At 41.8% G+C, this 57,671-nt stretch carries 57 protein-coding genes (1 of these 57 running past the window's edge); 33 read left to right on the plus strand and 24 right to left on the minus strand.

Going from position 1 to position 57,671, the window contains the following annotated elements; translation table 11 throughout:
* The first annotated feature begins 535 nt into the window (after positions 1-535).
* The 7 genes from ICL16_RS26305 (at position 536) to ICL16_RS26335 (ending at position 9,894) form a co-directional block, all read left to right on the plus strand.
* Entirely contained in the window at positions 536-2,731 is a 2,196-nt protein-coding gene (locus tag ICL16_RS26305; protein ID WP_190833925.1) for an anthranilate synthase, read from the plus strand.
* A gap of 123 nt (positions 2,732-2,854) precedes the next feature.
* Positions 2,855-3,709 carry an indole-3-glycerol phosphate synthase TrpC gene (gene trpC / locus ICL16_RS26310; RefSeq protein WP_190833927.1) on the plus strand — a complete coding sequence of 285 codons (855 nt, stop codon included), beginning with the start codon at positions 2,855-2,857 and terminating at the stop codon, positions 3,707-3,709.
* 62 nt (positions 3,710-3,771) lie between these two features.
* Entirely contained in the window at positions 3,772-4,572 is an 801-nt protein-coding gene (gene trpA / locus ICL16_RS26315) for a tryptophan synthase subunit alpha (RefSeq protein ID WP_190833928.1), read from the plus strand.
* A 108-nt stretch (positions 4,573-4,680) separates the two neighbouring features.
* The gene (trpB, locus tag ICL16_RS26320; RefSeq protein WP_190833930.1) at positions 4,681-5,922 is read left to right on the plus strand and encodes a tryptophan synthase subunit beta; all 1,242 of its coding nucleotides are present in this window, start codon (positions 4,681-4,683) and stop codon (positions 5,920-5,922) included.
* A gap of 236 nt (positions 5,923-6,158) precedes the next feature.
* The gene (locus ICL16_RS26325; RefSeq protein WP_238360969.1) at positions 6,159-7,916 is read left to right on the plus strand and encodes an iron uptake porin; all 1,758 of its coding nucleotides are present in this window, start codon (positions 6,159-6,161) and stop codon (positions 7,914-7,916) included.
* Between the two features lie 10 nt (positions 7,917-7,926).
* Positions 7,927-8,997, plus strand: coding sequence for an anthranilate phosphoribosyltransferase (gene trpD, locus ICL16_RS26330; protein WP_190833934.1), 1,071 nt, complete (start codon positions 7,927-7,929; stop codon positions 8,995-8,997).
* Between the two features lie 45 nt (positions 8,998-9,042).
* A complete protein-coding gene (locus tag ICL16_RS26335; RefSeq protein ID WP_202895735.1) occupies positions 9,043-9,894 on the plus strand; it encodes an alpha/beta hydrolase in 852 nt (283 codons plus the stop codon).
* A 42-nt stretch (positions 9,895-9,936) separates the two neighbouring features.
* On the opposite strand, the gene ICL16_RS26340 is transcribed toward ICL16_RS26335, so the two are convergent.
* From ICL16_RS26340 to ICL16_RS26350, 3 genes are all read right to left on the minus strand, one after another.
* Entirely contained in the window at positions 9,937-10,887 is a 951-nt protein-coding gene (locus ICL16_RS26340) for a c-type heme family protein (RefSeq protein WP_190833937.1), read from the minus strand.
* 177 nt (positions 10,888-11,064) lie between these two features.
* Positions 11,065-12,297, minus strand: a complete 1,233-nt coding sequence (locus ICL16_RS26345) for an MFS transporter (protein WP_190833939.1) — start codon at positions 12,295-12,297, stop codon at positions 11,065-11,067.
* Positions 12,298-12,511: 214 nt separating this feature from the next.
* Entirely contained in the window at positions 12,512-13,708 is a 1,197-nt protein-coding gene (locus ICL16_RS26350; RefSeq protein WP_190833941.1) for an acyl-CoA dehydrogenase family protein, read from the minus strand.
* A gap of 302 nt (positions 13,709-14,010) precedes the next feature.
* Between ICL16_RS26350 and ICL16_RS26355 the strand changes: the two genes are divergently transcribed.
* On the plus strand, positions 14,011-14,775 hold the full coding sequence (locus ICL16_RS26355) for a class I SAM-dependent methyltransferase (protein ID WP_190833943.1): 765 nt from the start codon (positions 14,011-14,013) through the stop codon (positions 14,773-14,775).
* On the opposite strand, the gene ICL16_RS26360 is transcribed toward ICL16_RS26355, so the two are convergent.
* The 3 genes from ICL16_RS26360 to ICL16_RS26370 form a co-directional block, all read right to left on the minus strand.
* Positions 14,772-15,107, minus strand: coding sequence for a DUF760 domain-containing protein (locus ICL16_RS26360; RefSeq protein WP_190834100.1), 336 nt, complete (start codon positions 15,105-15,107; stop codon positions 14,772-14,774). The genes ICL16_RS26355 and ICL16_RS26360 overlap by 4 nt on opposite strands.
* Before the next feature lie 108 nt (positions 15,108-15,215).
* Complete coding sequence (locus tag ICL16_RS26365) at positions 15,216-15,485, minus strand: GlsB/YeaQ/YmgE family stress response membrane protein (protein WP_190833945.1); 270 nt, start codon at positions 15,483-15,485, stop codon at positions 15,216-15,218.
* A 336-nt stretch (positions 15,486-15,821) separates the two neighbouring features.
* On the minus strand, positions 15,822-16,001 hold the full coding sequence (locus ICL16_RS26370) for a hypothetical protein (protein WP_190833947.1): 180 nt from the start codon (positions 15,999-16,001) through the stop codon (positions 15,822-15,824).
* A 38-nt stretch (positions 16,002-16,039) separates the two neighbouring features.
* On the opposite strand from ICL16_RS26370, the gene ICL16_RS26375 reads away from it, so the two are divergent.
* From ICL16_RS26375 to ICL16_RS26390, 4 genes are all read left to right on the plus strand, one after another.
* Positions 16,040-17,359, plus strand: a complete 1,320-nt coding sequence (locus tag ICL16_RS26375) for an ABC transporter substrate-binding protein (protein ID WP_190833950.1) — start codon at positions 16,040-16,042, stop codon at positions 17,357-17,359.
* A gap of 85 nt (positions 17,360-17,444) precedes the next feature.
* Positions 17,445-18,341 (plus strand): carbohydrate ABC transporter permease, encoded by an 897-nt coding sequence (locus ICL16_RS26380; RefSeq protein ID WP_202895737.1) that lies wholly within the window; start codon positions 17,445-17,447, stop codon positions 18,339-18,341.
* Entirely contained in the window at positions 18,338-19,171 is an 834-nt protein-coding gene (locus ICL16_RS26385; RefSeq protein ID WP_190833952.1) for an ABC transporter permease subunit, read from the plus strand. The genes ICL16_RS26380 and ICL16_RS26385 overlap by 4 nt, the downstream gene beginning before the upstream one ends.
* A gap of 79 nt (positions 19,172-19,250) precedes the next feature.
* Positions 19,251-20,324, plus strand: a complete 1,074-nt coding sequence (locus tag ICL16_RS26390; RefSeq protein WP_190833954.1) for an ABC transporter ATP-binding protein — start codon at positions 19,251-19,253, stop codon at positions 20,322-20,324.
* Between the two features lie 4 nt (positions 20,325-20,328).
* Here the strand turns inward: ICL16_RS26390 and ICL16_RS26395 are convergent, their stop codons facing one another.
* Positions 20,329-21,018 (minus strand): class I SAM-dependent methyltransferase, encoded by a 690-nt coding sequence (locus ICL16_RS26395; protein WP_190833956.1) that lies wholly within the window; start codon positions 21,016-21,018, stop codon positions 20,329-20,331.
* On the opposite strand from ICL16_RS26395, the gene ICL16_RS26400 reads away from it, so the two are divergent.
* A complete protein-coding gene (locus ICL16_RS26400; RefSeq protein WP_190833958.1) occupies positions 20,998-22,305 on the plus strand; it encodes an ABC transporter substrate-binding protein in 1,308 nt (435 codons plus the stop codon). The genes ICL16_RS26395 and ICL16_RS26400 overlap by 21 nt on opposite strands.
* On the opposite strand, the gene ICL16_RS26405 is transcribed toward ICL16_RS26400, so the two are convergent.
* The 4 genes from ICL16_RS26405 to ICL16_RS26420 form a co-directional block, all read right to left on the minus strand.
* Complete coding sequence (locus ICL16_RS26405) at positions 22,302-24,359, minus strand: RNB domain-containing ribonuclease (RefSeq protein ID WP_190833960.1); 2,058 nt, start codon at positions 24,357-24,359, stop codon at positions 22,302-22,304. The two genes, ICL16_RS26400 and ICL16_RS26405, sit on opposite strands and share 4 nt — an antisense overlap.
* A gap of 117 nt (positions 24,360-24,476) precedes the next feature.
* Positions 24,477-24,692, minus strand: coding sequence for a 30S ribosomal protein S18 (rpsR, locus tag ICL16_RS26410; protein ID WP_190833962.1), 216 nt, complete (start codon positions 24,690-24,692; stop codon positions 24,477-24,479).
* Between the two features lie 2 nt (positions 24,693-24,694).
* Positions 24,695-24,889, minus strand: coding sequence for a 50S ribosomal protein L33 (gene rpmG / locus ICL16_RS26415; protein WP_190833964.1), 195 nt, complete (start codon positions 24,887-24,889; stop codon positions 24,695-24,697).
* A gap of 43 nt (positions 24,890-24,932) precedes the next feature.
* Positions 24,933-25,478 (minus strand): RDD family protein, encoded by a 546-nt coding sequence (locus ICL16_RS26420; protein WP_190833966.1) that lies wholly within the window; start codon positions 25,476-25,478, stop codon positions 24,933-24,935.
* A 117-nt stretch (positions 25,479-25,595) separates the two neighbouring features.
* Between ICL16_RS26420 and ICL16_RS26425 the strand changes: the two genes are divergently transcribed.
* Positions 25,596-26,909, plus strand: a complete 1,314-nt coding sequence (locus tag ICL16_RS26425; protein ID WP_190833968.1) for a molybdopterin molybdotransferase MoeA — start codon at positions 25,596-25,598, stop codon at positions 26,907-26,909.
* A gap of 67 nt (positions 26,910-26,976) precedes the next feature.
* Here ICL16_RS26425 and ICL16_RS26430 read toward each other — a convergent pair whose 3' ends face one another.
* The 4 genes from ICL16_RS26430 to ICL16_RS26445 form a co-directional block, all read right to left on the minus strand.
* Positions 26,977-27,630, minus strand: coding sequence for an HAD-IA family hydrolase (locus ICL16_RS26430; protein WP_190833970.1), 654 nt, complete (start codon positions 27,628-27,630; stop codon positions 26,977-26,979).
* Positions 27,631-27,659: 29 nt separating this feature from the next.
* Positions 27,660-28,853: an NAD(P)/FAD-dependent oxidoreductase gene (locus ICL16_RS26435; RefSeq protein WP_190833973.1), complete on the minus strand. Its 1,194-nt coding sequence runs from the start codon at positions 28,851-28,853 to the stop codon at positions 27,660-27,662.
* A gap of 124 nt (positions 28,854-28,977) precedes the next feature.
* Complete coding sequence (locus tag ICL16_RS26440; protein WP_190833975.1) at positions 28,978-29,223, minus strand: ChaB family protein; 246 nt, start codon at positions 29,221-29,223, stop codon at positions 28,978-28,980.
* A 116-nt stretch (positions 29,224-29,339) separates the two neighbouring features.
* Positions 29,340-30,686 carry a phospholipase D-like domain-containing protein gene (locus ICL16_RS26445; RefSeq protein WP_190833977.1) on the minus strand — a complete coding sequence of 449 codons (1,347 nt, stop codon included), beginning with the start codon at positions 30,684-30,686 and terminating at the stop codon, positions 29,340-29,342.
* 313 nt (positions 30,687-30,999) lie between these two features.
* Here ICL16_RS26445 and ICL16_RS26450 point away from each other — a divergent pair, with 313 nt between their 5' ends.
* Together ICL16_RS26450 and ICL16_RS26455 are read left to right on the plus strand one after the other, a co-directional pair.
* The gene (locus tag ICL16_RS26450) at positions 31,000-32,172 is read left to right on the plus strand and encodes a cysteine desulfurase family protein (protein ID WP_190833979.1); all 1,173 of its coding nucleotides are present in this window, start codon (positions 31,000-31,002) and stop codon (positions 32,170-32,172) included.
* Between the two features lie 49 nt (positions 32,173-32,221).
* Positions 32,222-32,947 carry a DUF1995 family protein gene (locus tag ICL16_RS26455; protein WP_190833981.1) on the plus strand — a complete coding sequence of 242 codons (726 nt, stop codon included), beginning with the start codon at positions 32,222-32,224 and terminating at the stop codon, positions 32,945-32,947.
* A gap of 63 nt (positions 32,948-33,010) precedes the next feature.
* On the opposite strand, the gene ICL16_RS26460 is transcribed toward ICL16_RS26455, so the two are convergent.
* Positions 33,011-33,358 (minus strand): hypothetical protein, encoded by a 348-nt coding sequence (locus ICL16_RS26460; protein WP_190833983.1) that lies wholly within the window; start codon positions 33,356-33,358, stop codon positions 33,011-33,013.
* A 169-nt stretch (positions 33,359-33,527) separates the two neighbouring features.
* Here ICL16_RS26460 and thyD point away from each other — a divergent pair, with 169 nt between their 5' ends.
* Positions 33,528-34,445, plus strand: coding sequence for a thylakoid membrane protein ThyD (gene thyD / locus ICL16_RS26465; protein WP_190833985.1), 918 nt, complete (start codon positions 33,528-33,530; stop codon positions 34,443-34,445).
* A 76-nt stretch (positions 34,446-34,521) separates the two neighbouring features.
* Here the strand turns inward: thyD and ICL16_RS26470 are convergent, their stop codons facing one another.
* The 3 genes from ICL16_RS26470 to ICL16_RS26480 form a co-directional block, all read right to left on the minus strand.
* Positions 34,522-34,764, minus strand: coding sequence for a hypothetical protein (locus ICL16_RS26470; protein WP_190833987.1), 243 nt, complete (start codon positions 34,762-34,764; stop codon positions 34,522-34,524).
* A gap of 84 nt (positions 34,765-34,848) precedes the next feature.
* Complete coding sequence (locus tag ICL16_RS26475; RefSeq protein WP_190833989.1) at positions 34,849-35,271, minus strand: tetratricopeptide repeat protein; 423 nt, start codon at positions 35,269-35,271, stop codon at positions 34,849-34,851.
* 68 nt (positions 35,272-35,339) lie between these two features.
* Positions 35,340-35,696: an iron-sulfur cluster assembly accessory protein gene (locus ICL16_RS26480; protein ID WP_190833991.1), complete on the minus strand. Its 357-nt coding sequence runs from the start codon at positions 35,694-35,696 to the stop codon at positions 35,340-35,342.
* Between the two features lie 281 nt (positions 35,697-35,977).
* On the opposite strand from ICL16_RS26480, the gene ICL16_RS26485 reads away from it, so the two are divergent.
* The 5 genes from ICL16_RS26485 to ICL16_RS26505 all read left to right on the plus strand — a co-directional run bounded on the left by ICL16_RS26485 (position 35,978) and on the right by ICL16_RS26505 (position 41,352).
* Positions 35,978-37,594, plus strand: coding sequence for a DUF6930 domain-containing protein (locus ICL16_RS26485; RefSeq protein WP_190833993.1), 1,617 nt, complete (start codon positions 35,978-35,980; stop codon positions 37,592-37,594).
* Between the two features lie 13 nt (positions 37,595-37,607).
* Positions 37,608-37,796 (plus strand): hypothetical protein, encoded by a 189-nt coding sequence (locus tag ICL16_RS26490; RefSeq protein ID WP_190833996.1) that lies wholly within the window; start codon positions 37,608-37,610, stop codon positions 37,794-37,796.
* A 1,391-nt stretch (positions 37,797-39,187) separates the two neighbouring features.
* Positions 39,188-39,358 (plus strand): ribbon-helix-helix domain-containing protein, encoded by a 171-nt coding sequence (locus ICL16_RS26495; RefSeq protein ID WP_190833998.1) that lies wholly within the window; start codon positions 39,188-39,190, stop codon positions 39,356-39,358.
* Between the two features lie 70 nt (positions 39,359-39,428).
* Positions 39,429-40,868 carry a 9,9'-di-cis-zeta-carotene desaturase gene (zds, locus tag ICL16_RS26500; protein ID WP_190834000.1) on the plus strand — a complete coding sequence of 480 codons (1,440 nt, stop codon included), beginning with the start codon at positions 39,429-39,431 and terminating at the stop codon, positions 40,866-40,868.
* Between the two features lie 40 nt (positions 40,869-40,908).
* On the plus strand, positions 40,909-41,352 hold the full coding sequence (locus tag ICL16_RS26505; RefSeq protein WP_190834002.1) for an SRPBCC family protein: 444 nt from the start codon (positions 40,909-40,911) through the stop codon (positions 41,350-41,352).
* A gap of 37 nt (positions 41,353-41,389) precedes the next feature.
* Here the strand turns inward: ICL16_RS26505 and ICL16_RS26510 are convergent, their stop codons facing one another.
* On the minus strand, positions 41,390-41,533 hold the full coding sequence (locus ICL16_RS26510) for a ribbon-helix-helix domain-containing protein (RefSeq protein ID WP_190834004.1): 144 nt from the start codon (positions 41,531-41,533) through the stop codon (positions 41,390-41,392).
* Positions 41,534-41,907: 374 nt separating this feature from the next.
* Between ICL16_RS26510 and ICL16_RS26515 the strand changes: the two genes are divergently transcribed.
* Positions 41,908-42,870 (plus strand): hypothetical protein, encoded by a 963-nt coding sequence (locus ICL16_RS26515; RefSeq protein WP_420485305.1) that lies wholly within the window; start codon positions 41,908-41,910, stop codon positions 42,868-42,870.
* A gap of 53 nt (positions 42,871-42,923) precedes the next feature.
* A complete protein-coding gene (locus tag ICL16_RS26520; protein WP_190834007.1) occupies positions 42,924-43,349 on the plus strand; it encodes a hypothetical protein in 426 nt (141 codons plus the stop codon).
* Between the two features lie 123 nt (positions 43,350-43,472).
* Here the strand turns inward: ICL16_RS26520 and ICL16_RS26525 are convergent, their stop codons facing one another.
* A complete protein-coding gene (locus tag ICL16_RS26525; protein ID WP_190834009.1) occupies positions 43,473-46,985 on the minus strand; it encodes a WD40 domain-containing protein in 3,513 nt (1,170 codons plus the stop codon).
* A 419-nt stretch (positions 46,986-47,404) separates the two neighbouring features.
* Here ICL16_RS26525 and ICL16_RS26530 point away from each other — a divergent pair, with 419 nt between their 5' ends.
* The 4 genes from ICL16_RS26530 (at position 47,405) to ICL16_RS26545 (ending at position 49,380) form a co-directional block, all read left to right on the plus strand.
* Positions 47,405-48,421 (plus strand): hypothetical protein, encoded by a 1,017-nt coding sequence (locus ICL16_RS26530; protein WP_190834012.1) that lies wholly within the window; start codon positions 47,405-47,407, stop codon positions 48,419-48,421.
* A gap of 317 nt (positions 48,422-48,738) precedes the next feature.
* Positions 48,739-48,828 (plus strand): hypothetical protein, encoded by a 90-nt coding sequence (locus tag ICL16_RS47390; RefSeq protein WP_337907127.1) that lies wholly within the window; start codon positions 48,739-48,741, stop codon positions 48,826-48,828.
* On the plus strand, positions 48,788-49,234 hold the full coding sequence (locus tag ICL16_RS26540; protein WP_190834017.1) for a response regulator: 447 nt from the start codon (positions 48,788-48,790) through the stop codon (positions 49,232-49,234). The genes ICL16_RS47390 and ICL16_RS26540 overlap by 41 nt, the downstream gene beginning before the upstream one ends.
* Positions 49,231-49,380 (plus strand): response regulator, encoded by a 150-nt coding sequence (locus ICL16_RS26545; protein ID WP_190834020.1) that lies wholly within the window; start codon positions 49,231-49,233, stop codon positions 49,378-49,380. The genes ICL16_RS26540 and ICL16_RS26545 overlap by 4 nt, the downstream gene beginning before the upstream one ends.
* 44 nt (positions 49,381-49,424) lie before the next feature.
* Here ICL16_RS26545 and ICL16_RS26550 read toward each other — a convergent pair whose 3' ends face one another.
* The 3 genes from ICL16_RS26550 to ICL16_RS26560 form a co-directional block, all read right to left on the minus strand.
* Entirely contained in the window at positions 49,425-50,555 is a 1,131-nt protein-coding gene (locus ICL16_RS26550; RefSeq protein ID WP_190834022.1) for a CO2 hydration protein, read from the minus strand.
* A 34-nt stretch (positions 50,556-50,589) separates the two neighbouring features.
* Positions 50,590-52,071: an NADH-quinone oxidoreductase subunit M gene (locus ICL16_RS26555; RefSeq protein ID WP_190834109.1), complete on the minus strand. Its 1,482-nt coding sequence runs from the start codon at positions 52,069-52,071 to the stop codon at positions 50,590-50,592.
* Between the two features lie 81 nt (positions 52,072-52,152).
* On the minus strand, positions 52,153-54,021 hold the full coding sequence (locus ICL16_RS26560; protein WP_190834025.1) for an NAD(P)H-quinone oxidoreductase subunit F: 1,869 nt from the start codon (positions 54,019-54,021) through the stop codon (positions 52,153-52,155).
* 576 nt (positions 54,022-54,597) lie between these two features.
* On the opposite strand from ICL16_RS26560, the gene ICL16_RS26565 reads away from it, so the two are divergent.
* The 5 genes from ICL16_RS26565 to ICL16_RS26585 form a co-directional block, all read left to right on the plus strand.
* The gene (locus tag ICL16_RS26565) at positions 54,598-54,906 is read left to right on the plus strand and encodes a carbon dioxide-concentrating mechanism protein CcmK (RefSeq protein ID WP_190834027.1); all 309 of its coding nucleotides are present in this window, start codon (positions 54,598-54,600) and stop codon (positions 54,904-54,906) included.
* 137 nt (positions 54,907-55,043) lie between these two features.
* Positions 55,044-55,388 (plus strand): carbon dioxide-concentrating mechanism protein CcmK, encoded by a 345-nt coding sequence (locus tag ICL16_RS26570; protein ID WP_190834029.1) that lies wholly within the window; start codon positions 55,044-55,046, stop codon positions 55,386-55,388.
* 6 nt (positions 55,389-55,394) lie between these two features.
* Positions 55,395-55,691 carry a beta-carboxysome shell vertex protein CcmL gene (locus ICL16_RS26575; protein ID WP_190834032.1) on the plus strand — a complete coding sequence of 99 codons (297 nt, stop codon included), beginning with the start codon at positions 55,395-55,397 and terminating at the stop codon, positions 55,689-55,691.
* Between the two features lie 91 nt (positions 55,692-55,782).
* Complete coding sequence (locus ICL16_RS26580; protein WP_190834034.1) at positions 55,783-57,429, plus strand: beta-carboxysome scaffolding protein CcmM; 1,647 nt, start codon at positions 55,783-55,785, stop codon at positions 57,427-57,429.
* 104 nt (positions 57,430-57,533) lie between these two features.
* Positions 57,534-57,671, plus strand: partial view of a beta-carboxysome scaffolding protein CcmN gene (locus ICL16_RS26585; RefSeq protein ID WP_190834036.1) — the 5' end (the start) only. 666 nt of this gene lie beyond the right edge of the window; 138 of the gene's 804 nt are visible here — the first part of the coding sequence; it begins with the start codon at positions 57,534-57,536; the stop codon falls past the right edge of the window.

The raw sequence follows: 57,671 nt of genomic DNA on the forward strand, positions 1-57,671 counted from the left end.
AAAGCAATGTCCGATGGTCCTCAATCGCTCAAACCTGCTGATTTTGTGGAACTGATGCAAGAACTTGCTGCTCTTGCCCAATTCTTTGGACGTGGCAACAAATCTACCTTTACAACAACAGCTTTCAAAATGCCTTTAAGTGTGGGTGTATAAATTGGTAATTCAGGTGTGGTTGGTTGAAGTATATTGTGGGATAGGCATCCTGCCTGTCCCTTAAATTTTCCCAGTAGTCAAGATGCCTACACCACCAGAATCATCCTTGATTCTTTAATCATCCTAAATTATTTGGTGAAGGCGATCGCGTGTATGTATTATCCTTTCTAGACAAGATACTAAACGCTGAAAAATTATTTACTTCAATAAACTGCATAAGTCAAATTTCCTGCCATCTACTAAACATAAGACAAATAGTGTCCACCTGTAGGTCACCTAAAAAAATACAACGGACAACTTTAGATTTAAACCAGTGCTTGTCTTACATGGCAGAACCATCCTGATAATGATTTGTGAATCGGATACAAAAGGGTAAACAGTTATGCAATTTGATACGCAATCTTACACAACTAAAGGTGGAATATTTGTATCGCGCTCTGTAACTAATACTTCGATAGGGTCGGCAATTGAAGAGGTTTTGATCCGTTTGGATTCCCAACGCGGTGGCTTGCTAGCAAGTAGCTACGAATACCCAGGACGCTACAAACGATGGGCGATCGGTTTTGTCAATCCACCTTTAGAACTTACTACCTGCGATAACACTTTTACAGTGACAGCGCATAATGAGCGAGGCAAAATACTGCTAGATTACTTGGCAGAGTGCTTGTTTCACCAACCATATCTTCAAACTGTAAATAAAGAGAACAACCGTATCGTCGGCTCCGTCAAACCAACAGAACGTTTATTCTCAGAAGAAGAACGCAGCAGACAACCATCTGTTTTCAGTGTTGTGCGCGAGATAGCATCCGCCTTCGAGAGTCTGGCAGATGAACACTTAGGACTTTATGGTGCATTTGGCTATGACTTGGTATTTCAGTTTGAGCAAATGCCAAAGCATCTAAAACGTGCAGAAGATCAAAGAGATTTAGTACTATACCTGCCTGATGAATTGCTAGTGGTTGACTACCACCTGCAACAAGCATTTCGCGTGCAGTATGATTTTGTCACCAAGACTGGTAGCACTAGAGATTTACCTCGCACGGGTGAAGTTATGGATTACCGAGGTAAGCGCCTTTTGGTAACTCAAACTTCCGATCATGCACCAGGCGAATATGAACAACAAGTCACCAAAGCCCTTGATTACTTCCGGCGCGGCGATTTATTTGAAGTTGTTCCCGGTCAAAGCTTCTTTCAAGTTTGCGAAAAATCTCCAACCCAACTTTTCCGAATACTTAAAGAAATTAATCCCAGTCCTTATGGGTTTATCTTTAATTTAGGTGGAGAGTATCTGATTGGTGCATCTCCAGAAATGTTTGTGCGTGTTGACGGCAAACGTGTTGAAACTTGCCCAATCAGTGGTACGATTCGCCGGGGATCAGATGCAATTGGCGATGCGGCACAAATCCAAAAGCTGCTGAATTCGCGTAAAGATGAATCTGAACTGACTATGTGTACCGACGTAGACCGCAACGATAAGTCTCGGATTTGCGAACCTGGGAGTGTACAAGTAATTGGTCGTCGCCAAATTGAATTGTACAGCCATCTGATTCATACAGTAGACCATGTAGAAGGCTTATTGAAACCAGAATCTGATGCTTTGGATGCATTTCTAACCCATCTGTGGGCAGTAACAGTCACAGGAGCGCCAAAACGAGCAGCCATGCAGTTTCTTGAACAAAACGAGCGTAGTCCTAGACGTTGGTATGGTGGAGCGATCGGATACTTAAGTTTTAATGGCAACTTAAATACTGGTCTAATTTTAAGGACTATTCAACTGAAGGACTCAATTGCTGAGGTACGAGTGGGTGCAACAGTTCTTTATGATTCAGAGCCAGAAGCCGAAGCTCAAGAGACTATTACTAAAGCCAGTGCCTTATTCCAAGCACTCGAAAGAATTAACTATAAAAGAGCAGATTTGTCAAGGCTGAAACTCCAGGAAGTTGAACAAACGAATCCAGGGACGTTTAAGCATGTCTTGCTAGTTGACTATGAAGACTCATTTGTTCACACCCTAGCAAATTACATCCGTCAAACTGGGGCAACAGTGACAACACTGCGACATGGTTTTTCTGAATCAGTGTTTGATGCAGAAAAACCTGACTTAGTAGTATTATCTCCAGGTCCGGGAAGACCAAGTGATTTTCGTGTTGCAGATACAATTGCCGCCTGCAAAAAACGACAAATTCCCATATTTGGCGTATGTTTAGGATTGCAGGGAATTGTTGAGGCTCACGGTGGAAAACTAGGAGTGCTCAATTATCCTCAACATGGCAAGATATCGAGCGTATCTGTTGTTGATGCAGATTCTGTTGCCTTTAAAGACTTACCAGAATCATTTGAAGTTGGTAGATACCACTCGTTATATGCCCTACCCGAAAGCCTACCTAAAGAACTAAAAGTTACAGCTATATCTGAGGATGGCGTGATTATGGGTATTGAGCATAAAACACTACCAATTGCCGCAGTTCAGTTCCATCCAGAATCCATCATGACTTTGGCAGGAGGAGTGGGTTTAAGAATTGTTACTAATGTAGTACGTGAATTTACTACTACAGTTCCTTCCTCAGTATTGGCATAATCACCTGTTAAAACACTGGTTGCATAAGAACCCCCCAACCCCCCGATCCTCGGGGGGCTATGTTCCCTCATTTTTAAGGAGGTAGGGGGAGCAAATTAAATCACCTCTTAACACTATAAAAATATGCTGAATCACTATCAATCAAACGCAACTGCACAATCCGCCAAACCAACTCACATTCTTGAAGAAATTGTTTGGCATAAACAGCAAGAAGTTGCTGTCATGAAAAAGCAAATGGCGTATTCTAATTTGAAACTTCAGATAAGTTTTGCTCCTCCTGTACGAAATTTCTTGAATGCCCTACGGCAAAATTCTATCAAGCCCAGTATTATTGCAGAGGTAAAGAAAGCCTCACCAAGTAAAGGAGTTATTCGTGCTGATTTTGAACCAGTAAAAATTGCCTCTGCATATGAGCGAGGCGGTGCTACTTGTATTTCTGTTTTAACTGACGAGAAATTTTTTCAGGGCAGTTTTGAGAATTTGCGATTAATCAGAAATAGTGTAAGCTTGCCACTACTTTGCAAAGAGTTTGTCATTGACCCTTACCAAATTTATTTGGCAAGAATTAATGGTGCAGATGCAGTGCTACTAATTGCTGCTATCTTATCCGACGAAACGCTGCAAAACTTGCTCGACTTTGTTCATCATTTAGGCATGACAGCATTAGTGGAGGTGCATACTTTAAATGAACTTGACAGAGTACTGGCATTATCAAACGTGCAAATAGTCGGGATTAACAACCGTAATTTGGAAGACTTTAGTCTTGATATAGAAACCACTAAACACCTGTTGTCAGAACGTCAACAAAAGTTAAGTAGTTTAGATATTACAGTCGTAAGTGAGTCTGGTTTGTACACATCTGCTGATTTAGCTTTTGTCGCCCAAGCAGGTGCTGAAGCTGTATTGATTGGCGAATCCTTAGTCAAGCAATCTGATTTAGAGCAAGCTGTCAAGAAATTAAGAATTAATCCAGAATAATTGCATTTTTGCTTCTTACTTTACCCTATTAGTTAATAGTTGAAACAAAGTGATTAATTAAGATGACTTCCATCTCCGAACACTTTCAATCTTTACGCGCTTTAAATAAATGTGCCTTAATTCCGTTTATTACAGCAGGCGATCCTGATTTAGAAACAACAGCCGATGCTCTCAGAATTTTGGATGCTAGTGGTGCAGATTTCATTGAACTGGGAGTTCCCTATTCAGATCCATTAGCTGATGGACCGGTAATTCAAGCGGCTGCTACTCGCGCCCTCAAGCATGGAACCCGTTTAGCTCATGTTTTAGAAATGGCGCAGTCAGCCACTCGTAACTTGCGATCGCCGCTCATCCTATTTACCTATTACAACCCAATTTTAAATCTAGGCGTCCAGCAATTCCTCAAGCAAATTGCTACTTCTGGAATCAAAGGATTAGTCGTACCCGATTTACCCCTAGAAGAAGCAGACGATTTATTAAAGGGTGCTGACTTAGAGGGAATTGAAGTCACATTATTAGTAACACCGAACAGTTCAAAACAGCGAATTGAGGCGATCGCTCGTCAATCTCGTGGATTTATTTACCTAGTTAGTGTCACAGGTGTTACAGGTGTACGCACCCAATTACAAACACGAGTAAAAGATGTACTCCAAGAAATCCGCAGTGTCACCGACAAACCAATCGGCATTGGTTTTGGCATCTCCAGTCCAGAACAAGCTCGTCAAGCTAAAGACTGGGGTGCAGATGCAGTAATTGTCGGCAGCGCCTTCGTAAAACGCTTAGGAGAAACTACTCCATACCAAGGACTGGGAACCATTACAGATTTTTGTAGCGAATTGAAAGCAGCAATTAGCTCTGTATAGCAATTTTATTTAAGTTATGAACCGCCAAGACGAGGCAGTGCGTTGCGCGGGTTCCCCGCGTTGAAGCAGCTGCCGTGCCAAGAACGCCAAGAAAAGAAGGAGATACTAATGTTAGCAAACACCCAACCAATCACCACATCACAAACACCCCAACAACCAGATCACCTTGGTCGGTTTGGTCAATTTGGAGGTAAATACGTACCCGAAACATTAATGCCGGCACTCAGTGAATTAGAAGCCGCCTATGAAAAGTATCGCAATGACCCAGATTTTCAAAATGAATTACAGGGACTATTACGCGACTACGTCGGACGGGCTACTCCCCTGTACTTTGCCGAACGACTAACCACGCACTATGCCAAACCAGATGGCACAGGACCGCAAATGTACTTAAAACGCGAAGACCTCAATCATACAGGCGCTCACAAAATTAATAACGCCTTAGCCCAAGTATTACTAGCGAAACGTATGGGCAAACAGCGGATTATTGCAGAAACCGGAGCAGGTCAGCACGGTGTTGCAACCGCTACAGTCTGCGCCCGTTTTGGTTTGAAGTGCGAGATTTACATGGGCATTCATGATATGGAACGGCAAGCTCTGAATGTATTTCGGATGCGATTGATGGGGGCAGAAGTCCGTCCTGTAGAGGCGGGTACAGGAACCCTCAAAGATGCTACTAGTGAAGCAATTAGGGATTGGGTAACGAATGTGGAAACTACCCATTACATTTTAGGTTCTGTTGCCGGTCCCCATCCCTACCCCATGATCGTGCGCGACTTTCAAGCAATAATTGGTAAAGAAACTCGCACCCAGTGCCAGGAAAAATGGGGTGGACTGCCAGATATTCTTCTTGCTTGTGTTGGTGGAGGTTCCAATGCAATTGGGCTGTTCCATGAATTTGTATCTGAACCATCTGTACGCATCATCGGAATTGAGGCGGCAGGGGAAGGGATTGACACGGAAAAACACGCAGCAACTTTGACACTTGGTAAAGTCGGTGTTTTGCACGGGGCAATGAGCTATGTTCTGCAAGATGATGATGGTCAGATTGTAGAAGCACACTCGGTCAGTGCTGGATTAGATTATCCTGGTGTAGGTCCAGAACATAGTTATTTAAAGGATCTTAGACGTGCTGAATATTACAGCGTAACCGACCAGCAGGCGTTGTCGGCATTTAAGCGTCTGTCACTGCTCGAAGGGATTATTCCTGCACTGGAAACATCTCACGCCATTGCTTTTTTAGAAACTCTTTGTCCACAACTTACTGGTAGCCCTAGAATAGTCATCAACTGTTCCGGGCGTGGTGACAAGGATGTGCAAACAGTGGCGAAATTTTTAAACCCAGCTTAGAGCCAGTTTGTAAATTATTGTCAATGAAGGCAAGAAACCGGGTTTTTTTGGTTAAAAAAAACAGTATATTATCCTCGAAGCCAGAAAACATCGGTTTCTCAGACTCAGGGCTATTTCATTCTATACATGATCGCCATGTACTGAAGTACATGGCGCGAGTAGCGCCTCCAAACCGTTAAAACGGACTGAAAATCAACTTGAGCTATAAGCTTAGAACTTCATTTCTTGGCGGATTTATGATAGAAAAACAAGACAATATGCAAAAGAAAAATTTATTTTTAAAGAACGCTACCGATGGGATTTACCTTAAGTTTCTAGCTTATACAATTGCTTCTGGAGTGAGTCTAATAAGTTTATTACTTCTGGGAACATCTTCAACAAGGGCGGAGTTCACCACTTCAAATAATGCTACAGAATTTGTCAGTCAAGCCCAGATAGAAGAAAGTACACCTGGAATGGATCAGGTGACAAATGTCAATCAACTCAGTGATGTGCAACCCACTGATTGGGCTTTTCAAGCATTACAATCACTGGTAGAGCGCTATGGTTGTATTGCTGGGTATCCTAACTCAACTTTTCGTGGGAATCGGGCGTTAACCCGTTATGAGTTTGCTGCTGGAGTTAATGCTTGCTTGGATCGGATTAATGAACTGATTGCGACAGCAACAGCAGATTTGGTACGCAAAGAAGACTTAGTAACTTTGCAACAGCTACAGGAGGGATTTGCTGGTGAGTTAGTAACTTTACGGGGTAGAGTAGATACTCTAGAAGCAAATACAGCCGAACTGCAAGCTAATCAGTTTTCCACTACAACCAAGCTGCAAGGGCAGGCAATTATTTCTGTTAATGCTGGTGGTTTTGATGGCGATCGCATTATTGTCCCTGGGCAACCCCCCACAGCTAATCAAATTACCAGCCAACCCAATGCCACTGTCTTCTTTCGCGCTGGTATAGATTTAAACACAAGTTTCACCGGGACTGACTTACTGAAACTCCGCATTGATACGGGAACTGGTATTTTCGGCGATAATGGTCAACCTAATGGAGGATTAGACAATGCTGCTGGTTTGCTAGAGCCAAATTTTGGTAGTGTTATAGATTACTCAGTCAAACCACCCACATTCGGTAATCTAGGTATCAGCCGACTGTTTTACAGCTTTGAATTTGCTAAAGATTTTAGGGTGACTATTGGTCCGAATTTTTACCCAACAGATTTTGTTGACCGTAACAGTTACGCTTATCTAAGCTTCCTAGACTTCAGTACTCTGGCTTTTGTGAATAATTTTATACTCTTCCCAATTAACGGTCAGAGTGCAGGAGCAGCAATTGACTGGAAACCAGGTCAGGGACCATTTTCTGTCAGGGCTTTGTATGCCGTAACAGACGCAGCAAATCCAGGTAGACAGGGAGTGGGAGTAATTCAGGGTCTTTCATCATTCACAAGTGTACTGTATCCCCAAGAATATGCCTTAGCAGGTGGCGCTCCCAATGTTCCTCCTAATATTACTACAGGCGATCGCGGCTTATTTGGAAGTACCTATCAAACTACGGCTGAAGTAGAATACGCACCTTCAAGAGCTTTTGCTATACGTCTGCAATATAGTGGTGGCGAACTATTCAGCAACCGCTTCGATGTTTTTGGCGCGAATTTAGAACTTACCCTTGCACAAAAATTTGGTATTTTTGGTCGCTATGGTTACGGTAGTTATAATGATACCGCCTTTGGTGACATCAATCCTAATTACTGGATGGCAGGAGTTGGGGTGCGAGACTTGTTTACACGCGGTTCTCTAGCAGGAGTTGCCGTAGGACAACCATTTATTGCTAGTGAAGTCGGCAATGCAACTCAAACCAATTTTGAAGCGTTTTATAACTTCCCCTTTAGTCGAAATATCCAAGTCACACCAACAATTCAAGTGATTCGCCATGCTGGAAATGAAGAAAGCAACGGCACTATTGTGACAGGTACACTTCGTACAGTATTTTCCTTTTAAAACGTTCATTATGGTACAAACTAACGATTTCTCTGATTGGCCTGTTTTATTGCAGCAATTACTTGAAGGTCAATCTCTTTCTGTTTCCCAAGCCTCAGATTTAATGCAAGGTTGGCTCACAGAAGCTGTTCCCCCTGTGTTGTCGGGTGCGATTTTAGCGGCAATTCAAGCCAAGGGAGTATCTGCTCAAGAGTTATTGGGCATGGTCGAAGTTTTACACTCTCAGTCTATTAAACCAAAGTTGCGAGAGCGCGTTGTTGCTAATTTACCAGTGGTCGATACTTGTGGTACTGGTGGAGATGGAGCATCAACTTTCAATATTTCCACCTCTGTTGCTTTTGTGGTAGCAGCTTGTGGGGTAAAAGTTGCTAAGCATGGTAATCGTTCTGCTTCTGGTAAAACTGGTTCTGCAGATGTGTTGGAAGCTTTAGGTGTTAATCTCAAAGCTGACACTGCCCAAGCGCAACTCGCCTTAGAAACAGTTGGTATAACTTTTTTGTTTGCACCGGATTGGCATCCCGCTATAGCAGCGATCGCTCCATTACGAAAAACACTCAAAGTACGCACGGTTTTTAACCTACTAGGTCCCCTGCTGAACCCACTCAAACCTACTGGACAAGTAATTGGAATTAACAACTCAGCTTTAATAGAAACTTTTGCTGTTGTTCTCAATCATCTAGGAACTCGTCGTGCAATTACACTCCACGGAAGAGAAAGATTAGACGAAGCAGGATTAGGAGATAAAACTGACTTAGCAGTATTATCCAAAGGACAAATACACCTGCTCGAACTAGATCCACAAGAGTTAGGTTTAAACCCCGCGCCAATTAGTACACTACGCGGTGGACATGTTCAAGAAAATGCCGACATTCTCAAAGCAGTTTTGCAAGGTAAAGGTACTAAGGAACAGCAAGATGTAGTGGCACTAAATGCTGCTTTGGCACTTTATGTGGGCGAAGCTTTTGCAGATAGTGGTGATTTTGTCAAGACTCTTTCTCAAGCTGTAATTCTTGCGCAAGATACTATTCAAAGTGGAGAAGCTTGGAACAAGTTAGAACAACTAGCTCAATTTCTGCTGTGAAATTTTCAAAGTTTAACTCTGTTATTCGATAATTAACGCACAATCATGTACCGCAATTTTAAAACCCAAGCTGAGCTAGATGCTCAGTATAATCCCATAGAATTAGGCTTGGATGTACCTGCCTACGAAAAATATTACGGTATCAATAGTGATATGGTACGGCAAGAACTACCTTGTCAACTGAATGTTCCCTTTGGTCCTACCCTAGCTGAACACCTAGATGTTTTTCCGGCGGCGCAACCAGACGCTCCGATTCTTGTGTATATTCACGGAGGTTACTGGTTTCTGGGTAGTAGTAAAGACTCTAGCTTTGTTGCCAAGGGTTTAGTAGAGGCTAACGTTACAGTAGTTGTCATCAATTATGCTTTATGCCCAAAAGTGACTATTGATGAGATTGTCCGTCAGAGCCGTAGTGCGATCGCCTGGACTTATCGTCACGCAGAAAGTTTTGGGGGAAACCCTCACCGCATACACGTTTGTGGTCATTCAGCTGGTGGTCACCTAACTGCTATGGTCATGGCTACTGACTGGGAAAATGACTATGGGTTACCCAATAATATCATTAAAGGTGGCTGTGTTATTAGTGGCGTGTTTGACCTCATGCCATTGCCTTATACTTGGCTGATGCCAAAAATACAGCTTTCTTGGGATCAAGTTCTCCGCAACAGCCCAATCTACCACATTCCCGAAAAAGCTGGTTCGCTCATCGTCGCCTATGGCACTGAGGAAAGTTCAGAGTTTCAGCGTCAGTCACAAGAATTTTTCACGGCTTGGAAGGCAAAGGGACTTGTAGGCGAATACCTACCACAGCTTGGGAAAAACCACTTTACCGCGCTCGATGGTTTCCTCGATACTGATAGCCCACTTTGCACAGCAATCTTACGACAGATAGGTTAACAAAACTATAGTTAATATTGCTGTGGCCTGAATTCTTTCTTGTTAATATCTATCATTGGATTCACGATTTTCTGTCCGGTACTTTTCCAATTTTCTAATTGCCATTAGCAAACTCAACTTCATACGTGTAAAGGCTTCCACCAAACTGCCTACCTCATCGTTGGAAGCTTTCTCAAAATCAGCCGTCATATCACCTGTACTTACAGCTTCTGCAACGTGGACGACACGTTTAATCGGTCGAACAACATACCGCCTCACCCAAAAGTTACTCACAAAGATAGCGAGTCCAAAAATGATTGTGACAATACTCATCACCATATTCAAAGATTGATTAGCTTTCTGCAAAACTTCACTTGTTGGTACAGAAACAATCTGAGCGCCCAGAACTTCATTTAAATTCCACCCCATGCCATTTTTATCGCCATAAATTTTAATCATTTCTTTGGGTGCAACCTCAGGTGTGCTATGACATCTCAAGCAAGTAGCATCAGTTATGATTGAAGGGCGAGCAACATAAAAGTATTTTTCTCCCGCAAAAGAACGAAATCCTGACGTTTCTTTGAGATTTTTATCTTGAATGAAATTTTGTATAATCTTTTCTTCAAAACTATCAGCCCGGTCTTTAATATTAGTGGGATTTAGCATTGCTTCTTTATACAAAAATTCCTCATAGGATTTGTTATTTTTACGTAGAATTTCAAAGACTCTACGAGACGAATAAGCAGGAACAATTTGTGGTAAAAACGCCTCACTGCTTGTACGTGCTTCCAATTGTGAACTAACTTCACTATTAGTATAATAGCGCACAGAGTTGAGAGTTTGTAATAGTAATAAGGTATTGGAAGTGATTTCACTTCGAGCTTTATAATTTAGAGTATTAGCTAAAGCGAAACCACTGAAGGTAATTCCTAACACAAATATTAGGAGGAGTATGAGAGTTAGCTTTTGAGCTAATGCTAAATTATTGAGTTTTTCTGAAACTATTCCTAACATATTTCCTCAAATTCAATTGCTAAATTAACTGTATTAAGGAGCAAATCTTTTTGATACCTTAGATCTTACATCTCCAACTGATTCACCTTGAACTGAAGTTCAAGGCTAATAGCTCAAGTCAGAAGACAGCTGACTAAAAGATGGTGCAAGATGCAAGATGCATCCATGTCGAGTAGTTCAAGGTACTAGCACAGCTTTTGATTTTTGCTTCGTTAATAGTAACCCAAACACTACAACTGTAATTATAGTCAGCGCAACACTAGCATAAAAGACTCCTTGTATTCCCCAAGCACTGTAAGCAATACCTGCAAGTAACGGACCTATCGCCCTTCCCAATGACTGAACTGTAACATTCAGTGCCATAAATCCAGCCCGGTAGCCTTCTGGGGCAATTTCTGCTAACATTGCTTGCAATGTTGGTAAAGCCAAGGCGATAGATGCACCAAATATAATCGAGGGAATTATTAGCAACCAACTGTTATTAATCGCAGGTATAATCAGTAGTGATAAACCACACAGAAGAAAACCTGAGATAATCAAGCTTTTTTGTGAAAGCCGACTAGCTAAACGCCCCAACTGAGATGCCACAAAGGAAAAAACTAGTGAGTGACAGCAGATGATAATACCGATTTCTACTCCTGAAGCATTGAGATGAGTTCCAGCAAAGATGGGGATATAGGTATAGAAAGTACCTAACTCAATGACGAATAAGGAAAACACTGTAAACAGTAGTGCAAATACTTGAGGATTCTTAATGTTGTGTAAGGTATCTTTGAGATAAATGCTGAAATTCACATTCTCCTCAGTGTTCTTTTGCTTGCTGGCTACCTTCAGCTTTTGGAAAATTAACAATGCAACAGGAAAGGCTAATACCGATAGTAAAAACGGATATCGCCAGCTTAAACTTCCTAAGAACCCACCTATGAGAGGATAAATTGTGGCAGCAAAGCCAATCATAGCGGCGTTAAAACCCATTGCACTAGTAAGCATTTTACCACTATATAAATCGCCGATGAGAGTGAGTTCTAAAGTCTCTAAACTAGCAGCACCAACACCTGCGAAAAACCGCCACTCCAGTAAGCTGCGAAAATTACTGGCGAACGCACATAATATTCCGCCAATCCCAAACACTAGCAAAGAGGGAACAAGAATTTTCTTTCTACCAATACGATCTGCTAATGCTCCAAAAATGAGAGTTCCAACTGTAGTTGGCATCAAAAAACTTGTCATCACCAGTCCAATTTGTTCTGGTGGAATATTGAATGATTTTGCAATAGTTGGCATTATGGGATTAATACTAAGTATGCCACTAACTGCTATTAACGAGATAGAAACGATTAGTAAAAGATTGGCATCAACCTTGATGCGATCGCTTTTTTTGGTGCTGGTTATTACTAATGATGAAGCCATTGGTTTGATCTCCTTTCAATCATCTTGATTTCTGTTTGTCTGCCTTCAATTAATCTGTTGTCGATTAACTACCGGTAGAAAAAGATGATTATGCAGCACCACCAACAGAGCCAACACATTTTTTTTGAATATTTTGTAGAGACGTTGCATGCAACGTCTCTACAAAGGTTAAAAATCGGTTGATCAACTCAATTAACGAGCAAATTCAGCAACATTACATAAAATTCACCAAGCCAAGACGCAGTATATCTCGTGTGAAATCACAAGAGTAACCAATCCACGCATCATTGAGCAACTTGCCTGCTTGACACTCAGTAGTAGTTCCATAACCACCGAAAATCTCCATTGCTGTTTGCGCATTCTTAATTGCCACATCTACCGCAAAAGTCTTAGCTGCTGGTGCTTTTACAGTAGCAGCAACTTGGGGATTGGTATCAGCAGTGTAAGCTGCATCCCACACCATTAACCGTGCAGCCTGAGTATTCACCATCATGTCTGCTAATTTTAATGCTACAGCTTGATGCTCAATTAAGGGTTTTCCCCAACTTACTCGCTGCTTAGCATAATCAAGGGCATACTCATAGGCGGCACGAGCTAAACCTACATAAGAAGCCGCCAATCCAATCGCCACTTCCGGAAGCATTCCCAAAAGAACTCCTGCTTGTCCCTCTTGCCCAATTAAATGATCTAAGGGAACTCTGACGTTATCTAGGTGAATCTCGGCGTGATGAGAAGGTTTCCAACCAATCATTTCTGTCCTCTTACCAAACGACAAACCAGGCGTATCAGCAGGGACATAGAACATAGACAGACTTTCTCGCATAGGTACATCAAGAGATGTACGTGCTAATATGAAGTACGCATCAGCAATACCACCATTAGTAATCAAACCTGACTTGTTGCCATAGAGGACGTATGAATCACCATCACGCTGCGCTAACGTCCTCATGCCAATTTTAGAATCGGGAATTGGACAGAAGATGTCGGAAGTAGCTACGTTTGGCTCACTCTCTGCCGCACTAAATAAATGAGGCGCTCCAGAATTTACGTAAGATAATATTCGCTGACGCTGTTGTTCAGTCCCTCCTCTCGTCACGAACAGAGACATACTAGCGGTGAGATTAAAGTAGCTACAAGCAATGGTAACATCGGCAGCACCAAGTTCTTCTTGAACCAAAACGAAATCTACACACTTTTTACCCATACCACCATACTCTTGTGGTAGCAGTAGGGAAGTAAATCCTAGTTCAGCACCTTTGTGGAACACACCTTTACAAAAATCCCAAGGAGCTATGTTGGGATCTTTAGACTGATAAATTTTATCGGCATTTGACTTAATCTCGCTTTGAGCAAAGTCACGCGCCTTCTTCTGCAATAAAACCTGTTCTGGAGAGAGACTGAAGTTAATCATAATTTATATAGGATGAATTGTAGAGACGTTCCGCCGGAACGTCTCTACAGGAGGTTTAATGAGAAATTACGGGTTATTAATTAAGAATTATACTGATTATTCTGCGATTACTTTAAGTGTTTAAGGTTGCTAACCGTAGATAATAATTTTGCTCTTCTCAAGGAAGATAATTATTGATTTATAAGGGTTTGAGTCTCTTTTGATCACATAATAAGTAGCAAAAAGGAAAAAAAGATGTCAAAATTACAGATAAAAAAGTCAATTGCGTATTATCAATCACGCCCAAATAGGAGAATTGTGTGATGCTGGAAAATCATTGGGATACAACTCTGTATGAAGGCAAACATGCCTTTGTGTGGCAATACGGACAAGAATTAATTCAGTTATTATCTCCACAACCAGGAGAGCAGATTTTAGATTTAGGTTGTGGTACAGGACAGTTGACTGCAAAAATTGTGGAAGCAGGCGCTGTAGTTTTGGGGATTGATGCTGATGCAAAGATGATCGAAACAGCAAAACAAAACTATCCCCAGTTTGAATTTGCGATCGCCGATGCTAGAGAATTTCACGCAGATGAAGATTTTGATGCCGTTTTTTCCAACGCAGTACTGCATTGGATTCCCGAAGCAGAGGCAGTAATTGGTTGTATTTACCAATCTCTCAAAAAAGGTGGACGTTTTGTCGCAGAATTTGGTGGTAAGGGAAATGTTTTGAATATTACACAGGCACTTTCTAGTGTTTTGGCAGAAATCGGTTTTAAATCACCTGAAGTACTGCGTCCTTGGTACTTTCCTAGTATAGGCGAGTACACAACTAAATTAGAGCAGCACGGATTTGATGTTCGCTATGCAGTTTTATTTGATCGTCCCACACCATTAGAAGATGGAGATGTGGGCATGGCAAATTGGATTCGGATGTTTGCCAGCAGATTTTTATCAGAATTATCTGCTGAACAACAAAGTTCTGTGGTTCAAGCAGTGGAGGAGCGCTTAAAACCAACGCTATATCAAGATGGTAATTGGATCGCTGATTATCGCAGAATCCGTGTGGTTGCCATTAAGCTTTAACTTTCATCTGTATGCGCTGCTGCTTGTAAAGATTTTTCAAATCCCACTAGCTGTTCGGCATTACGCAAGAAGTAGCCATTAATCATTGCGGCAATCAGAAGCTTTCCTAGATTTTCACGACTAGTGGTAACCAATACGCCAAAATGCTCTGAAGGTAAAGTACCTAGCATTGACACTATGGTTCGCTCCATCACCTGAGGTACTTCAGAGCTAATGGGTTTAGATAGTTGGGAAATCATCTCCGGACTCATGGATTGGATGTACTCCCACAACAAATTGCGATTTGACGCATCATCAAAAAATTCTCGGGTTTGATTTGACATATTACTAATCTTTAATTTTTATAAACAAACCACCATTGCTTAATAAATAAGCTTTGGCGGTTTTGAGATTATATTGATTTGTGCCAAAGACAAGCCTTATTTGTTTATTCCTTTCTACTAAGCAGATCTCCGAGCAAAAGAGTACCAAATGAAGATAGCAATTAAGGCTCCAACTACTGCTAGAGCTACACCAGGAATACTGAGGGAGGCACCCGTTAGGGCTAGTCTTCCAGTACTGAAAAATACACCTAAAGTTCCACCAATAAATGCACCAATGATTCCTAATATCATTGTGGAAAGAAATCCACCACCTTGATGACCTGGATAAATAGCTTTGGCGATCGCACCAGCAATAAGACCTAACACTAACCAAGCAAGCAGATCCATTATTTTATCTCCTTTTGATCGCTGTCTTTCACTGACATTATTTAGTATATCCCTCGTCCCACAATAAATTCATCTTTCATGAGAGATATTTTAAGATCCCCGACAACTTTTACGAAGCCGGGGATCTGTCTGTGTTTGTTACCTTTCTAAACAATAAAGCCAAAAATGTATATCTGTAGTTATTCCAGTTGATTGGTTTATCTACACAGTTTGGAATACCTCTATACTTTTCTAAAACCAAGTTATGTTCTTGAGCCACATTAATTAACTGTGCAACATCTGTTCGACCAAATATTCTCCAATCTAATCCAAAGGGTTGGATACGATTATCAACATCTAACAGTCGCCACAGCCTAAATCGACAATGAGAGAGTGGCGATCGCTAGTTTCAATTGCTTGTTTAAGCAGGAGGTGATCCCAATTCTTGTGTACATCTAAATGGAGTGGTAGATTTAGACTTTGGATTTCCTGCTTTGCAGACAGAATCTCTTGCCAGTTTTGTAGAACCTTAATCACGCTAAAGTAATTACAATATTGTATTCTTTTGATTAAGAATGTTTTACATCAAGCTACTGAATAAGACTAAAAAAATATTACAAAAATTAAAAGTACCCATAGGAATATTTTTGGCAGTACTATGGGGTATTATTCTCCTGTTTAACCAGCCAGGGTTATCGCAGCAACCTGTTGTCCTAAATTTGCTGATGACGGCACCAGATGCCCAACCGTGGAAACAAGGCTTAATTAAAGACTTTGAGGGCAAAAATCCAGGTATTCGCATCAATATTATAGAAGGTCCCAATGCCACTAACTTGCTAGAAGACCTTTACACCTCAGCTTTCATTTTGGGTGATTCTCCTTATGACTTAGTCAATATGGACGTGATTTGGTTGCCCAAATTTGCCGCAGCAGGATGGTTATTGGATTTAAGCGATCGCATTACCCCACAAGAGTTGACAGCATTTTCACACATTGATGTAGAAGGGGGGCGTTACGAAGGCAAACTTTATCGCATCCCCGTGCGTAGCGACGTAGGAGTATTCTATTACCGTACAGACTTACTCAAAGAAGCACAATTACCACCACCAAAAACCTTTACAGATTTGCTGAAAATGTCCCAAACATTGCAAAAACAAGGCAAGGCTAATTGGGGATACATTTGGCAAGGGCGTCAATATGAAGGATTGGTAGCAATGTTTGTGGAAGTACTCGAAGGCTTTGGCGGTTTTTGGGTAAATCCGCAAACTTTAGAAGTAGGATTAGATCAAAGCGAAACATTAAAAGCGATCGCCTTTCTTAAAGATACAATTTCTCGTGGCGTTTCTCCGGCTGGAGTCACAACCTACCAAGAAGAAGAAACCAGACGTATATTTCAAAGTGGGCAAGCAGCATTTTTACGGAGTTGGCCCTATCTTTGGCCCCTAGCAAACCAACCAGATTCCCCCATTAATGGTAAGATCGCTATTCAACCAATGGTGGGAAGCAACGGTAAACCAGGAGGAGCATGTTTAGGCGGTTGGGGTTTAGGAATTGCCAAAACCTCAAAACATCCAGAAGAAGCCTGGAAAGCAATTCAATATCTTACATCAGAAGAAGCACAGCGTCAACTTATTTTAAATGCAGGCTTTGTACCCAGTAGACGCTCATTGTTTACAGATCCGCAAATTGTCGCCAAATACCCTCATTACCCCCAATTATTACAGATAGTACAGCAAGCAGTCCTACGTCCACCCATCGCCCAATATGCCCAAGCGTCTGATATCTTACAACGCTACTTGAGTGCTGCACTAACAAATAACATGACTCCCGAACAAGCCATGAAAGCTGCAGCTGACGAAACCAGGCGTTTGTTAGCCGCAGGGAATAAACAATGAGTATAGGGGGATGGTGTAGAGACGCTCCGGCGGAGCGTCTCTACAGGTAATTACGGTTTCTAATCCAAAATCTAAAATTATTGACATGCATACAATCCGAAGTCGAGAACAGCGTACAGCGTGGATTTTGTTAATCCCCGCACTACTGCTACTGCTGTTTGTATTTGGCTACCCTATATCTCGTGCTTTTTGGTTAAGTTTGTTTACACAAAATTTGGGAACAAAACTGCAACCTGTGTTTTCTGGTTTAGATAATTATACGCGAATTGTGGGTGATGGTCGTTTCTGGCAAAGTTTCTGGACAACAACTGTATTTACCGTAGTATCTGCGATTTGTGAGTTGCTGCTGGGACTTTTAATTGCTCTGGTTCTTAATCAACGCTTTTCTTTTCGTGGTGTGGTGCGTACTACTGCTATATTACCTTGGGCTTTGCCTACTGCTTTGATTGGTTTGGCTTGGGCGTGGATTTTTAACGATCAATTCGGGGTTGTTAATGATATTTTGTTGCGGCTGGGTTTGATTAAGACTGGGATTAATTGGTTGGGGGAACCAACGCTAGCTTTGATTGCGGTAATCTGTGCTGATGTGTGGAAGACTACCCCGTTTATTAGTATTTTGTTGTTGGCTGGTTTGCAGTCGATTTCGCCTGATTTGTATGAGGCTCATGCTATTGATGGTGCTAGTTCTTGGCAAAGTTTTCGCAAAATTACTTTACCTCTTTTGCTGCCGCAAATTCTGATTGCTGTGTTGTTTCGGTTTGCTCAGGCTTTTGGCATTTTTGATTTGATTGCTGTGATGACTGGGGGTGGTCCTGGTGGTGCAACTGAGGTGGTGTCGCTGTATATATATAGTACTGTGATGCGTTATTTGGATTTTGGTTATGGTGCTGCTTTGGTGGTTTGTACTTTTGTTTTGTTGATTGTGGCTGTGGCGATCGCGTTTGTGTTTTTGCGGGGGTTGCGTGTGAGGAGGGGGGTGTGAAAACAAAAAATAAAAGGATCTGGTTGTGGGTGGCGATTTTGTTGGTTGTGGTGTTTTGTTTGGCTCCTGTGCTATGGCAGGTGTTGACTTCTTTTAAGGTTAATCAGGATATTTCTCGGGTTCCTACTGTTTATTTTCCGACAAGGTTGACTTTGAGTCACTATTTTGATTTGTTTGCTCGTCGTCCGTTTTGGCTTTACATTTTTAATAGTGCTTTGGTATCGATTGTTTCTACTGCTTTGTCTTTGGGAATTGGTGCGCCTGCTGCTTATGCTTTGGCGCGTTTGCGTCCTTGGGGTGGTGGGGTTATTCTTGGTGGTGTTTTGGTTGTGACTTTGTTCCCTGGGATTTTGTTGTTTTTTGGATTGTTGGAGATTGTGCAAAGGTTACACCTGGGAAATAATTATTTGGCTTTGATTATTCCTTATACTGCTATTAATTTGCCTTTGACTATTTTGGTGTTGCGCAGTTTTTTTGAGCAGTTACCTAAGGATTTGGAAGATTCGGCTAGGGTTGATGGTTATAATACTTTGCAAATGTTGGTACAAATCTTAATTCCGATGACGGTTCCTGCTTTGGTGACTACTGGGATTCTTACTTTTATTTTTGCTTGGAATGAGTTTATTTTTGCTCTCACTTTTATTACTCGCGAACAAATGAAAACTATTCCTGTTGCTGCTGCTCAGTTGGGTGGTGCTTCGGCTTTTGAGATTCCTTATGGTTCTATTGCTGCTGCAACTGTAGTGGGAACGTTTCCATTGGTTGTACTCGTTTTATTCTTTCAACGCAAAATTGTTCAAGGTTTGACGGCTGGTGCAGTTAAAGGATAATGAGAAAGTGGTTAATGGTTAATGGTTAATAGTTAATAGAACAATCAACAATTAACAATCAACAATTAACATTCATAAGATGGCTAAACTAGAATTAAAAAACTTAAATAAAACTTATAGCCCTAACGTTGTCCCAGTTAAAGATCTGAGCTTGAGTGTTGATGACAACGAGTTTCTGACTTTACTCGGTCCTTCTGGTTGTGGTAAATCGACTACACTACGCATGATTGCAGGTTTGGAGGAACCAACTCATGGTCAAATTATCATGGGTGGTGAAGATATTACGTTTAAACAACCAGGCGATCGCAACATGGCTATGGTGTTTCAAAGTTATGCTTTGTACCCGCATATGTCGGTATACGAGAATCTCGCTTCTGGATTGAAGCTGAAAAAAGTGGGTAAACCTGAGATTGAACACCGGGTGTCTGAAGTAGCAAAACTTTTGGGATTAGAAGACTTACTATATCGTAAACCTGGCCAATTGTCTGGGGGACAACGCCAAAGGGTTGCAGTTGGGCGGGCGCTGGTACGTCGTGCCCAAGTGTATTTGTTGGATGAGCCGTTGAGTAATTTGGATGCGCTACTCAGAGAACGAGTGCGGGCGGAGATTAAGCAACTGTTTGCAGCACAAAAAGCTCCTGTTGTCTATGTTACTCACGATCAAACTGAGGCAATGACGCTTTCTACTCAAGTAGCTGTGTTAAATAATGGTTATGTGCAGCAACTTGCTCCTCCTTCGCGCATTTACAATCATCCTGCTAATTTGTTTGTGGCGGGTTTTGTTGGTAGTCCACAAATGAATTTGCTAACTTTACCTTGTGAAGGACGTTACGCTATTTTAGGTGATTACAGAGTGCCTCTGCCAAATATTCCCACAATACCTCCACAAATTGTCTTGGGAATTCGTCCAGAAAATGTCCGCATTGCTCAACCAGATGATACTCAAACTTTCCACGCTCAAGTATATTTGGTGGAAAATCTAGGTATGCACAATTTGGTGAGTGTACGTGTTGCTAGTTCCCGTCAAGAATCGTTGACTATGCGTGCTTTGTTACCTACAGACCAAAATTGGGTTGAAGCTGAAATTACCTTGGCTCTACCTCCTCAGAATATCCACTGGTTTGATGTTCAATCTGGGGATTTACTGGGATAAAAGCTTAAAGTTTCCAAGCTGGATTAAAATGTCGTCGCACAAAAGTGGTGAGCATGACTTGAGGGGAACTCCAACGCGGAATGGTAGGAAGGATCATTTTCTGTAAGTCCCACAATCCAATAGACTTGTCGGGGTTGGCTCCGGTATCATCGCTAGGATCGCTAAATATCATCAGGGGAGTAGGTAAACTAAATGGTGGTAGACAAAGGTTGAGGGGTTTCCATGAGCCAACTGCTGCATCGCGATTTTGAGTTGTGGCTGGGTATGTTGTGGTTAATAGGTATCTAGAACTACTTTGCTGAAACTGTCTTAGTGCTAAGCATCCATCTCGCAGTGGTAAATGTACGAGGCAATCACGACAAATAATCAAATCTGCTTGGGGTAAAGAATTTTTGGTGATGTCCCCTGTCATAAATTGAATGGTAGCATTACCATAATTGACTTGATTTTTTTCAATCATTTCTGATACCACGTCAATTCCAGTATACGTGATGCCATTTAGGGGGATATGACGCATCCAGTTGAAGTCTCCGCAGGGAGCATCCAAAATAGATTTGATCCCAAATTGTGCAAGTAGTTCCAACACAACTGTTCTAATTGCCACAGTGGTAGCTAATTCTGATCCCCTACCTGAGGCTGACTCGATACTCTCCCACAAGTTAACTTGATTAATATGAGTGAAGATTCTTTGCATAAAATCGTGAGGCGTAAAATCCAAAAAGGTGTGATTTGGTTTTGGGTATGTATTCTTAGTGTCTGTTTGTTGATGAGCGGCTGTCAACTATCAGGTACAAAAAATGGCGTGATTCATCTCACAATGTGGCACGCTCTCAACCCCCCACCTAATCGAGATGTATTTCAAAAACTTGTGGATAAGTTTAATCAAAAACATCCTGATGTACAAGTAGAATCTCTATATATAGGTCAAGCCGATCAAATCATGCCTAAAATCCTCACGGCTGTGATTGGCAATGCTTCTCCTGATATACTGTGGTATGATTCATCAATTACGGGGCGGTTGGTAGAGTTACAAGCAATCCAACCTTTAGAAGATTGGCTCGATCGCTCTACTTTAAAGTCAGAAATTGATCCGGCTCTATTTGAAGGGATGGTTTTGGATGGTCACACTTGGTCAATTCCCTTTAGCACTAATAATACAGGAATTTTTTACCGTCCCAGTCTATTCAAAGCTGCCGGAATTACTAAATTACCCCAAACTTGGGAGGAATTGCGCTCAGTTGCTCGTCAACTCACTTTGGATAAAAATGGAGATGGTCGTAAAGACCAATATGGAATAGTATTGCCACTAGGTAAGGGAGAATGGACGGTATTTACTTGGTTACCGTTTATGTTTAGCGCTGGTGGAGAGTTGGTGGAGGCAAATCAGCCAAAGTTAATCAACCAAGGAGCGATCGCCGCTTTGGATTTTTGGTCTAATCTGATTAAAGATGGTTCTGCAATCAAGTCTCTACCAGAAAGAGGTTACGAGCAAGACGATTTTATCGCAGGGCGTGTCGCAATGCAAGTGACTGGACCTTGGACTTTGGGTTTTTTAGCTCCTATGGGGATTGATTTTGATGTTTTACCGATTCCCAAAAATCGACGACAGGCAGCGGTAGTGGGTGGTGAGAATTTGTTTGTGATGAAGACTACTCCAGCAAGACAACAAGCAGCTTTGCAGTTTTTAGAGTATGTCTTAAGTGAAGAATTTCAAACTGAAATAGCTCTGGGTACAGGCTATTTGCCCGTTAATCTTAAAAGTCGCCAAAGTCAGGCATATCAAAATTTTCTCACCAAGCAGCCTTTACTCCAAGTTTTTTTAGCACAAATGAATCAAGCTCGTTCCCGCCCAAATATTTCTGGATATAACCGGATTTCAGATAGTTTGGGTAGAGCTATTGAAGCAACGCTTTTGGGCGAATCACCCCAAAAAGCTCTCCAAAAAGCACAAGAAAGATTAAAGCTGTTTTGGGAAGATTAATTTAGTGCCTGGGCTTCTTGATAAATAATTTCCTGAAACTGAATCATATCCTTTTGCGGATCGGCGTGGGTAACTTTAACTAATACCTCTTCGCCCAAACTCACGTGTCGTTTGAAAGCCATTGGTAACTGCAAGCCTAAATCTTCTAATAAAATAAGTGCTAAACCACTGTCTTCCCTCAGCCACATGAGCACAGTTGTTTCCCAAACTTGATTGGGATGGCGGCGCAGATACTCTAATGCCCAGTATCTATTAGTTTGTCTTTCTACCATTGTTACTTCTTGGGTGGTAGTGGAGACAGTCAACATTACTTCTTTAAGTTGTTCTGCGGAGAAGGGTAAAACTTCACCACGCAGGTGGGCTTTAAGTTGAAAGTGGGTGAGTAAGTCGCTATAACGGCGGATGGGAGAGGTAGCTTGAGTGTAGGTATCCAAACCCAATCCGGCGTGACGTACTGGGGTAATACTCATTTCACTTTTCGGCATACAGCGACGCATGGCACAAGCACGGACAAATCCTGCTGGTAGCAGTAGCAATTCTTGCTCTGGTGGTAGTTCTGGTTGCGGTTGTCCGCGAAAAGGTAGGGGAATGTTATGAGTTTTGCCGTAACGCGCAGCTACTTCACCAGCTAGGATCATCATCTCTGCCACTAATTGCCGGGATGAGGAGTCGTCTAAAAGGTCAATGTTAATATCGTCACCTTTGACTTTGATCATTGCCTCGGGCATGTTGATGCTAATTGCACCTTGAGCATACCGCCAACTTTTACGCTTTTGTGCCCATGTAGCGATCGCCGCTATTTCCGGTTCTGCCTGTACGCCCAATTGCAACATCTCATCTACGTCTTCGTAAGTCAGGCGATAGGTTGGCTTGATTATACTAGCATGAATACTGTATTCTTCTACTTCCCCTGATGGTGCTAAAATAATGCCAAAACTAAGGGCGCAACAAATTTGACCCTGAACTAAACTCATTGGGCCAGTTGCCAATATTTCTGGGAACATGGGGATCATCCCCGTGGGCAGGTAAACTGTACTACCCCGCTTTCTTGCTTCTAAGTCTAACTCATCTTCTGGCAATAACCACCGCGTCGGATCAGCAATATGAACCCACAACTGCTCTCGCCCCGAAGCAAGTAATTCCCAACTTAAACCATCATCTATTTCGGTAGTACTTTCATCATCAATTGTGTACACCTTTAAATGTGTTAGATCCAAGCGGTTTACATCTTGGTCTTGCACAGGGGATTCAATACGCTGTTGCGCCACTTCTAATACCTTACTATGGAACTGAACTGGAATTGACGAACGACGCACAAATAAGTTTTCGTGCGCACCCCACCAACCCAAGTCCACTAACAGTTGGTAGGCTCCTTGGGGGGTTGCTTGACGCCCCAGCAAATTCATTGTCTCTAGAACTGGTGCTGGGGGGGGATAGGCACGAGCTAAAGATTCTGAATTTAGCCCTACACGTACCATATCAGCGACTAACGCTGCATATTTTTCCAGTCCTTCCAAACGTTGGCGATCGTGACGTTGCCACTCTACTGGTTCACCTTTGAGCGCTTGCTCTACACGAGCCAAAAATTCTTGTTGTCCTCTTGCTTTGAGCGCTTCTACTTCTATTTGGTGTTTACGTTCTGTTACCTGAGCTGCTGTACGTGGTTCGTAAGCTTCTCCTTTTTGCTTAAAGTAGATTTTGTCTTCTGATAACAACCAATAGGCTGCATAACACTGGGCTGCTCCTGAAGAGGAAAACAGCAGATTCGCCATGTCGGCTGGGGTAACAGTTTCCCCTCCTTCTACGAGTAATTCCCAAGCCACCTCTAAACTTGATGGATCTAAATAGGGTTTTACTTCTTGAAGAAATTGCGGAATCTGCGCTGGTTTGTAAGTTTGTCCTGTCACTATGTAGCTAAATTGCCGAGGTGCAAGACTGTGAGATTGCCCTCGCTCATCTACCACAAACCATCGGGCTTTACCGTCTGGACGATCTACTATACCCAAACGGCGATCGCTCGATTGTCTAAATTCTACCAGCGTCCCCTTGTCCACAAGCCTTGCAATTTTATATGTAAAATTTTGTTTGGTCGAGTTAGGAGTTAGGAGTTAGGAGAAGCGTAATTTTTCTGTTATTACTCATTACTCTTAACTCATCACTCTTAACTTTATTTAGCCTTCCGCGTTAATAAACGGTAATAAGGCTACAATTCTGGCGCGTTTTATTGCCTGTGTCAAATCTCTTTGTTGCTGAGATGTTAACCCTGTAATCCGGCGCGGTAATATTTTACCCCTCTCGGTGATAAACTTACGTAATAAGTCTACATCTTTATAATCTATTGGTTCTCCTGGTTTAATTGGAGACAACCGACGGCGGTAATAGCTCATTGTTACTTAATTTCCTTGTGAACGGTATGTTTGTTGCAATGAGGGCAAAACTTTTTCAGTTCTAACCTGTTAGTGGTGTTGCGACGATTTTTTGTAGTTGTATACCGAGAAACACCAGGAGAGCGCTTATCTGGGTTTGTTCGACACTCTGTACACTCCAGTGTCACTACGATACGGACACCTTTACTTTTAGCCATAATCTGACAAGTACGGATACCTGAAAATAATTAACACAAATACTTATGATATCATGTTTCGCTTAATTGTTTCAACTAATCGCTTGAATTTAATATCCAACGAGTAGCCGCGACGCGACGAAACGATCATAGTCCGACAAGTGCGATCATGCAAAGCTTGCCGTATGGGGGTATCCCAAAAAGCTGCACCACAATCAATTGCTAGGGGAATCATTAGCAGTATAGCAGTGGGATTGCGTATGATGTTGCTTAAGGCAATAGAAACCAAAAGCGCACCTAAACCAATTATGCCCTCACGTTGTAAAAGTGTCTGTAAATCGGGGACTTTTCCTGTTTTAACTTCCAACACTTTCATGTCGAAGGCATAACGTCCCAAACTCTGCCCTTGATTGTTATACACCAAAACCACTCGGATCACTAGCCAAGCGATCGCAAAAACTAGTATTTGAACAATTTGAATCCCGACTTCGCTACTGCCTAAAAAAGAACTGACTAACCACACAACGAGAAAATCAATCCCTAAAGCCATACCCCTACGCCCAAAATCAACTTGGGGGTAGTGTTTGGACGTAACTTTTTCAATAGACATAATAAATAAGTATTTATATTTAGGTTATAAATTTATTTTGTATGTTTTCTCTAACTTGATCTTAAGATCCAAGGGATAGAATCTTTAAGCTGAACAGTAAAAAGCCAAATTTTCACTATGCTGCAAGTTAGCGAAGCAGAAGCAATAATTCTTAATTTAGTACAACCTCTCGATCCTCAACAGGATACAGAGTTTGTAGATTTGTTAACAGCAGATGGAAGAATTCTTGCTACTCCTGTAACAAGTCAACTCGATTTTCCGCAATGGGATAATTCGGCAATGGATGGCTACTGCGTGCGTTATGAAGATGTACAGCATTGTAGTGCCGAACATCCAGCAGTTTTGGAAATTGTTGAGGAAATTACTCCAGGTAAAGAACCCCAATCTACTATCCAACCAGGGCAAGCAGCGCGGATTTTAACAGGTGCGTTGATCCCCACAGGTGCAGATACAGTAGTAATGCAGGAAGTAACACGTCGAGAGGAAAATCGTGTCTTCATCGAAGCTACTCCTCAACCACAACAATTTATTCGGCAACGTGGCTCTTACTATCAAGCAGGGACACAATTATTACCGGCGGGAATTAAGTTAAATGCACCAGAAATTGGTGTACTAGCAGCATCTCAGTCTATACAACCGCGTGTATATCGACGTGTGAGAGTATCAATTATTTCCACAGGTAGCGAGTTAGTCACACCAGACACATCTTTACAAACAGGGCAAATTGTCGATTCAAATCAGTATGCACTGTTTTGTTTAGTCAAACAAGCGGAAGCAAAAGCTCACATGTTGGGAATTGTCAAAGATGATGTCGAGGCAATCGAGCAAGCGATCGCCTCTGCTGTTGCTAATTCTGACATAGTAATATCAAGCGGTGGTGTCTCGGTAGGAGATTATGACTATATTGAGAAAATTATCGAGTCTCTTGGCGGTAAAATCCACTTTAATACCGTGGCGATGAAACCTGGTAAACCATTGACATTCGCCACATTTTCCCGTGGAGACGCTCCGGTGGAGCGTCTCCACGATACCCCGGATAACGACGCCACCGATACCGCCCCGATAGGGCGTCTCTCCTGCTTGTATTTTGGTTTACCTGGGAATCCTGTTTCTGCTTTAGTAACTTATTGGCGATTTGTCCAACCAACCATCAAAAAACTGTCTGGACTTACTAGTGGGTGGGAACCAAAATTTGTCAAAGCACTAACTCCTCAAGATTTGTACTCAGATGGTAAGCGCGAAACTTATCTTTGGGGACAGTTATCTTTAAATGGGGAAGGAGTTTACGAATTTCACCTAGCTAGCGGTAGTCATAGTTCCGGTAATTTAATTAATCTAGCTCAAACCAACAGCTTAGCTGTTTTGCCTGCTGGCACTACATCAGTTTCCAAAGGAGAACACGTAAAAGTTTTACAGGTGGGAAATTTTTGATTGTTAAACTTGTAGTGAGCGCTGTCTTTGCTCAGGTTGATAAGGGCTGAAGCCCTTACTACAAACTTTAACTTTTTCCATTGCGATTTACCCAAATAGCTCTGAGTCCCGCTGCTTTAGCTGCGTGATAGTCTTCTGTAATACTATCGCCAATATGCCATGCTGCCTCAGGTGCACAATCATGTTTTTCTAAAGCAATGGCAAAGATTTGGGGATCGGGTTTAGCTGTGCCAACCTGAGTGCAAATGGTAATCGACTCAAAATAGTCTCGCAATTCCAAAGCTTGTAATACAGAGTAGATGCGAGAATCAAAATTAGACACCACTCCTAGTTCAATTCCCATACTGCGCCACTTTGTTAAAGATGGTAAAACATCAGGATAAACAAACCACGGTTCAGCTGTACCAAAGTGGATGTAAACTTCACTAAAAAAACTAGAAAAGTCAGAGAATAGCTTGATAGTACCAGCTTGTTCAAAGGTGGTTTTCACAACGCGAAGCCACCACTCAAATTCTAGCTGCGGAACATCATGCGGTTCTGCGTTAGGAAAAATTGGTGGCGTTGTGGCTTTAAAACTCTGGATAAATGTTTGATTCAGAGTTTCAGCAGAAACTTCAACGCCAAACTCTCGCGCTATCTGACTATAAACTTCGCCCACACTACCTTTAACGCCGAAGAGTGTACCAACGGCATCGAGAAAAATAACTTTGGGTTGTTTCATATAAAGCTATTAGCGCTGACTGCCGAATGCTATTTAGCAAGTGTCTCTATAATAGGACGGGCTAGCCAGTTAAATCCAACTTTTAGCTGATGATCTAAAGTTGGTAAACGATAAAGGTAGGCAAGACGACGGGCTATGTATGCAAAAGTACCATTGAGTTTAATCCCTAACCCAGCTAAAGTGGCGTCGTCGGTTCCTAATGTCATCATTTCGCCAATATACTGGTAGCGAAAAGGAAGTAAAGGACGATTGGTAAGATTAGCCCAAATGTTCCAAGCTGTGTAATCTGCTTGTTGAAAAGCAGCTTGTGCTGTTGCCGGAACTTGTTTACCTTCTGCATCGAGAGTGTCTGCTAAGTCTCCTAAGGCAAATATATTGGGATGATCGAGGACTTGTAAAGTTGGTCTTGTCGTAATTTGACCACGTTGATTTTGCTTTACACCCAGTGTACGCACTACTGGTGCTACTCTTGTGCCTACTGTCCAAATTACTAAATCTACGGGGATCGTGTCCACCTGATTTTTATATTCTAAGGAGATGCTATCAACAGCGATCGCTTCTACTTTGGTTTCTAAGTCAATAAATACTCCGCGTTTTTCCAGGGCAACGCTAGCAGATTGTCTGTTAAATTCTGGTGAGGTACGTAAAATTTGGTCACTTAGTTCAATTAACCGAAATCTTCCTCTTTCGCCTAATCTATCTGCTAGTTTGCAAGCTAACTCTACACCAGAATAACCTGCGCCAACAATTGCTACCCTGATTTTATCTGCATCTGATTCTTCTAATACTCTTAGCCGTTCTTCTACACGATAAGCATCGGCGATTGTCCGAAATGGGTAAGCGTAAGATGTTGCTCCTGGTACTATATCTAGTGGTGTTTCTCCACCCAAAGCTAAAACTAATCTGTCATAAAAAATTTCTATTCCATCTTGTAAGTGTACTCGTTGCTGATCTATGTCAATTCCTGCTACAGTTGCTTGACAAAAACGTACACCTGTGTTTGCTAGTAATTCTTCAAAGGGAGGGGCTATTTCCCAAGTTTGTAGTTCTCCGGTAAGTAGTTCATATAAGAAGGGGGAGAAGAGGAAGCGATCGCTTTGATCAACCAGAACTACTTCAGGTTTTTGTGTAGGTTCCCAAGGTAACTGGCTTAAGCGCAATGCTGTGTAGAGTCCTCCAAAGCCTCCACCAAGGATACAAATTTTAGCAGGTTGTTGGGTCATTAGTCTAGGGGAGGGTTTATCCCATTAAGTAACTTATTTAAGTTTACTAATTTCTTTGGGTCTATAAAGTCTAGAAACCCGGCATCTTCAAGATACCGGGTTTCTAATTAAGTTAAAAACTTTATTAATTACCACCAGAGGTGATAGCTTTGTTATGCTGGGCGGTATCTTGTCCCTTGATCGACCATTTACCGTCACTACCTTTTTCGTACAAGTTTTTCAGGCTATTCCAAGCAACTTGCTGAGCACCTTCTTCACTCAAACCGTCTTTTTGAGCTGCATTAAAAGCAGCAAGAAAGATTTGCTGAGCTGACTGAGGCAGGTTTCCTTTAATTTCTTCAGGTAATTCTTCTATTTTGCCGTATGCCATAAATTTGCTCCGATTTTCTACCCTTGAGCTTATCTTACGAATTGGTAAGCAAATTTTCCTCTTTCTCAAAGTAGAGATGGCAAAATTTAAATCAGCGATGCAATAATGTTAATGTCTCATGAGCATTTTTGTGCATGGGGAATAGTCTTTAAGCCTAGTTGTGCTGTTTCATAAAGACGATTGAATTCTCGCTCGTAGTGGGCTGCGACTATGGGGTTTTGGATTGCGATTAAAGTTTCATCATTGGTATAGTTGCCAGCATCAGACCAGTTATGACTACCAGTGATCACTAAAACTCCATCCACCACTGCCATTTTACTATGCACGGCGCGATCGCCTCTGGGTGCGATCGGAAAACCAACTGTGGTGATGGGTTTCTTCCACGGTTTAACTTTGATACGGCTATTTTTCTTTCCTGGGCGAGGACAAACACCCATTGCATCGTAAGCTTTGGAATAAGATTGTCTAAAAAAATCAGGATCGATCAGCAATTTGATATCTTCTACCCCTTTGTCGTGTACATTGCCCAATGTATCGCTAATATTTTGTGCCGAGAAAACAAACAAAGCCACATGTACACTTTTTTGCGCTTGCTGTAAGTAAGAAGCAATTACTCCATTACTAGTCAAGGCAATATCATCTTTTCTGCTTGATGGTGAAAAATTGATTGTGATAGTTCCATCACCAACAGGAATTGTCACAGGATTTCTTTTTGGCTTACGAGATTTGAACAATCCCTGCCACATGTAGTTAAATTCATTAGTAAAGGCGTGTGATAAATTAGAGTTGTTAGGAATGACAACCATATTATTAGCATTTCCTTGACTATCAAGATTACCAAAATCGCCGTGCATGTCAGAATTAGTGAAGTTACCGCTAGATATAATAGTAGTCTTTCCATCTACGACGACAAATTTATGATGCATTAGTCCACTACCTTTAGTAGCACCATCAGATGTGTCATCTTTAATTTCAATACCGCTTTGAAGTAAGACAGCTAAAGCATCAGTAGGATATTGTTTTAACTGTTCATAAGCTTGTTTGTCATGACTATTCATTTTCGAGATTTCTAAGTTTGTATATTCAGCTAAAGTCTTATTATATTTATGATCAATTATTACCCTTACTTTCACACCACGATTATGAGCATTCTTCAGAGCTTGGGAAATTTTAGGCAGCCTAAATTCCATTACAGCAAGATCTACAGATGAATTTGACCCTGCAATAGCATCAACAATCTGCTGTTCTAGGTTATCTCCCTTGCGGATAAAATTTCTGTAGGGATCTTGATAAGCAGAAGCTTGATTATGGTTAAAATAGATTTGAACTGCCGCATCTTGAGGTAGTTGAACTTTTGTTTGTGGTGAATGGTTAAGACTTTTAAAAAGCGCAAACCCACTGCTGAAAAATATTAAGATTAAGACTAGTTTTGTAAAAACTGCTATTTTTTTACTCAATCTCATGTAGAATAATTTTTGTAAAAAATATATGCTTCATAGAACAGTAGAGACGCGAAATTTCGCGTTTAGACAAAGTAATTTGTTTACAAGTATTATTAGAGAAGGTGATAAAAGCAATAGGGTTATTGCGGAATTTAATTGAGAAAGCTTAATTTATTCCGTAATTACAAGTAAGGATAACCAAAGCCTCTCTAGATACCCGACTTCGTAAAAGTTGTCGGGTATCTATCATCCCTAAGGCGGGAAGAATTGGATATGGTTACCATATATGTTCAAAATAGAAACAGCTAATGCCATGTTCCCTAGCTGAAAATTTATGCAAGTCTATTTAGATTACAGCGCCACTACCCCGACTCGCCCAGAAGCGATCACCATTATGCAACAAGTTCTTACCCATCAGTGGGGTAATCCTTCTAGCTTGCATGAGTGGGGACAAAGAGCGGCAACAGTTGTGGAAAATGCGAGAATGCAGGTTGCTAATTTAATTAACGCACCAGATCCTGAATCGATCATTTTTACTTCTGGAGGCACTGAGGCAAATAATTTGGCAATTATGGGAGTTGCCAGATTATACACTAAACCTCAACATATGATTATTTCTAGTGTTGAACATTCAGCTATTGCTGAACCAGTGCAATTACTAGAGTTTTGGGGATGGGAAGTCACGAGGTTGAAAGTAGATGGTTATGGAAGAGTGAACCCAATAGATTTAAAAGCAGCGTTACAAGATAACACTGTGTTAGTATCAGTAATTTTCGGTCAAAGTGAAGTAGGAACTATTCAACCAATAGAGGATTTGGGAAATATTGCTCATAGTCATGGTGTTTTATTTCATACAGATGCAGTGCAAGTGGCAGGAAGATTACCAATAGATATGACAGTATTGCCTGTAGATTTGTTGAGTATCTCTAGTCATAAAATTTATGGTCCTCAAGGTGTTGGAGCTTTGTATGTCCGTCAGGGCGTGGACTTAGTTCCTCTGCTGGGTGGTGGAGGACAAGAAAAGCAACTGCGATCTGGTACGCAAGCAGTGCCAATTATTGCCGGGTTTGGGGTAGCAGCTCAGTGGGCAATGCAAGAAATGCCGAAAGAAACACCCCGGTTAATTAAGTTACGCGATCGCTTGTTTGCCCAGTTAACAGAAATTCCTGGTTTAATACCCACAGGATCTCGCCACAATCGCTTGCCTCACCATGTGAGTTTCTGTTTAGAATATGCAGATGGTGAAAAACTCAGCGGCAAAACTATTGTGCGGCAGTTAAACTTAGCTGGTATCGGCATTAGTGCCGGAGCCGCATGTCACAGTGGAAAACTTAGCCCTAGCCCGATACTATTAGCAATGGGCTACTCAGAAAACGCGGCTTTAGGAGCTATTCGCATCACATTAGGGCGCGATACGACAGAAGCTGATGTAGATTGGGTGGCAATGGTCTTAAGACAGGTTTTAGAAAGACTAAGACCTGTAGAATTAATTATGAATTATCACTAGAGACGTCCCACCGGGGCATCTCTACAATTCCTGTATCCTGACGCTCAAAATGGTTGAACTTCCCAAAACACTAGATGATGCAATCGCCCAAGCCCGTGAAGCTACAAAAGCAGCACTAGCAGATGGGTATACTAAACTACAGGTTGAGTTGATCTTCCCAGAGCTTAAACCAATGCCTGTAGCAGAACAATTTCTACCCATATTTGAAGAATATGGTTCTCGGTTAAAAGTTTTCTTTCCCGATGCTGGTGGTGCAGCTCTGGCTCGTCGTGACTGGGAGAATGCACCATTTCAAATCTTAGATCTCGGCAGCGGTAGAACTGCCATACAACCGAAGATAGAACCAGAAGATGAAATTTTCTTATTTGTTGCTCCCACTGTAGTTGAAGTGGTGCAATTAGAAAAGCTCTGCGCTCAAATAGGATCGCGCCCTACAATAATGTTAAATCCTTTCTTAGAAGACGCAGGAAAGATTGGGATTGGTTATGCAGCAAGACAAACCCGTGAACGATTCCTCAATACCATTGAATCTAGCTACTACGTCTTTCCCATCTACGAAGATGTAGCAATATTTCGCTGCTATCCTGGGCAGTGGGAAGTGTGGGTAGAAACTAATGGTGAATATAAAAAAATTGTCGAGTTACCCGAAAAACCTTCGGGCGAAGACGTTGACGGGATTTTAGCCAAACAACAGCAAACTCCAGGGGAAGCTGCTCCTGGGAAACCAACTTTCCTGAGAGGTTTGCAGCGATTTATGCGCTCCTTAACAAGGTAATAGAGTAATTCGGAATTCCAAATTATCAATTCCGAATTTTTTTTTAGTGTTAGAGAATGGCAGTTATCCTGCCAAACTCTCAATGAGATGCCAATGACGGCAATCTTCAATCGCTTGCTTAATAAATTCAAACATTTGCCGACAGTGATTTTGAAGTTGGAGTGGCAGTTCCTCGTTTTTAATCACAATACTCATACGGGATTCTGTTTCAGTAGCCGTGCTTCTATCTATCAGTACCTCTACGGTAACTAATTTAGAAAATGGAACTTGTCCTGGAATCTCACGCGCCATAATATAGTCGGCTGTGTAATATTGCACATCCAAACCACAATCTTGTAGAAGTTCTACAAGCAACGGTTGGAGATGGTTGAATGAGATAGAAACAATAAATGAACAGGTATAGCGAGCCATAATAGCCCCACGCCTTGTAACACTCCGTCCATCCTATAATAGTTTACGAAGTAGACAAATATCGTTCACTAATTTCGTTTTGTCAGCTTTTTCCCTCGCAACCCGCTCATTGCCTGCGGTAGATTGCAAGCTGATAGCTAGTAAAATAGGGGAGCGGCGGAGGTTGAACATGAAAATAGCAATTGCAGGAGCAACAGGATTTGTCGGTAGTCGTTTGGTTGAGCGACTCCATTCTCAGGGTACGAGGGTGCTGGTGATAACTCGAAACACCGCGTTTGCCCAAAAAGTTTTTCCATCGAGAGCTTACCCAAATTTGGAAATCGTTACATATACACAGATGATTTCTGATTCTGACAATGTACTATCTAGTTGTGATGGTGTAGTCAATCTTGCCGGAGAATCCATCGCTGAAGGACGTTGGACACCAGAACGCAAGCAAGAAATTCTCAATAGCCGTAAGCTAGGTACACAAAAAATAGTCGCAGCTATAGTCAAGGCTAATCCTCAGCCTAAGGTGTTAGTTAACGCTTCAGCTATTGGTTTCTACGGTACTAGTGAAACTGCTAGCTTTGATGAAACCAGCCCCACTGGTAAAGATTTTCTCGCTGAAGTTTGTCAAGCTTGGGAAGCAGAAGCACAAAAAGTTACACAAGCTCTTGTGCGACTGGTGATTTTACGATTTGGGATTGTTTTAGGTAACGGTGGTGCTTTGGGTAAAATGATTACCCCTTTTAAACTTTTCGCCGGTGGTCCTTTGGGTAGTGGAAAACAATGGTTTTCATGGATTCACTTAGATGATGTGGTGAACTTAATTGTACAAGCTCTCACTCAACCAGAAATGCAAGGAGTATATAATGCTACGGCTCCTCATCCTGTACGGATGGCACAACTAAGTACAACTATGGGGCAAATTATGAACCGTCCTTCTTGGTTACCTGTGCCCGCTTTTGCTCTTGAGGCTCTTTTGGGAGATGGGGCAATGGTAGTTTTAGAAGGTCAACAAGTTTTTCCGAAACGCACTGTCGATAGTGGATTTCGATACCAGTATTCTGATTTACAATCAGCCTTGCAACAAATTTTGAAATAACCGTAGAGACGTTCCGGCGGAACGTCTCTACGTGGGTGGGGCGGCGGAACGTCTCTACATAGGTGGGGCGTCTGTACTAATTAGTCGAAAATTTGCGAGAAATCCAACCGATCACACCACTAATAATTGCGCCCGCCATTAAAATACCAATGGCTGGAGTAAAGACTGGTTGCCAAAGCTTGTACCATAAGTCTAAGCCCAGTGGGACTCCAGCTGTGTGACCTATGACGGCAACCGCCAACCAGACAAAGCTTAGTATCACTACAAAGACATCTGCCACTAACACTAAGTTGAGCCAATGCAAAAATTTATCTTTCATAATATGGTGCATTTTCCATATTCAAGGTTGTTAATTGCTAATTGAAGACTGGTAAGAGGACAATTAACAATTAACAATTAGCAATTATTCTTCAAATAACCAACTTTTTATTTTTGCTAAACTCTGCCAATCTGGTTTTCGCGTTAAACCTTCATCAATGCTGGCTTTGATTTCTTCAAGCCATTCTGGGTTGACAAACATTAACTGTTGTGCAAAGTCAACATGTTGGCGTAAACCTTTTTCACCTGTTTCTAGCATTGCCACCGCCAGATTTACCCTTGCCTGTGGATCTTGTGGATTTAACTTTACAGCCTTTTGAGCTGCTTTGTAAGCTGGGTTAGGCTTGTTATCTAGCAGATATAACCACGCTAAACAAGTCCAGGCTGAACTACTTTTTGGCGCGCGATCGCATACTTCTTTAAACAGGGGGATCAAAGCAGAAGCTGGTTCTCCTGCTTTATAACGTTCCAAACCTGTATCAAACAACGAATCTACTGTTTGAGTCATAGATAAGAGTCAAATAAACAAGGCATTTTAGATTTTAGATTGAGTGAGGAATCAAAAATCTAAATCCACTAGACGCCAAATGACTTACCGCAACCACAGGTTTGACTAGCGTTGGGGTTAGTGAATTGAAAACCGCCACCAATCATAGCATCGCTGTAATCTAACATCAAGCCATAGAGATATAGTAAACTTTTGCGATCGCTAACAATTTTAAAGCCATCATATTCAAAAACTTCGTCATGGGCGGAAATCTTGCTTGTTTCCTCAAAATCCATCATATAAGACATTCCTGAGCAGCCACCTTGACGTACTCCCACCCGTAGGCATAAATCTTTGTCTTGCTTGTCTCTTAAAAGTTTAACCTGAGCTAAAGCCGCTGAGCTTAACAGAATTCCTCGTGTTTGGGGCGTTTGTGTTTGTGTCATTTGCGATTGCTACTCCGTAATCAGATCAAGTTTTTGTCTTTATTGTAGCGACTATGAAGTCATTCCTTGGCAAATTGTAAATACAAAGGTCAAAAGCACACAAAGATTTTTATTCTAGAATTGAGAGATTCAATGTGTTTAGAGATTCGTGCCTGGTTTGGATTTGAAGTCTTGCTTGAGTCCCACCGCACAACTACTCTTCACCAATAGCCAGGTAGTTTCACCCGTGGCTTTTGCCCTAACTCCATGTATAAGCATACTTCTTTTAATTAACCTACTCTATGACAAGTTTTAATCGCTCTACCAGTCGTCGGCTACAGAAATTAACTCAAATTCCTTCTGTATGGGAGGGCGATCGCCGTCCATTGTCATCGCAATATCGAGTCGAGGAATCAGAAGCACAGGGCGAATGTATTCTTTGGGTGGATGGTTCACAAGGTATTGTCAGATCGATGGACGTGGTAGCGCCACAAACCGGTCCAGAAGCGATTGTTCGGACCCTAATGCGAGCAATGGAGTACCCCCATAGTCCAGCCAAACCAGCTCGCCCACAAAAAATTGTCGTCAGAGATCGAGAAATCCAATTTTACCTGCGTGGAGTGCTACAAGATTTGGACATTGCGATCGACTACGTACCAGAACTGCCATTGATTGACGAACTATTTCGTGGGTTTGCCGAAATTATCGATAGCCAAGTTCCCGATTTACCTCCACAGTATGCACAAGCAATGCTTGATAAAGCATTTGCCATTTGGGAAGCATCTCCTTGGGAATTACTGGAAGAACAACAAATTTTGTCCATAGAAATTAATCAATGGGATGTTGGCACTCTCTACGCCAGTGTGATGGGGATGCTAGGAATGGAGTACGGAGTTTTGTTGTATCGTTCCGAAGACTCCCTCAAGCGGTTTCGAGCCACCGTTTTACAAGATGACGACTCACAAGGGCATTTGGAAGAAGCCTTTTTGAAGCAAGATTGTTTATTCCTCACCTTTGAACTTGGTGACGAAGACGAAGACGAAGATGAATTTAGTGACTTAGCAGATCTACCAGTATCGGAAATCGATCCCACTTTTGGCAATATTCATCCTTTAGAAGGATTGCGTTCTGTTCTGTATGATGAAGAAGCACTAATTGTCTACGTTGCACTAGAAGCTATTTGCCGTTTTGTGCGCGATTTTCGTCGTCAGCTCAGTGATGATTTCCCGAACCTCAATCGTCGCTATCGCATTACCCTACCTGAGTCAAATGAACCAATTAAATCATTGTCTGTCACTGTCTCTACTCTGCCAGAGTTAGCAGCAGAATTAGAGGAAATGGCAGGTGATGTGATTGAGGAAGAAGACGAACAAACGGCTATATTTAGATCTTTACGAGATGACTTGATCCCAGAAGACTCATTTCTGAGCTTAGGTGTCGTGTCTTGGGAAATGTTAGAGTTTTTACGTAAGGGCGTTAATTACCATAAAGCTGGGGAAATTACACAAGTTGGGGAAGGTTTGCCCGTGATTTTAATTCAAACTTCCCGTCCTAAAGCAAAGACTGTAATTGAAAATATCGAAGAAGCTGGAGGACTTAAAGCCATTTGTTTTAATCCTGGTGCAGATCCTATGGATGATAAACACTACGACTTGGGTTTATTACAAACCGAAAACGGAGAATTATTCCTGTTTGGTGAGTTTGAAGATGATGATCCAGTTCATGTAGAAGCTAGAAAAAAATGGAATCAGCGGTGTAAAAATACGCAGGGCTACTGTGGCTTGATTATCGCTAAAGGTTTAACGGGTGCTTCTCGTGGAAATCCTCAGTTACGAGACATGATGGCTTTATTTGAAGCGAAATCTCTTTCACCCAAAGATTTAGGTATCGGTATTCTTCAACTCATGCCTCAACTATAGTTTGAGTACACCTATGTATGTAGCAGTCCTGCGTGGAATTGGGTACTGGGTACTAGGTATTGGGTACTGGGTACTAGGTACTGGGAAAAATTCTTCCCCAATCCCCAATCTCCAATTCCCAATCCGTTTTACTGTAATTTATGCCATTTCTCCACAAGCTGGCTACACACGATATCTTCGTCTGTTTTGTTTTAAAACTTAAACAAAATCTCTAGGATTACTATTTGATTTTTTGAAATACATGTAAGTAAGGTAATGCCCACCAAAACCTGGATGTGGTGGGCATTGCCCTACCTACTTAGATCTATTCAAAAATAAAATACATGTTTACAAGTTATCAATTTAACATTTTCCTCAGTGTAATTAGTTAAAGATACAAATAATTTTTAACTATAAATTTAAAATTTTCATAATACATTTTTATTCTTTTTATCGGAATAATAAACTTTTTTTAATTTATTTTTTGGAATAAAGATTCAATAAAGGAGCAGAAAACCCGCAAAAAACATCATACAATTAAAAATTAATAACCTCTTTAGATTTAACCGCAAATTCTAATAGGTGAGAATAGTTATGAGCGTATTTATTGGTAATAAAAATGAACATTTTTCTGCAGAATACAATTATCTAATCTTTTCTTCTTTAACACGTATGTATGTTTAAAAGTATGTACATAATCCCCATTTTATCGCTAAATATGAGGTAAATAATGACAAACTAAAGTTAACAAGTATAGTGTCGCAAACTGAGCGATCAAAAACATTCCAAGTACAAATGTAATTAATCACTTTTGGACAACATTCCAAGTAAACCTTTAATTTTTAAACTGGAAACAAAGTTTTAGCTTTGTTGTCAAGAGAAGTAAAATGACAACGACTAAACCCAAATTTGATTAATTTTAGTCGAAATTGCAGTATATTCTTTTATATCTGTCCAAAGCTTTAGCTGTCTCTGTACAGCGAAGAATATCTCGTCTCTTGATTCAAGTTATGACAATAGCATTCCGGGTTTCTCAGATGAGCAAGCTATGGTAATTTAAACAAAACTCTAGACTCAGAGTTAGTACAGCTTCGGTAATTGGTGTACATGTAAGTGTGATGAGCAAGAAATATACAGGTATTGGTTTTAACCTAATTAGCTTTGCTAGTATGCAGTTTCATCTCAATGACTATAGATGGCTTGAAGTATTTTCATTTTCGTAAGGAAATATCACTGCTATGCAAGGAGATTTATTTCTTTTATGTATTGAAATATACATTTATTTACTCGGAGTGTTCGGTAAGAGATGCTATGTACAAAGTTAGGAACTATGTTTGTTTAACAGGAGGATGATTTATACATTTCTTAGAGATATGTAGAATTAACCGGGTTGACAAGCAAGTTCTATATGCAACGAGTGTGCGCTATTGATACTGTCACAACTGTAACTAGGAGGTTTTTCTATTTTATTGAGATATGAAGAATAATGTTATGAAACAGCAACTGTTTTTGTGCAAAAAATTGCTTGTTTTTTCTGAAAAACTCTGATATGAAACTTTTCATCTTTAGTTCGATTTGTAAATGATGTTACTACACAGCAATCAACATAATAAAATGACAAATAAAAAGTGGGCTGTAAAACGAATAACTGTTAACTTAGCTGCACAAGAAGCAGAAAAACTAGAGAAATACTGTCAGCAGACAGGTAGACCTGCAACTGATGTCATTCGAGAACTGATTCGCGGGCTATCTGTCTCTGAGGACACCAAAAACTCAGCAGGGTAGACAAATAAATGCGCAAATTCCGACCCCAACACAGTTACAATCTGTAAAGGAACAAAAAAGGAAAGACGGAATGCGCGTTGCAATTGTGGGTGCGGGACTAGCTGGGCTAGCAACTGCTGTAGATCTGGCTGATGCTGGCTGTGAAGTCCAGATTTTTGAGTCCCGTCCATTTGTAGGTGGTAAAGTTGGCAGCTGGGTTGACAGTGACGGCAACCATATTGAAATGGGGCTGCACGTATTCTTTGGGTGCTACTACAATCTTTTTGACTTGATGACAAAGATGGGAGCGGTAGAAAACTTTCTCCCCAAAGAACACATCCACACCTTTATCAACAAAGGAGGACGCACGGGTGCGCTGGATTTTCGCTTTTTCACAGGCGCTCCTTTTCATGGGTTAAAGGCGTTCTTCACTACTTCCCAACTTTCGGTGCAGGATAAATTGCAAAACGCGATCGCTCTGGGTACTAGCCCAATAGTACGGGGTTTGGTAGATTTTGACGGGGCAATGAAAACTATCCGCAATTTGGATAAAGTTAGCTTTGCTGACTGGTTTCGCAGTCATGGCGGTAGTCAGGGTAGTATAGACCGCATGTGGAACCCGATCGCCTATGCTCTGGGTTTTATTGATTGTGAGCATATTTCAGCCCGTTGCATGTTGACAATATTTCAATTCTTTGCTGTCAGAACGGAAGCGTCGGTACTACGAATGCTGGAGGGTTCTCCCTATGAATACCTGCACAAGCCAATTTTAAACTATCTAGAAGCTAGGGGAACAAAAGTTTACACTCGGTGCAGGGTAAGAGAAGTACAGTTTAGTTCCTCTGGTGAAGAAACTCGCGTCACTGGCATTGTCGTGGCAAATGGTGATACAGAAGAAGTTGTTACGGCTGATGCTTATGTCGCTGCTTGTGATGTACCGGGAATTCAGCGTTTGCTACCACAAGAGTGGCGCAAATGGTCAGAGTTTGATAATATTTACAAGTTGGATGCGGTGCCAGTGGCAACGGTGCAGCTACGTTTTGATGGTTGGGTGACGGAGTTGCAAGATGCAGAAAAACGTAAACAGTTGAATCATGCGGCAGGAATTGATAATTTGCTTTATACTGCAGATGCTGACTTTTCTTGTTTCGCTGATTTGGCTTTGACTAGTCCGGCTGATTATTATCGCGAAGGACAAGGATCTTTGTTGCAGGTGGTGCTAACTCCGGGAGATCCTTTTATTAAAGAGAGTAATGAGGCGATCGCTCACCATGTGCTCAAACAAGTGCATGAGTTGTTTCCCTCGTCAAGGGATTTGAATATGACTTGGTTTAGTGTGGTGAAGTTGGCTCAGTCTCTGTATCGCGAAGCGCCTGGTATGGATGTTTATCGTCCAAATCAGAAAACGCCTGTTCCTAATTTCTTTGTAGCGGGGAGTTATACTCAGCAGGATTATATTGATAGTATGGAGGGGGCGGTGATTTCAGGTAGGCGTGCTGCTCAGGTGATTTTGGAGAATGTGAAGAAATAGGGAACCGCCAAGGCGCCAAGGACGCCAAGGAAGAAGAGATATGGCAGATTGGCTAGAGCATAGTGTGCAGGTTGAGGTGGAGGCTCCGATTGAGTTGGTATGGAGTCTCTGGGCTGATTTGGAGCAAATGCCCCGTTGGATGAAGTGGATTGATTCGGTGAAGATTCCTCCAGATAATCCGGATTTGTCTTTGTGGACTTTGAATACTGGTGGGTTACAGTTTAATTGGAAGTCTCGGATTGTTAAGGTTGTACCTGAGCAGATTATTCAATGGGAGTCCATTGATGGTTTGCCGAATCGTGGTGCTATTCGGTTTTATGACCGTCATGGTAGTAGTATTGTGAAGTTGACTTTTGCCTACGCGATTCCTGGTATTCTGGGTAGGATTATGGATAATTTGTTTTTGGGACGAGCGGTGGAGTCTACTGTTAAAGCTGATTTGGAAAGGTTTCGGGAATACGCTCTTCAGGTTAAGTCATCTTAATGTTTATTGTCCGTTGATTTTTTATACTTCTCATCTATTAGGTGGTGGGCAACTCTCGAATGAGTTGTCGAATCACTTCAGTTGCTGCTTTGTTCGTGCGGTGGCAATACTTTTCTAGCTTCTTGGCTTCTTCTAATTCTAGGTCTACTGTGATTTGCTTGACCGTCAATTTTTTACTCATGCTGAACATCGAATCGGATTACAAAAACTTATTGAATACAAATGAAAGCACAATTTCTTCAGAAACTGGGCAATACAAGTTTTTCTTTGCCTAGAATGTCAATTTTGAACCGTTTTTACCAGTGAAAATAGAGATTTTGAGCTTTAACTTAAGCTTTTATTGTCATTGATCTGCGCCTATTGAAGTGAAGTTGTCGAGAGTCTGTATTTTTAAAAATTCTTAATATACTACATCAGCAAATATGATGTTATTGCTTAACTAAATAGTGATATAGTCATATCAGATTTGCCGTAAACGGTAAATAACAACCGTTGAACAAGTCGCTTGAGAACTAGGCTGTCTTTCAAAGTTTGTGCATTTACAATTTGCCTACTATGGACGCCAAATTTCAGGATATGAAAGCAACGGCTGAACAGTTGAACTCGTCTGAACAGCCATCCGATAGTCATCAATCTGTGCCTGTTTTGAGAGCAGAGATTGATATTGAATGGGCGCGTGTTGCGCCTGACAAAGTGGTGGTGGCGACAGGCGATCGCGCTTGGCTGCATCGTCCCGGTTCTGAGGAAACAGATGCTGCCTTCGCTCAACCAATGGTCGGCGCAGGCAGCATAGCAACAACTCGAAAGCTGTTGGATGGAGCTATAGCAGCTGCTAAGAGTGCTGTATCCTCCTGCTTTAGACCACTAGCCTTTACCAACGCACGATGGGTATGGCAACTAGTAGGTGCCTACCATTTGACTCACTCCTATCCCCCACTGATAGAGGAAGCCGCTCGGCGGTTTGAAAAGATGGGTCGTCAAGATTTATCGCAGTGGGCAGCGCAGAAAGCTAGAGAGGAACGAGGGCACGATCAACTTGCCCTGCTCGACATCAAGTCGATGGGATACAAAGCTGAAGCTGTAGTGGAAGCACTCACTATTCCTCCTAAAGCAGTGGCTATTGTAAATTACTTGACTCAGAGTGTACATGCGATCGATCCAATCGGTTGCGTTGGCTATTCCTATGTCATGGAACGTATAGCCACAGGTATTAAAGAAAAACACATCCAGTCGCTTGAGGCTTTGCTGCCACCAGGCATTCGTGCCACCCGCTGTCTGCGCACACATAGTAGTGTTGGCGCTGATGTGGAGCATCTGGAAGGAACATTTCAGATGATTACAGGGCTTGTTCCTGAGGAGCGCACCCGCGTAGCTACTACCAGTTACGAAACTGCATTGCTGTACTTCAACTCAGATGAAGATTACATTTCAGAGGAGGAACTGCAACGTGTATTAAAACCTCTAGAGTCACGTACATATCTACAAGCAAGAGTTGACATTCCCTCGCTCACGCGATAATCGAAGATTTCCATGTTCATTTGCTCTCACTAATTCCACTGAGGATACTAACAATGTTGCGCAAATTGCATCCTTATATTGCATTTACTTTGTTGGCAAATGCTACCTTGATTGGTGGATTATTGACACCAGCACATGCTAAATCAGCGGAGACTATTGAATCTAGAAATTTTGTAGAGAAGCTAGCTCTGAATCCATCACAGGAAACTTGTGCAACTCGCACCTTGCGCCAAGGTAATAGTGCAGAAATTTACTCGACTCAGTCTAATCAAGGCGAAGTGATTCCATCTGCGTTTACCTCTAATACTTCGGGTTTAATGACAACCACAAAAACCACAGGTATCGGGCAGCAAAATTTTGTTCAACTCCTGGAAACCTATCTCAATGTTTCAAATGGTAGTGAGCTTGATTTAGACAGTGTTTTGGCTAATGAATTTGAGCAAGAAGGAATTCTCCTAGCAAAGTGCTGCGCCTTTTAGAGCAAGTATTGCTTATACCAAAGCTAACAATTGATAAGCCTGACTATCTCACTCTGTAAAATAGAAATCTCCAAAAAACAATCTTTGTAGAGACGCGCTATGGCGCGTCTCTACATTATTTTTTCAATCAACTGCTCCTAGTGCTTTTAGTGTAGTAATAGTTGCTGGAGATAAATTTGTAACTCCCCTAATGTTCATGCGCTCATAAGGTTTCTCTGCTTTCAGCGTTTTTAAGCAATTACCTGTTGTTATATCCCATAACCTAATTGTCTCATCTTCACCACTGCTAGCCAGAGTTCGACTATCAGGATTAAAAGCGATTGAGCAAACCCTGCTTGTATGTCCTTGCAAGGTTCTTTTGCATTGACCCGTACTGACATCCCATAACTGAACTGTGAAATCTTGGCTGCAACCTGCTAGTGTCCGGTTATCTGGACTAAAAGCAACTAACTGTAACCAAACTGTACTTACCTGCAAAACTTTAAGACATTCATTTGTGTAAACACTCCACAATCTAATTGTCCCATCGGGACTAGTACTTGCCAGTAGCTTGCCATCCGGACTAAAGGCAACTGACCACACCCAAGCCGTATGCCCTTCTAATGTTCTTTTACACTCACCAGTACTGACATCCCATAACTTTACCGTCTGGTCATGACTACCACTAGCTAAGAAATCGCCCTGTGGACTAAAGCCAACAGACCAAACCGCTGCACGATGTCCCTGGAGAATTCTCAACATTTGACCAGTATTAACATCCCACAACCTCACCGTTTGATCTTCACTGCTGCTTGCCAGTTTTTGACCGTCAGGACTGAAGGTAACTGACCAAACTAGAGCGCGATGTTTCTGAAAAGTTTTGAGGCATTGCCCCGTGCTGACATCCCACAACCTCACCGTTTGATCTTCACTGCCACTTGCCAGTGTATTACCTTGTGGACTAAAAGCAACTGACCAAACCGCTGCACGATGCCCCTGGAGAGTTCTCAAGATTTGACCTGTGGTGACATTCCACAACCTCACCGAAGAATCGTGACTACCACTTGCCAGCGTCTGCCCATCCGGACTAAAGGCAACTGAGAGTATCTGATCGGTATACCCTTGGAACGTTCTGAGGCACTTACCATCCGAGACACTCCATAATTTTGCCGTCTGATCGAAACTACCACTAGCCAGGAGATCGCCCTGTGGACTAAAGGCGACCGAATATACCCAACTTGAATGTTGCTGAAAGGTTCTTTTGCATTCACCAGTACTAATATCCCACAACTTCACCGTCTGGTCATGACTACCACTTGCCAAGAGATCGCCCTGTGGAGAAAAAGCAACTGAATATATTTCATTGGAATGTTCTTGCAAGGTTTTGAGGCACTCACCAGTACTGAGATTCCACAACTTCATAGTTTGGTCTTCACTGCTACTCGCCAGCATTTGTCCATTTGGACTGACAGTAATTGCTCTTACCCCATCACGGTGTCCTAGTAAAGTTTTGAGGCATTCACCTGTGTTTATATCCCATAATTTCACCGTCTGGTCATCACTACCACTTACCAACATCTGCCCATCCGGACTAAAAGCAACCGAGTGTACCCAACTTGTGTGTCCGTGGAACGTTCTTTTGCATTCACCAGTGCTGACACTCCATAACTTTACAGTCTGGTCATCACTGCCACTCACTAGGGTACTACCATCTGGACTAAAAGCGACTGACCAGACCTCTTTATCATGTTCTTGCAAGGTTTGCAAGCATTGACCTGTATCAACTTCCCACAGCTTCAGAGTGTTATCACTACTACTGCTGGCAAAAACTCTACCATCTTGACTAAAGGCAAGTGATACAACCCAGCTAGTATGCCCTTTCAAGGTAAGGACATGCCTGCCATCCGCAACTTGCCGCAAGTGAATCTCACCATTGGTATCACCGAAAGCCAAGAGTTTGCCATCAGGGCTAAAGGCTACTGACAAAACACCACCAAAGGTATCAGCAAACACAGACTTAGCGAACTGGGCATGAGCAAAATTGACCCCTTGCAACTGCACACACTTGAGATCGGCTTGCCAAACTGTTAAATTTGAAAAGTCATAGCCTCTCAAATTAGTTTTCAGTTGAGAGAATAAATTAATAATGTTCCCAGTAGTGTACCCGGGTTCCAAGGGTGATGCCTTCCGCAACTTTGCTAGAATCTGATTTAACCGCTCTTCAATACCTCGCTTACTTTTGAATGCTATGAGTAGTTCATCTAGAACTGGCTGGAGAATCAGCCGAACTTGTGTTTCTTTGATGTAGTCTTTAGCTGTCGCCTTCATCAGAGCATGGCTCCTAAAAAGCTCAATATTCTGAGTGGCAATCTCTTCACAAACTTGCTCTACCAATCTATTAGTCACATACTCCATAACTACAGATTGTAGCGTGAATGATGCATTTTTCTCCACTAGCGATCGCCTGACCAGAGATTCTATTGCCTCCAGTGTTTTTTGTGGTAATATTGGTGATATAATATCATCTTTCAACTCTGATAGCGATATTGGCTCACAATTAATTGCCAGCCAGTACATAATGTGCTTTTCTAAATCTGATAAGCGTTCAAACTGCTGGTCTAAAAGGTCACGAATATCTCCAAAAACAGTTGTATTTTGTTGCAAAAATTCACACACATTACCATCAAATACATCTTGAATGGTCGTAGCAACTATCTTCAAGGCTAATGGATTGCCTGCATAGCGCTCGACTAGTGTTCTCAATTCGTCGTCTGCTGCAGATAGCCCTTTGACTTTAAAGATTTCCTGCCCTTCCACCAGCTTCAAACCACTTAGTTGTAGTGAGCGAATTGGTAGTGCTTCTCCCTCCTGTGATGCCACTTGTTTAAGTTTTTCTCGACTAGTTAGCACCAAGCAGCTTTGGTGAGTTTCTTCTCCTACCCTTCTGAGAAGCTCACCGTACCCCTCATAACCTTCTCGATAAAGTCCTGCTCGACTACCACTGCGCAAAATTGACTCGGCATTATCAAGTATTACCAGACAGCGTTGATTTCGTAAATAATAGAGTAGTCGCGATATCCTATCACTTAAGTTTTCTGGTAAGTTGACTTCTGTTTCCTGCTCGTTAGATAAAACTTGGATTAAGTTAGCTAGGATAGTTTTAACGGGCGGTGCTTCTCGAAGCGATCGCCAGATCACATACTCAAAATTTTCTTGAATCTGTTGCGCAAGCTTGAAAGATAGAGCCGTCTTACCAATGCCGCCCATGCCCAATACTGCCACCAATCGGCAGCGATCGTCAACAATCCATTGCTCTAACTCGCTAAGTTCTTCTTTCCTGCCATAAAAAACTGATGTACAGAGAGCTTCTCCCCAATCTATCCTAGTATTTGAGCTTAAATAGTCACTTTTGTCTATTTTTAGGTCAAAAATTTCAAATAGTTTCTCTAGAGTTTGTTTATCAACTCCTCCTTCCCGATTCAGTACTTTCGAGATGGTACTGGAATATAACCCAGACAGGGCGCTCATTTCTTCGAGAGTGTACCTGTTGCCAAAATTTTCCTGTGCTTCTAACTGACGCTTCGATTCTTGGAGTTTTTGCAAGCCCTTAGTAGTGAGTGTAACACCACGCTTACGTCTCCAGTTCTGTATGCCCATGTATTAAAGTAGTAATAATAACTTAAATTTTTTAAGTTTTCCATCAATATTTCTTTTATCTTACGCCTCAATATCCCGTTCTTCCCTGTTTTATTAATGACATCGATTATATATTTGATAAATATATAAGAAAGCCACTGCCGCAGCAGTGACAAAAATAGCCATTCAACACTATTATCCACGTAGTTGATTGTCAGTCTGCTGCCTTTTTGCTAGATAGCTAAAAATATTTCTAGCACGTCTAAAAATATGTCAAACTGATTGCCAAGTGTGTCAAGGTGTTGTCACGTGTTCTACTGGCTCTAATTATTCTGGCGATTTGCGGCAAAATGTTAAGAAATCTAAAGCTAGAATTAGCCCAGGGAGATAATTAAAAGAGGTCAAATTTGACCTTTTGGCAGAAATGCAAGATAGAGTTTATGTATGAGTCACGACAAGGTAGGCAGTCACCATCTTTAATTACTTCACTTGAGTTCTTTTCTCAATATGCCAGTATTGGGGCTATCTTGATTGGGATAGCTGTGATACTAGGATGGATTTTTGACGTTCAGCTCCTCAAGAGCGTCTTACCAGGATTGGTAGCAATGAAAGCCAACACAGCCACGGGTTTAATCTTAGCAGGAGCTTCAGTGTGGTTGTGGCATCGGCGATCGCCACCAATTACCCAGTATACAGCTCAAGTCTGTGCTGTGATTGTCCTGCTTATTGGTCTGTTGACTCTAATTGAGTATGGCTTTAATGTAGACTTGCATATCGATCAACTCTTGTTCAAAGCTCCACTTGACCCAATTAACGATGCTGCTCCTGGTAGAATGGCAGTCCATACTGCATTTAACTTTCTCTTACTTGGCTCTGCCTTACTACTATTCAACATCCCTCATCCTAACTGGTTCGCAGCTCAAGTTTTGGCGTTAATGGTATTTCAAATTGCTTTTCTTGGTATATTAGGCTATTTCTATGGTAATGCCTACTTTTACAGATTTGGCTCAATTACATCTATTGCCATACACACTGCTGTGGCATTTATCCTTTTAAGCTGTGGCATTTTGTTTGCTAATCCCACTCAAGGAGTTGTCGCTGTAGTTGTCAGCCTTAATGTGGGTGGATTAATTGCTCAACGCCTGTTGCCTACAGCAATTGTAGTTCCGCCGTTAGTGTGTTGGTTAGGTTTGTTCGGATACCGAAAGCAAATTTATACAGCAGAGTTAGGAATTTCGCTGCTGGGGATTTTAAATGTTATAATATTTTCCATTTTAATTTGGTGGAATGCTCTTTTCCTGAACCGAGTCGATTACAGACGTCATCAAGCAGAAACAGCACTAAAACAAGCGAAAGAAGAGCTAGAACAAAAAGTTGAAGAGCGCACAATTGAGTTAAGACAAGCCAACGAGCAACTACAAACAGAAATTGCTAGCATTGCTAGAAGATTATGGTGAGCAACTAGATTCTCTTGGGCAAGATTACGCTCGTTACATCAGTGATGCTGCTTTACAAATGGATACTTTAATCTCCGACTTATTGGGCTATAGTCGTCTGAGCCGTAGAGACATTAATCTTCAACCCACAGACTTGACAATTGTCGTTCAAGATGCATTAAACCAACTTGGTGCGTTACAAGAGGGAGCGGAAGTACTCGTTGAATCCCCCCTTCCTCATGTCATCGCTCATGGCACAAAGCTGGTGCAAGTAGTGACCAATTATATTAACAAACGCGATAAAATTTGTAGAGCCTGGTGTTCAACCAAAGGTGCGGGTGTGGACTCAGGAGCGACAGAATTGGATACGCCTGTGGGTAGCAGATAATGGAATTGGTATTGCACCTGAGTACCAAGAACGAATTTGAGGATAACTCCCGCGATGTGATTTTGATGCAAAGAGCTTTCCGCAAGGCGGCAATTACTAAACCGCTTCAGGTTGTGAATGACGGAGAAGCAGCAGTACTATATTTATCAGGACAAGAACCTTACAGCGATCGCAATCAATTTCCTTTGCCCGTACTAGTTCTATTAGACTTGAAGCTACCTCGTAAATCTGGTGCTGAAGTGCTATTGTGGCTACGACAACAACCAGAACTTAAGCGTATGCCTGTTGTGGTACTGACTTCTTCTAAAGAGTATGCTGATATTAATAAAGTTTACGATCTTGGTGCTAATGCCTATATGGTTAAACCTGTAGCTTTTGACGATCTAGTAGAAATTGTCAAAACCCTCAATATGCACTGGATCATGTTAAATCAGAAGCCACAATGACAGCTTATGCTACAATTGAAGACCAGAGAAAAGCTTTTTTAGCAGGTTTTCAATCTCATATCTCTAAGCCAATTGAACCAACAGAAGTTGTAGCGGCGATCGCTAATCTAGCGCAAAAAGTCAACGTTAGGCCATCATGTTCGTAGAGACGCTCCGGCGGAGCGTCTCTACAGATATTTATGAAAAATTATTAACTATTCACTTCCAATAAACGCGAATTTTGTAGCCTATCTAACCACTTCTTGATAAAGATTCGGTTAGCATTTCTCTCATCTACATCTTGAGTATCCAACGGATGTGGTAATAGTCCCAAAATCGCTGCACTTGTTACACAGAACATTGATTTTTGGAAACTAATACAAATCTGTACTCGTAAATCATCTTCTCCACGAAGACTGCGACGATAAACTTCGTGTAAGTAATCGGGTAGGTAGTGACGCATATCCTGCATTAACAAGGTGGGAGGAATACCAGCACCACCAATTGGTAGAGGATCGGCATATAAAGCGCCATACTGAAATCGACTTTGATCCGGGGGAATTTGATAAGCTTGAGCATTATATGAAACAGTCCCTTGGAAAGGTGTTCCTCTGAAGAATATTGCTTCTACATAAGGTATTGCTGTATCCGCAAGGAAGGTTAAACCAGCTTGGGAGGGAATAATTTCATACACTTTATCATGAATTTTTACTGAGTAGGTAATTGGGTTATTGGCATTTGCGACTAAACCTGCTTTAATATGGTCTACAACCTGGGGAATAGTTTTGATCTTACCGTGATCGTAGAGATCTGATAAACTGAGAAAAATATCAGCCATTACATGCCAAAATTGTCCCAATCCACTGTAATAGGCAGAGACACGCAACTGTTCAATTAAGAAGTTAGGAAACAGTTGGTTAAGTCCGAGAATAAAGGGATTGTTTTTAAATTTTGCGGCTATAACAGCTTTTGCTCTCTCGATAAATTCTGGAGAATCTAAATATTCATCTAACCCACCACCTCCATGCCAAAGCATCCCTTTCATGCAATACTCGGCATATTCAAAATTTATTCTTTCATGCCACCAGTGACGGAATAATTTTTGGAAACTAAATTCACCGTTAAAGTATTTGAAAAACGGGAAAAATACTAAAAATTGCTCTTTGGCAATGTAAGTAAGATTTTTCCAGTAAGCATCTAAAACTACGCCGTAGCTTTTGAGAATGCCTACTACTTCTAGCACGTTTTCTGGAGTATCGGGAAGTAATGCCCCTCCTGATTCTAAACGCTCTATGTACTCTATTAATGGATAATTAACGAGTTTTTGTTGTAAATTTACCATTGACAGTCTTCCTTTGCAACTAGTTTTCTGTAACTTATTGGTTTTGTGTCGCAGTGGCGATCGCTTCTACCTTTATCATTGCAGTAGTAGTTGGTTCGCTCCAGTGTGTTAACCAATTAGGTTGGACACCATAAATAACAATTAGCACAGCTAAAACTACCGCTGGCGCACGCTCTGCCCAAGACACGCATGGTAAGTTAACAACTTGTGGAGACAAGCGCCCAAAAAAGGCATTGTTGGTGAGAATTAAGAAATAAACAGCGGTTAAGCCTGTACCGATAATACATAACAGAGTTTGGACTGGGAAAACTGCAAAACTACCGCGAAAAACCACGAATTCTGCAATAAAGCCTACCATTCCTGGTATACCAGCACTCGCCATCACGCCCAAAACCATTAAGCTACCAATTACAGGCATACCTCGTTCTGGATTGAGTAGTCCCCGAATGGTATCTAAATCACGGCTCTTGGCTTTTTGATATACAATGCCTACTAATAGGAACAACAGTGCGGAAATTAAGCCGTGGCTAATCATTTGCATAACTGTTCCTAACAAGCTCAGTGGTGTAGCAGCAGCGGCGGCTAAAAGTACGTAGCCCATATGTCCGATGGAACTGTATGCTACCATTTTTTTCATGTCTTTTTGGGCGATCGCACAAGATGCCCCATACAGCACACTGACTACTGCCCAGACTGCTAAAGCAGGAGCTACATAACTCCAAGCTTCTGGCAACAAGCTCATGCCAAATCGAAGTAAACCGTAAGTTCCTAACTTCAAAAGCACCCCAGCTAACATGACTGAAATTGGTGTAGAAGCCTCGACGTGAGCATCAGGTAACCAGGTGTGGAATGGTACTAGAGGTATTTTGATGCCAAAACCAATTAAAATTCCTGACAGGAGCAGAATTTGAGTTGCTAAGGATAGAGATGTGGTGTCTAAGGTTGTTAAAGCAAAACTAGGGGATTTACTCAGCCAAACTAAGCCCAGAAAACTCGCTAAAATGAGAATTCCCGATACAGCGGTATAAATGAGAAATTTTGTGGCTGCGTAACCCCGCTTTGCACCGCCCCAAATGGCGATTAGTAAATACAGCGGTATTAATTCTAACTCATAGAACAGGAAAAATAGAAGTAAATCTTGGGCGACAAAAGCGCCTGTAACTCCTGCATTTAACAGCAGTAGTAAAGAGTAATAAAATCGCGAGCGCTCTATAGTTACATTACTACTGTAGATGGCAATACAAGTTAATAGACCATTTAACAGCAGCAAAGGCAAAGACAAACCATCTATTCCTAGATTGTAGTTTAATCCCAATGCATCTACCCAAGGAATGAATTCAGTAAACTGTTGACCAACTTTGTTGGGGTTAAACTGAATTGCTAATACTATTGTCCAAAAGAAAGAGACACAGGCGATAACTAAAGCTACTAAACGGGATTTTGCGGAGCTGCCACTGTCAAAGAGAGTGACTAACAGCGCTCCTAATACTGGAATCAAAATTAAAGCAGTAAGCATAATTATGAGGTAAGGGTATGGGGGAGCCATTGCCGCTGCGAGTTTCGCCCGTGGAGGCAACTGGCGTGAGGGCAAAAATAGTTATGGTTTGGCGATCATCATACCCCAATGTCCCATAATTAATGACCAACTAATCATAAAACCCAGTACAATAGTGCCGACCACGATGGTTAAAATGTATCCTTGAGAACGCCCGGAAATGCTATATCTTAAACTTTGTCCACTTAAGATAGCAGCAAACCCAACTAAATTCACAAAACCATCTACGAGGAAGCGATCGCTCCATGCCGAAATCTTAGATAACAAAGCTACTGCACCAACTAATGTCAATCGATAAACGCGGTCTATGTAAAAATCATAACCTAATAAATCTTGCACAAATCTCCATACCAGAATTCTCGATCTTGACCAAGCCTTGTGCAAATAGATTGTCGAGCCGATGATTACTCCTAATATACTTGAGGAAACCAGCAAAGATGTATCGTACCAATTTATACTTTCCCAATCAGGAAGTAAATACCATTGCTGTAACATGAGGGGCAATAACAAAGTTAGCACCGTCAAAAATACCATTGGCACAGCCATTTGCCAACCAACTTCTGGTGTACGGCGAGTTTTTGGTTGCGGTTCACCCCAGAATACCAATCGGAATACCCGTGTTAAATTCAACGCCGTTAAGCCATTGACTAACACCAAAACTCCTATCACCCAAGGGCTAATCAAAACCAAACCGTCAGCCCAACCTAACATAGCCCAAAAGCTTCCTAACGGCAGTAGCGTTACCATTCCCGCCGCACCAACAACAAAAGCAGTAGTCGTTGCTGGCATCCGTGACCACAAACCACCCATTTCTGTTAAATCTTGAGTAGTAGTAGTAGAAATCACTGAACCACAACTCATAAATAACAATGCCTTAGCGATCGCATGAGTCAACAACAACATTAGGGCTACTCCCCCTTGCTGCATACCCACTGCCAAAAACACTAATCCCATATACGCACTAGTAGAATGAGATAGCGTGCGTTTGATGTCGATTTGGGCAATTGATACTAACGACGCGCCTACCGCTGTTACCGCACCTATGACGATCAAAGCATTTAAAGCTACTGGTGACAGTGCTAAAATTGGCTGAAGTTTAAACAGTGTAAAAGCACCACCAGCTACTACCATTGAATTTCGCATTACCGAAGCTGGATTAGGACCTTCCATTGCTTCATCTAACCATAAATGCAGCGGAAACTGGGCGCATTTACCTGAAGGTCCGGCAATTAAGGCAAAACCTAGTAAAGTAGAGGTGACAGGATTTAATTGTGCAGTTTGCGCCCACTCATATAAGTCAGAAAAGTTTAAACTGCCTGCTAGGTTAGAAAGTGTCACTACCCCCATCAACAGTAACAAGTCACCTACTCGCTTGGTTAAAAATGCATCTCGCGCCGCCGTTACTACCAAAGGCTGGGCGTACCAAAATCCTACGAGCAAGTAGGTGGAAAGAGTCAGCATTTCCAACAGGGCATAACTGAGAAACAAAGAGTCACTGATGGCTAAGCCACTAATAGCTGCTTCAAAAAATCCCATCAGCGCAAAAAAACGCGCCAATGCCCAGTCTTTTTCCATGTAACCTAAGGCATAAGTTTGTGCCAACAAACTTAAACCGATAATCAAAACTGTTGCCCCTACAGTAACAGGTGAAATTTCTAAGGCAAAAGATAAATTTAAATCTGCTGCTTGGAACCAGTTAACCACTAGGTACTCTGGTTCACGATTCCAAATGTCTTGAAGAACAAACACGCTATGGACAAAAGCCAACACAGTCGTCAACAAGTTGAGGTAAGAAGCAGGTCTTGGTCCTGTACGTCGAATTAATCCTATTGCCCACGGTAGAGTGAGAATAGCCCCTATTAAACCATATAGAGGTATACACCAACTTGTTGAAAATAGCAATTGATTCATTTATGTTTCCTTGAGTTTTTGACTTTAAATTATTTTTCCTTAAAGATTTGTCTATCTTCATTGTGGCAAACAATGTAAATTGCATTCTAGATTATTTAGGCATTTTTTTGCTGCATAACTTAGAAAAATCTATAAATTTATTCACAGATATCTCTCCCATGTTTACTAATACTAAAACATCTGTTTATATTTATTATAATTAAAATTTATATATTTCTCAAGCACTTTTTTACATAAATAGCAAAAAGCAGGGATATACTGCAACAACACTCTTCGAGTTTTTCGTCATTCCTCTAAAGACTGAATTTCCACCTGTATGAACTTGATTTAGCTGTTAATATAAAAAAATTATAAAACACGAAGTGACTGCTATAGAAAGCAGTGAACTTTGATTGAGCAGTCGTGAGTATTAAATTTAGTTAAGTTTTCTAAAACTATTTTATCATAAACTATTATAGTGATTTATATTGCCAAGGGCGCAAAGCTTTTTTATGCTTAATTTGGTAATGCTTAGATAGCTCAAGATGAGCATCTTCGTCAAAATTTTACGTAACAGTACTGGGAGGAAGTTCTGCGATGCCTATTGCAGTGGGAATGATTGAAACTAAAGGTTTTCCAGCAATTGTGGAAGCGGCTGATGCGATGGTGAAAGCTGCACGCGTCACATTGGTAGGATATGAAAAAATTGGCAGCGCACGAGTAACTGTGATTGTCCGAGGTGATGTTTCTGAGGTACAAGCTTCAGTAGCAGCTGGTATAGAAGCAGCGAGAAGAGTTAATGGTGGTGAGGTAGTATCCACTCATATAATTGCTCGTCCCCATGAGAACTTGGAATACGTCCTGCCAATTCGCTACACCGAAGCTGTAGAACAGTTCCGTACCTAAAAGATTTTGGTGGGATGATAGTTAACAGTTGACAGTTAACCCTCAACTGTCAGCAGTTAGCATCCTAGTTAAAATTCTCTTTGTTTAGCTTCGTTTTGTGTTGATTTAGTTGGAATCATAATCAGGAATCAAAAGTTATGTCAATTGCAGTGGGAATGGTAGAAACGCTGGGCTTTCCAGCAGTTGTAGAAGCGGCTGATGCGATGGTGAAAGCTGCCCGTGTCACATTGGTAGGGTATGAAAAAATTGGTAGTGGTCGTGTTACTGTAATTGTCCGAGGAGATGTTTCTGAGGTGCAAGCCTCGGTAGCAGCTGGAGTTGAATCTGTCAAGCGAGTTAATGGCGGACAAGTACTCTCTACTCACATCATTGCTCGTCCCCATGAAAACCTCGAATACGTTCTGCCGATTCGTTACACTGAAGACGTAGAGCAATTCCGTGAAAATGTTAACGCTATCCGTCCTTTCGGCAGAAGATCGTAGAGTGTAATGCAAATTGCCAAAGTTCGCGGTACAGTAGTTAGCACTCAAAAAGACCCCAGTCTTAGAGGTGTCAAATTTCTGTTATTACAATTAGTGGATGAAGAAGGACGCATTCTGCCAGAATACGAGGTGGCGGCTGATAGTGTTGGTGCTGGAGTGGATGAGTGGGTACTCTTAAGTCGTGGTAGTGCCGCCCGTCAGGTTCTTGGCAACGAACAGCGTCCTGTAGATGCGGCAGTAGTGGCAATCATTGATACGGTATACGTTGAAGATCGTTTAATCTACGGCAAAAAAGGTCAATAGTTAAGAATGAGCGGAGACAGAAGACAGAAGACAGGAGAGGCTCCTGAGTCCTGAATTCTTCTCCACAGACAACAGAGGAGGAATCAACGCGATGGCAGTCCGCAGCACGGCGGCACCCCCAACCCCGTGGTCAAAAAATTTAGCTGAGCCAAAAATCCATCCCACTGCCTTTGTACATTCGTTTTCCAACATTATTGGAGATGTACACATAGGTGCAAATGTAATCGTAGCTCCGGGGACTTCGATTCGAGCGGATGAAGGAACACCTTTTTACATTGGTGAAAATACCAACCTCCAAGATGGTGTGGTAATTCACGGTTTGGATCAAGGTAGAGTAGTTGGCGACGACCAAAAAGAATATTCGGTCTGGATTGGTAGCAATGCTTCCATTACCCACATGGCTCTCATTCATGGGCCTGCTTATGTGGGGGATAATTGCTTTATTGGCTTTCGCTCTACGGTATTTAATGCCAGAGTGGGTGCCGGTTGCATTGTCATGTTGCACGCTTTAGTTCAAGATGTAGAAATTCCCCCAGGGAAGTATGTTCCGTCAGGTGCAATTATTACTAATCAGCAGCAAGCAGATCGCTTACCAGATGTACAGTCACAGGATCAACAATTTGCCCATCATGTGATTGGCATTAATCAGTCGCTGCGGGCTGGCTATCTTTGTGCGCAAGATAGTAAATGTATTGGCAATATAAATTCTGAGCTAGCTAAATATTATACTAGCGTTGATGTTAATGGGTTAGAAAGGAGTTTAGAAGTGGCAGGCAATAACTTGGGTGTAGAAACCGTAGAACAAGTACGCTATCTATTGGAACAAGGGTATAAAATTGGAACGGAACACGTAGATAGCCGACGGTTCCGCACGGGATCTTGGCAAAGTTGCTCACCAATAGACGCTCGTAATGTCGGAGAAGCGATCGCCGCCTTAGAAGGATGTCTGGCAGAACACAGTGATGAGTACGTCCGTTTATTTGGCATCGATCCTAAAGGCAAGCGCCGTGTATTAGAAACCATCATCCAACGACCAGGTGAAGTGGTAACAGCTACCTTTAAAACTCCTCAATATAGTAGTGGTAATGGTAGCTACAATGGTAATGGTCACGGCACAAGTGGTAGTGGCAGAATTAGTGAAGAAACAGTAGATCAAGTACGTCAACTGTTAAACAGTGGTTATAAAATTGGCATGGAACACGTAGACGAGCGCCGCTTCCGGACAGGATCGTGGCAAAGTTGTACGCCCATAGACGCCAAATCTACACAAGAGGCGATCACTGCCTTAGAAGAATGTATTAATAACCATCAAGGTGAATACGTGCGCTTGATTGGTATTGATCCTAAAGCCAAGCGTCGAGTACTGGAGAGCATTATCCAAAGACCAAATGGAGCAGTATCTCCATCTAGTAGCCAAAAAACCAGTAGCTACACACCTTCCTCTTCTACTACAACAAGCGAACGTGTTACCAGTAACCGCTTGGACTCTGAAGTAGTTCAACAGCTACAGCAACTAATTAACAACGGCTACAAAATTAGTGCTGAACACGTAGATCAAAGACGCTTCCGTACAGGCTCTTGGGCTAGTTGTGGACAAATTCAAGCTAGTTCCGCAGGGCAAGCAGCAGCAGTATTGGAAGGATATCTATCTGAATACCAAGGCGAGTATGTGCGGTTAATTGGTATCGATCCCAAAGCTAAGCGTCGAGTGTTGGAATTAATTGTCCAGCGCCCATAAGAACAGGGGAGTAAGGGAGTCGGGGAGTTTGTGAGATTAAATCGGTTTCTCCTAGCTCCTTCCCCCACCCTTACTCCTTAACAACCTTTTGAGGTAAAAATTTTATGTCTTTGCCGCCACTACGTCTGGGCAATAGCTTTGATTCTTACATTAGTGGCGAGGTGATTATTCACCAAAGTGCAGTCATTGCACCAGGGGTGATACTCCAAGCAGCTCCCAACAGCAAAATAGTTATTGGCGCA

Source organism: Iningainema tapete BLCC-T55, from assembly GCF_014698965.1.
GTDB classification, from domain to species: Bacteria; Cyanobacteriota; Cyanobacteriia; order Cyanobacteriales; family Nostocaceae; genus Iningainema; species Iningainema tapete.

Excerpts from the sequence above, each read along its gene's own strand:
- ICL16_RS26350 (WP_190833941.1), bottom strand. The coding sequence starts at position 13,708 with ATGATTAACTTCAGTCTCTCTCCAGAACAGGTTTTATTGCAGAAGAAG.
- ICL16_RS26540 (WP_190834017.1), top strand. The coding sequence starts at position 48,788 with ATGGAATTGGTATTGCACCTGAGTACCAAGAACGAATTTGAGGATAAC.
- ICL16_RS26495 (WP_190833998.1), top strand. The coding sequence starts at position 39,188 with ATGACAAATAAAAAGTGGGCTGTAAAACGAATAACTGTTAACTTAGCT.
- ICL16_RS26365 (WP_190833945.1), bottom strand. The coding sequence starts at position 15,485 with ATGGATCTGCTTGCTTGGTTAGTGTTAGGTCTTATTGCTGGTGCGATC.
- rpmG (WP_190833964.1), bottom strand. The coding sequence starts at position 24,889 with ATGGCTAAAAGTAAAGGTGTCCGTATCGTAGTGACACTGGAGTGTACA.
- ICL16_RS26520 (WP_190834007.1), top strand. The coding sequence starts at position 42,924 with ATGTTGCGCAAATTGCATCCTTATATTGCATTTACTTTGTTGGCAAAT.
- ICL16_RS26340 (WP_190833937.1), bottom strand. The coding sequence starts at position 10,887 with ATGTTAGGAATAGTTTCAGAAAAACTCAATAATTTAGCATTAGCTCAA.
- ICL16_RS26555 (WP_190834109.1), bottom strand. The coding sequence starts at position 52,071 with ATGCTTACTGCTTTAATTTTGATTCCAGTATTAGGAGCGCTGTTAGTC.
- trpD (WP_190833934.1), top strand. The coding sequence starts at position 7,927 with ATGGTACAAACTAACGATTTCTCTGATTGGCCTGTTTTATTGCAGCAA.
- ICL16_RS26530 (WP_190834012.1), top strand. The coding sequence starts at position 47,405 with ATGTATGAGTCACGACAAGGTAGGCAGTCACCATCTTTAATTACTTCA.
- ICL16_RS26440 (WP_190833975.1), bottom strand. The coding sequence starts at position 29,223 with ATGGCATACGGCAAAATAGAAGAATTACCTGAAGAAATTAAAGGAAAC.
- ICL16_RS26375 (WP_190833950.1), top strand. The coding sequence starts at position 16,040 with ATGTTTTACATCAAGCTACTGAATAAGACTAAAAAAATATTACAAAAA.
- ICL16_RS26445 (WP_190833977.1), bottom strand. The coding sequence starts at position 30,686 with ATGAGATTGAGTAAAAAAATAGCAGTTTTTACAAAACTAGTCTTAATC.
- ICL16_RS26380 (WP_202895737.1), top strand. The coding sequence starts at position 17,445 with ATGCATACAATCCGAAGTCGAGAACAGCGTACAGCGTGGATTTTGTTA.
- ICL16_RS26335 (WP_202895735.1), top strand. The coding sequence starts at position 9,043 with ATGTACCGCAATTTTAAAACCCAAGCTGAGCTAGATGCTCAGTATAAT.
- ICL16_RS26525 (WP_190834009.1), bottom strand. The coding sequence starts at position 46,985 with ATGGGCATACAGAACTGGAGACGTAAGCGTGGTGTTACACTCACTACT.
- ICL16_RS26550 (WP_190834022.1), bottom strand. The coding sequence starts at position 50,555 with ATGGTAAATTTACAACAAAAACTCGTTAATTATCCATTAATAGAGTAC.
- ICL16_RS26460 (WP_190833983.1), bottom strand. The coding sequence starts at position 33,358 with ATGGCTCGCTATACCTGTTCATTTATTGTTTCTATCTCATTCAACCAT.
- ICL16_RS26455 (WP_190833981.1), top strand. The coding sequence starts at position 32,222 with ATGGTTGAACTTCCCAAAACACTAGATGATGCAATCGCCCAAGCCCGT.
- ICL16_RS26305 (WP_190833925.1), top strand. The coding sequence starts at position 536 with ATGCAATTTGATACGCAATCTTACACAACTAAAGGTGGAATATTTGTA.
- ICL16_RS26400 (WP_190833958.1), top strand. The coding sequence starts at position 20,998 with ATGAGTGAAGATTCTTTGCATAAAATCGTGAGGCGTAAAATCCAAAAA.
- ICL16_RS26490 (WP_190833996.1), top strand. The coding sequence starts at position 37,608 with ATGTATGTAGCAGTCCTGCGTGGAATTGGGTACTGGGTACTAGGTATT.
- ICL16_RS26430 (WP_190833970.1), bottom strand. The coding sequence starts at position 27,630 with ATGAAACAACCCAAAGTTATTTTTCTCGATGCCGTTGGTACACTCTTC.
- ICL16_RS26510 (WP_190834004.1), bottom strand. The coding sequence starts at position 41,533 with ATGAGTAAAAAATTGACGGTCAAGCAAATCACAGTAGACCTAGAATTA.
- ICL16_RS26480 (WP_190833991.1), bottom strand. The coding sequence starts at position 35,696 with ATGACACAAACACAAACGCCCCAAACACGAGGAATTCTGTTAAGCTCA.
- ICL16_RS26395 (WP_190833956.1), bottom strand. The coding sequence starts at position 21,018 with ATGCAAAGAATCTTCACTCATATTAATCAAGTTAACTTGTGGGAGAGT.
- ICL16_RS26325 (WP_238360969.1), top strand. The coding sequence starts at position 6,159 with ATGATAGAAAAACAAGACAATATGCAAAAGAAAAATTTATTTTTAAAG.
- ICL16_RS26560 (WP_190834025.1), bottom strand. The coding sequence starts at position 54,021 with ATGAATCAATTGCTATTTTCAACAAGTTGGTGTATACCTCTATATGGT.
- trpC (WP_190833927.1), top strand. The coding sequence starts at position 2,855 with ATGCTGAATCACTATCAATCAAACGCAACTGCACAATCCGCCAAACCA.
- ICL16_RS26475 (WP_190833989.1), bottom strand. The coding sequence starts at position 35,271 with ATGACTCAAACAGTAGATTCGTTGTTTGATACAGGTTTGGAACGTTAT.
- thyD (WP_190833985.1), top strand. The coding sequence starts at position 33,528 with ATGAAAATAGCAATTGCAGGAGCAACAGGATTTGTCGGTAGTCGTTTG.
- ICL16_RS26420 (WP_190833966.1), bottom strand. The coding sequence starts at position 25,478 with ATGTCTATTGAAAAAGTTACGTCCAAACACTACCCCCAAGTTGATTTT.
- trpB (WP_190833930.1), top strand. The coding sequence starts at position 4,681 with ATGTTAGCAAACACCCAACCAATCACCACATCACAAACACCCCAACAA.
- ICL16_RS26470 (WP_190833987.1), bottom strand. The coding sequence starts at position 34,764 with ATGAAAGATAAATTTTTGCATTGGCTCAACTTAGTGTTAGTGGCAGAT.
- ICL16_RS26565 (WP_190834027.1), top strand. The coding sequence starts at position 54,598 with ATGCCTATTGCAGTGGGAATGATTGAAACTAAAGGTTTTCCAGCAATT.
- ICL16_RS26570 (WP_190834029.1), top strand. The coding sequence starts at position 55,044 with ATGTCAATTGCAGTGGGAATGGTAGAAACGCTGGGCTTTCCAGCAGTT.
- zds (WP_190834000.1), top strand. The coding sequence starts at position 39,429 with ATGCGCGTTGCAATTGTGGGTGCGGGACTAGCTGGGCTAGCAACTGCT.
- ICL16_RS26425 (WP_190833968.1), top strand. The coding sequence starts at position 25,596 with ATGCTGCAAGTTAGCGAAGCAGAAGCAATAATTCTTAATTTAGTACAA.
- rpsR (WP_190833962.1), bottom strand. The coding sequence starts at position 24,692 with ATGAGCTATTACCGCCGTCGGTTGTCTCCAATTAAACCAGGAGAACCA.
- ICL16_RS26390 (WP_190833954.1), top strand. The coding sequence starts at position 19,251 with ATGGCTAAACTAGAATTAAAAAACTTAAATAAAACTTATAGCCCTAAC.
- ICL16_RS26580 (WP_190834034.1), top strand. The coding sequence starts at position 55,783 with ATGGCAGTCCGCAGCACGGCGGCACCCCCAACCCCGTGGTCAAAAAAT.
- ICL16_RS26505 (WP_190834002.1), top strand. The coding sequence starts at position 40,909 with ATGGCAGATTGGCTAGAGCATAGTGTGCAGGTTGAGGTGGAGGCTCCG.
- ICL16_RS26435 (WP_190833973.1), bottom strand. The coding sequence starts at position 28,853 with ATGACCCAACAACCTGCTAAAATTTGTATCCTTGGTGGAGGCTTTGGA.
- ICL16_RS26345 (WP_190833939.1), bottom strand. The coding sequence starts at position 12,297 with ATGGCTTCATCATTAGTAATAACCAGCACCAAAAAAAGCGATCGCATC.
- ICL16_RS26545 (WP_190834020.1), top strand. The coding sequence starts at position 49,231 with ATGACAGCTTATGCTACAATTGAAGACCAGAGAAAAGCTTTTTTAGCA.
- trpA (WP_190833928.1), top strand. The coding sequence starts at position 3,772 with ATGACTTCCATCTCCGAACACTTTCAATCTTTACGCGCTTTAAATAAA.
- ICL16_RS26485 (WP_190833993.1), top strand. The coding sequence starts at position 35,978 with ATGACAAGTTTTAATCGCTCTACCAGTCGTCGGCTACAGAAATTAACT.
- ICL16_RS26355 (WP_190833943.1), top strand. The coding sequence starts at position 14,011 with ATGCTGGAAAATCATTGGGATACAACTCTGTATGAAGGCAAACATGCC.
- ICL16_RS26515 (WP_420485305.1), top strand. The coding sequence starts at position 41,908 with ATGGACGCCAAATTTCAGGATATGAAAGCAACGGCTGAACAGTTGAAC.
- ICL16_RS26575 (WP_190834032.1), top strand. The coding sequence starts at position 55,395 with ATGCAAATTGCCAAAGTTCGCGGTACAGTAGTTAGCACTCAAAAAGAC.
- ICL16_RS26450 (WP_190833979.1), top strand. The coding sequence starts at position 31,000 with ATGCAAGTCTATTTAGATTACAGCGCCACTACCCCGACTCGCCCAGAA.